Raw genomic sequence first — 56,120 nt, forward strand, 5'->3', positions numbered from 1 at the left:
CGGCCAGCTTCAGCGCGGACGGCGTCGAGGAGAACCGCGAGTCGATATCGATGTGCACCCGAGCGCCATCGAGCTGTGCGGCGTCCAGCGGGGTGAACACCCCGACCACCTGCGGCCGGATGTCCCGAGCCACGGTGTTGCGGAACGGCGTCCCGTCTTGGCGCTTCGCGCCGGTGAATTCGGCGGTCGTCGCGGCGGCGGTCGCCGTGACGGTGACCGCCTCGCAGCCTGCGATCTCGGCAACAGGGGCCGACAGCAGCGGTACGTCGCGCTGGATAAGCGCGAGCATGCCGTCGGTCACCGAGACGACAAGCCCCTTGGCTGTCGCCTGCCCGGAGCCGTCGGGAACGGTCGACAGCAGCGTGCCCGACCCGGCCGCCCGCACGACCGCGCACGGCAGCGTCGCACTCAACCGCTGTGGCACGTAGGACACCAACGGCGCCTCGACGCTGCCTGCACCGGCCTGCGGCCAGTCCAGCGTTGCCTGGTCCTGCTCTACCGGCAAAAGCGGTGTCAGCAGCGCCAACACGAATCCGAGAAGCCCGGAGACGAGGGCGATCAGGCGGTTACGGGTGAACGCTCGTGATGATCGGTCCGGTCGCACGGGGGTTGATGCTATCTACCGTCGCCTGTGATCCCTGCTACCGCAGCACCCGAACGTCCCAGAGCCACACATCCTCGACCCGGGTCGGTGTGACCCCGAGCAGTTGCGTCATGGTCGTGCGCAGCACATCGACGTTCTTCGTCGAGGGCAGCACCACCACATCCGCCTGCCAGAACCGGAGGTCGTCGCGAGCACGCGTGCGCGCGTCCGCGTCGATGTCCGGTACGACTCCAGTGTCCTGCGCCTGGACGAGCAGCGCGGTGGTCGGCCTGGTTTCCGGTCCGTAGATGCCCTTCTTCGTGGTGCTGGTCGGGCCGACAAAATAGCCGCCGGCGAGCGCGAAGTCGAAGTTCGCGTCGGCCTGCCAGCGCAGCGCTCGCGCGTCGGCCGGTCGCGGCGGCGGCACCGTGACCACCGAACCGCCGCTCACGTAGTCGCGCACCGTCCCGTCGGCGAAGAACTCCGGCGTCGGCGCGCGCTCGGTCACCGGAAGGACGGTCGGCACCAGCGGCAGCAGCGCGAGCGTCAGCGCCGTGAACCAGGCCAAGGGTTTCCGGTCGCCCGCGGACTGCCACCACGATGCGACCGCGCGGTCGGTGGCCAGCGCGAGAATTACCGCGATGGCCGGGATGGCCGCCATGGTGAGCCGGGTTTCCAGCACGGTATCGAGCAGCGGGACCTGTTCGGCCCAATGCCACGGCAGCTCGATCCCGGTGGATTGTCTGCCCAACATGGCGACCGCGCCGAGCGACAGCACCCCGAACACCGCGATCACGACACCGGCGGCGCGGACAACGCGCGCTCGCCACAGCAGCGCCACGGTGACGGTCAGCAACAGCAACAGCGGCCACCCGAAGTAGGCGTTCTGCTCGGTCTCGTTGATCGCCACGTATTGGCCCGGCGCGAACATCCCGCCCAGCGATTCGGACGGGAACTGCACGAGGGATTTCAGGTCATTGCCCATCGGTCCGTGGTCGATCGAGCGGTAGCTCTGCGGCCCGAAGAACTGCCACCACAGCGGAATCTCGGTGAGCATCACCGTGATCACCGCGGCGAGTGCGACGGTCGGAATCAGTGCGCGCAGCACCCGTAGCCCCGTGCGCGGTGCGTGCAGGTAGTACACAACGGCGAACAGGCCGAAGGCGAGCGCAAAGATCAGTAGCGGTTCCTCGCCGAGCGCGATCTGCATCGCGACCAGCAGGCCGAGTGCGATGGCGTCACGAATATGCCTGCGTGGCATACCTTCTCCTGCATCGCCACCGGTTGTCGCGCGCTGTGCCATGCGAATGATCAGACCCGCGATGATCGGAAGTAGCAGCAGCGCGACAAAATTCGGATGTGCATTGGCATGCGAGATCATCGCCGGTGCGAAACCGCAGAACAGCCCGCCGATCGCCGCGGCAAGCCGAGACTCGACGAGCTCCCGGGAAAACAGCCGATACCAAGCGAAGGCCGTGCCGCTCAGGCCGAGCGTGAGTACCAGCACGAAGGTGACGGTCGGACCGAACATCAAGGTGATCGGGGTGAGCGGCACTCCCACCCCGAACATGGCCGTATTGGCCATCATGTTCACGCCGGCCGGAAAATTCTGCAGATCGGTGCCGAGCGGATTCTGCAGATGGGCCACCGAATGGGCGGTCACCGCGAAAAACCACTCCCACATCGTCTGGTCCTGACCACTCTTGATCAGGTACCCGCTGTGTGTGTTGCGCCACTGCCCCGACAGCACAGTGACCGCGGACGCGAGATACCCCACCGCGACGACCAGATCGCTACGACCGACCCGAATCCGTGACAGCCGCCGCTTCCCGACCGCCACCGGCCGGTCCGATAGAGACACTCCGTTCGGTGTCGCTCCCGCTGAAACGACGCCTACAACTTCCAGTGTCTCGACCGGCAAACTACTCCTCCAGATGGCAGAACCAGCCGTCCAAAGTACCCAGCCACCCTGTGAACACCCTGGCAGCCCCGCTTCCTGGCGTTAGCGGGACGTCCTAGCGGATGTCATCGAGACCCTGCCCTCGGGCGCTCGTGTCGACCATCTGGCTGAGTCCCGGACGTCCCCGTCCACTTACCCATTCCGCCCACAAACCACTCATTTCCGCCCCACGAGTGGCACATGGCTGCGGCAAACACCGAGTCGAGGCTCGGCGTGTAACTCGTGCGGATCGTGATCGCGGTGTTCGGGGTGCTGTCGCTCGGCGCGGTCGCCATGGTGGGCAGACAATCCACCGGGATCGAGCTGCCGTGGCGCTACTTGGTCACGGTGACGAGGGTGAAGGGGCCGATGTCGGTGGTGGTGAAGTGCGGGTCGTTGAAGAGTTTCTTGGGGAACGTCACGGTGTAGCGCTTGACGTTGGGGTCGTTGGGGTAGACGTCCTCGGCCAGGCGGAGGGTGTAGTTGTCGCCGTTGCTGCGGAACAGGAAGGCGTCCGGTGCGCGCCACGGGGCGGCGGCGAGGGCGTCGAGCATGGCGCGGGGGGAGTCCAGCCTGCTCCAGCCCTTGATGGTGGCGGCGCGGCCTGCGAAGTCCGCCAACGGGTTTGCGTAGTGCGAGGTGAGGGCCTGGAAGCCGTAGTAGGGGTAGAAGGCGAGAAAGCTGGTGTCGGCAGTGAGGAGCACCGTGTCCGAGCGTGGTCGGCCGGTCTGCGCCAGCAGCGCGGCATCCACCTCGCGATAGTGCGACACCGCCGAGGGGCTGCGCTTGTCTGCGCGCTCGCCGTTTCCGTCGGTATCGGTGTAGGCGGTGGTGATCTCGGGGGCAAGCACCCGGGGGATGTCCTGGGTGAACGCGAGCGCGCCGACGGTGGCGACAGCGATCACCGCGAGCCGGAATCGTCCCGGCTCGTTGAACGCCTGGTACGCGGCCCGTGCGCCCTCGACGAAGCCGAACGCGCCCGCCGCGGCGAGCAGCACATCCAGGATCGGTTCCAGCCGGAACGAGAGCAGCGTGGTTCCCGCTGCCGTGGCCACCATCGACAGCAGCGTCCAGAGGTAGATGGCCACGACACCGATGCCGAGCGCCTGCGCTCGCCGCGACGAGGAAGCCCGCACCACCAGCCAGGCCGTGCCGATCAGGCACAGCCCGCCGAGCAGCGAGAACTGTGCCATCGGCAGCGGCAGCTCGGAGCCCGATACGGGCAGGTAGTGCAGCGCGGTGCCCGACTTGGGAGTGGTCGTGCTCACCCACTTCAACAGATACGGCAGCCACACGACGAGTGCGACAACCCCGGCGATCACGCCGATCACAGCCAGGCGGGCCAGCGGTGGAATCGCGGCGCGCCACGACGACCCAGTGTCCGTAGTCGCGACCACTCGCGCCCGACGTGGATGCGCGGCCGCCCGCTGCTCCCGTACGGCGAGCCCGGCAGCGATCAGACCCATCAGGCCGATCGCGAAGGCCGCGAGCCCGAAGTACAGCGTGTAGAACATGGCCGCAACGCCCAGAAACAGCCCGGTCCCGATGACCGCGCCCCAGCCGCCGGCCGTCCGGCTGCCGCGCTCCGCCGAGGCGACAACGCTCGCCGGTGCTTCCGCGCCGGTGGTTCGGTTGCCGTGTTCGGCTGGGTCGACAGCGTTCGCCGGTGCTTGCGCACTGGTGGTTCGGTTGCCGTGTTCGGCCGAGTCGGCAGCGCCTGCTGGTGTCTGTCCACCTGCCGTCCGGCTGTCAGGTTCCGCCGAGCCGGCATCGCCATCCCCGTCGGCTATCGGGGCGGCAGGTTGTGGCGCCGATGCGTTCCGGCCGTGCTCACCCGGCCGGTACAACGCACCCCAGGCGAGCACCAGGGCGGGCGGCAGCAGGATGACGATGACGGCGCTGTAGGCCTCCGGTGCGGCGGTGGTCAGTGCGACCGCCGTGATCGCCGCGGTGACGCCGATCGCCCAGTCCGTGCGAATCAGCTTCGACCACAGCACGAGCGAGATCGTCGCCGCGACAGCCAGCGACCCGATGGCGTACGGCTTGAAGGCTTCCCAGCCGTCCATGCCGAGCACATTCGCCACGCGCCCGCCGATCCAGAACCACCCGGCGGGGTAGAACGGGGGCAGGTCGGCGTATGTCATGTCGTGCAGTGCCGCACTGTCGGTGAGCCGTGTCAGATACTCGGTGCGAAACTCCTGATCCACCGAGATGCCGAACAGATACAGCTTGGTCGCCGCCAGCGGCATGCCGAGGGTGAAGGTGACGAACGTCGAAACCCCCACCCACGACAGCAGTTTCGCCGCCAACGGCCACCGCCGGACGCGAATGAGACCGATCGCGACCGCGAGCATCACCGCGGCGAGGACCTGACCCACCGTGGTCAACGCCCGAGTCACATTGGACGAATTGAACGCAGGCCACTGCACCATCGAAAACGCCACCAGCCCAACGGTGGCCACTATCACGGCGACAAGGCCCGCCAGTACCGCTTCACCGAGGCCGGAGCCGATGTACCGCGCGATCAGTGCGCCACGGGTCGGCCGCGAGGCGGTGGCGCGTACCGCGGTTGCCGTGGTCATCGAACCGCCTCGTCGCCGCGCAGCGCTGCCTGCTGATCGGACCGTGCGGCCGCATCCAGCGTGGCCGCCGTGTCGGTGACCCCGCCACGAGATCGGCGCACCTCGAGGTGGCTGCCGCGATCTTGTCCGAATACTCGCATTGCATCTCCAGAATCACTGGGTCGGCTCGGTGATCGTTGCGCCGCACCCACTACTCGGCATTGCGCAAGGTCGCCACGCAGGCGACCGGCGCTTATGCTGCCAGGTCCTGGCGCGGTATGCGCGCACCGTACGCGACCCGGAGCATTCCGGCCAGACCGGCCGGTCTCGAGCTGGCCGGCCGCAGCACCGCACCTTCTTACGGGTCCGCACCCGCCCCGAGCACCACAGGAGCTGCGGTTCCCGGGAACGGGTGCGGAGGGCCGAGACGCGGCAGGCAAGCTCAGATGGGCAGCTTGCGGAAGATCGGGCGCGGGATGTGGCGCAGGATCATCATCACGAAGCGGAAGGCGCCGGGCGCCCAGATGAGCTCCCTGCCCTTCTGGGAGGCCGAAACCGCAAGCGCCGCAATGTCTTCCTTGTCGACGGTGAGCGGAGCCTCTTTGACGTGCGCCGAGAACCTGGTCCGCACCATGCCGGGTCGGATCACCAGCACGCGCGGGCCATGGGGGCGCAGCGCCTCGCCGAGACCGAGGTAGAAACCGTCGAGGCCGGCCTTGGTCGACCCGTAGACGAAGTTCGAGCGGCGTACCCGCTCACCGGCGACCGAGGACATGGCGATGATGCGCCCGAAGCCCTGCGCCTTCATCTTCTCGCCGACCAGCACGCCGACGGAAACCGCTGCGGTGTAGTTGATCTCGGCAACCTGCACGGCTTTGCGCTGGTTCTGCCACAGCTCTTCCGGATCGCCGTCGAGAGCGAAGGCGACGATGGCGACATCCACATCGCCTGCGTCCCAGGCCGTGTCGATGACCTTCGGGTGGCTCTCGGTGTCGAGTGCGTCGAAGTCGATGACGTCGACCTGATTCGCCCCGGCCGCCTTCATCTGGGAGACCGCGTCCTCGCGCAGCGGATCACCGGGCAGCGCGGCCAGAATGATCCGCGCGGGACCCTTCTTCAGGTACTCGGCGCAGATCGCCAAGCCGATTTCCGAGGTACCGCCCAGCAGCAGGATGGTCTGCGGGTTGCCTACGGCATTAATCACTGGAGCTCCAGCCTTCTCGCCATATCGGACATGAAAACGCCTGTGGGATCGACACTTCGGCGGACCTTGATCCACTCGTCGATCCGGGGGTACATCTTGTGGAACGCCTCCGCGGTGGTGCGCGAGTCCTTCGCGGTGTACAGCCGCCCGCCGAACTCCATCACCCGCTTGTCCAGCTCGCCGACCAGCTCGTTGAGTCCCGGTTTGATGGGGAAGTCGACGCAGATGTTCCAGCCCGGCATCGGGAAGCTCAGCGGCGCCTGGTTGCCCGGCCCGAACAGCTTGAAGACATTCAGCGCCGAGTAGTGGCCCGAGGCTTGGATGTCGATGATGATCCGCTTGAATTCCTCGACCGCCTCGGTCGGCACCACGAACTGGTACTGCAGGAATCCGTTGGATCCGTAGCCACGGTTCCACTCCGCGATCATGTCCAGCGGGTGGTAGAACTGCGTCAGGTTCTGCACCTTGCCGGTGTAGTTGCCGCCCATCCGGTAGTACGCCTCGCCGATGGACATCAGCGACACCTTGTTCATTGTCCAGTTCGGGAAGATGTCCGGAACTGTCATGAGCTGGGGTGCGTCGAATTTCAGCGGCTTGCGCTGTAGCTTCGCGGGCAGCTCGTCCAGCTTGGCGAGGCGGCCGCGGGTGATGGTGGCGCGGCCGAGCTTCGGCAGCGGGCTGATCACGTCGAACCATGCGCTGGAGTAGGTGTAGTCGGCTTCGCTGCCGTCGCTGTGCGCCGCGATCGTCTCGTCGAGAGTGGTGGTCTTGACGCCGTCGTTGAGGAAGTAGGCGCTCTCGGTGACCACCATCTCGATGGTGGCGCGCAGGATGATGCCCGTGAGTCCGTTGCCACCGACGGTGGCCCAGAACAATTTGGCGTTGCGCTTCGGTGTGAGGTGCTGCACCTGCCCGTCAGCGGTGAGCAGATCGATCGAGCGCACGTGGTTGCCGAAGCTGCCCTCGCTGTGATGGTTCTTGCCGTGGATATCGGAGGCGATGGCGCCGCCGATCGTCACCTGGCGGGTGCCCGGTAGCACCGGGACCCACAGCCCGAACGGCAGCGCGGCCTTCATCAGCTGATCCAGGCTGACCCCGCCGTCCACATCGACGATGCGGGTGTCGCCGTCGATCCGGTGGATGCGGTTGAGCGCGGTCATGTCGACGACGAGGCCGCCGGCATTCTGCGCATGATCGCCGTAGGAGCGGCCGAGCCCGCGCGCGATCACACCGCGGCGCAGGTGGGCAGGCTTGCTGTCGTTGTCCTCGGCGACCATGGCAACAGCCTTGGCGATCAGTTCGGGATCGCTCGTCGAGAGCACTTCGGAAGAGGTTGGTGCGGTGCGACCCCACCCGGTCAACGCCCGAGTGCGTGTCGGCAGAGCGAACGCATCATCGGGGGTGTTGCCGGAGTTGATACCGGTTGCGGTGGCGGTCGGAGCTTTCGTGGACATCGGCATAGAGGCTACATGCATGGCCGGACATCCGGTCGGCCTCGCCGTACTCTCCGGTACGAGAGGCCGGGCCAACGCCCACCCACATCACCGGCCGCCTCCCGCTACGCTCGTCGCGTGCATGCCGAACCCCACCTCCCGCTCCCGGCCGAACTGCCGCTTGTCGACGAGCCGGGCGGTACCGATGTCGACCTGAAAACGCAGATCATCCGCTTCGGTGTCACCGGCGGATTGTCGGCCGTCGTCGACTACGGGCTCTACAGTCTGCTGCTGAACCTGATCGGGCTGCCGGTCAGCGTCGCCAAGTCGATCAGCTTCATCGCGGGCACCACCACCGCGTATCTGATCAACCGCCGATGGACCTTCCAGGCGCCACCGAGCCGAGCCCGCTTCCTCGCGGTGGTGGTGCTCTACGCCATCACCTTCGCCGTCCAGGTCGGCATCAACGCGGTGCTGTACGCCACCCTGACCGACGAGTGGTGGCGGCAGCCGCTGGCATTTGTCGTCGCCCAGGGCACCGCCACCGTCATCAACTTCGTCGTCCAACGCCTGGTCATCTTCAAAATCCACTGACCCCGGATAGGAACTCACCGAGGGTTTCTCTACCCCCGGCCACACGAGTCAGCGTGGGACCAAGGCTGGGGTTGTGGGGTCGGTTGCGTCGGTGGACTGTGCTTTGGCGCCGAAGTAGTCGCCGCCTTTGGCGCGGACGTTGTCGGTGCCCCAGTCGCGTTGCTCTCGCGCCGCGGGCACCAGGTGCGGAATGTGCTTGCGGCAGTGGATGTAGGCCTCGTCGATGTCGACGACCACCCAGCGCTCGGCCGCTCGACCTTTGTGGCTCTCCGGTAGATCGGACACCGATCGACGCAAGTTCTCGTCGTCGATGATGCGGGCCGAGCCGTTGATGTGCAGGCCGATCAGGTCGCGGACGAAATCGATTAGCAGGATGCCGACGTGCGGGTTCTCCAGGATGTTGCCGAGGCTGGCCATCACGCCGTTGCCGCGGTATTCGGGATAGGCAATCGTGCGTTCGTCGATGACGTGCAGAAAGCCGGGCAGGCCCGCGCGGAAGCTGGCGTCGCATTCTCCGTGCTTGTCCGAGGTGGCGATGAAGGCCATATCCATCCGCGCGATGAATTCGACCATCGTGGGGTTCAGTCGGTCGAGCACCTGGTCGTCGTAGAAACGGCCGGCTCTGTCCTGGGTGTTGTACCTGTCCTGGAGTTCGTGCTCACCGTCACTGCCACGCTGTATGCCGGGCATCTGTGCCCCCTCTGGTAGCCGGAGTCCGGCTACTCGGGGTTCGACGCTGAACCGCGACTAAACCGAAATCTTGTCCATCTTAATGGGTTTCGCCGGGCAAAGCTACAAAATCCATCGTGCGAATGTATCGAATGCTTAATTAGCGCAAGGGTTTCCACAAGTTAGCCGGAAGCCGACCGACCGGATTTTTGCCGGTCGATCGGCAGCTGATGCGGCGGTGAGCTCAGGCCGGCGTCACGGTGACAGGGACACCGTTGAACACCGCGTTCCCGGACGGCACGTCGACCACCGAATCATCGGTCAGCACATTGGCATTGACCCCGGCGTGGTCGCGCGCCACCGCTTGGGTGCTGTCGGTGTGACCCCAGCCGTGCGGCAGGCTCACCACCCCGGGCATGATCGCGTCGGTCGGCTCCAGCGGCACCGTCAACGATCCGGCGGCCGATTTCACCACGGCGTTGTCGCCCAGGCCGAGGCGCGCCACATCGGCGGGATTGATATGCAGTGTGCACTTGTTCGACCCGCTCACCAGCGTGGCGATGTTGTGCATCCAGCTGTTGTTCGACCGCAACTGGCGTCGCCCGATCAGCACCAGATCCGGCGCGGCGTCGTCGAGCCTGCCGCGCATCCTCGCCACATCGTCGAGCAACTGTTGCGGCGCGAGCTCCACTCGGGTGGAAGCCGTGCGCAACGCTCCTGGCAGTCTCGGCTGCAGCGGCCCGAGATCGATGCCGTGCGGATTGTCGAGCAGCACTTGTAGATTGAGCGTGCCGCCATTCCACTCGCCGTACGGGCCGAGGCGCAGCATCATGTCGATGCGCTGCTCGGTGCTGTTGTCGCCGATCAGCTCCGGCCGCCGATCCGCCAGCCCGGCCTTGTGTAATGTGCCCGCGATGACCAGCTCGTCCACCGCGGTGAGTGGGTCCTGCCCGCCGGTCCCGTCGTGTGGTCTTCCGGTCAGCGCCGCCGCGAGCCGAGCGATCACGCCGGCCTCCGAGGGGCGATCGCCGAGCGGCACAAGTGGTCGCGAGTAGCGCGCATAGTTACGGACCGCGAACTGCAGGAGCGCGAAATCGTAGTGCGGCGACTGCACCGGCCGCGGTGGCGGCAGGATCACATCGGCGTGCCTGGTGGTTTCGTTCAGATACCTGTCGACGCTGACCATGAATTCGAGCTGCGCGAAGGCCACGTCCAGCCGGGCCCCGCTCGGCGCGGAGAGCACCGGGTTGCCGGCGACCGTGATCACCGCGCGGACCTGCCCCTGGCCGGGCGTGGTGATCTCGTCGGCCAGGGTGGCCACCGGCAGCTCGCCCATCGCCTCGGGCAGTTCACGAACCCGGCTGGCCCAGCGGCCGGTGCGGAACGGTTTGGTGCGGGCGATGCCGCCGGCAGCAGCGTTCGCGAACATCGCGCCGCCGGGGGAGTCCAGATTGCCGGTCAACACATTGATCACATCGACAAGCCACTGGGTGAGGGTGCCGAATTCGGCTGTGCAGGTGCCGATTCGGGCGTACACCGCGGCGGTCGGCGCGGCCGCGAGCTCCTGCGCAAGCCGGACAACGGTCTCGGCAGGTACTCCGGTTCGCGCCGAGGCTATCTCCGGGGTGAAATCTGCCGCGGCCGCGCGCACGTCATCGAGTCCGGAAACTTCGACACGCACGTCTGTCAGGTTCTGCGCGAACAACGTGTGGACAATTCCGAACAAGAGATAAGCATCGCTGCCCGGCCGAATGAACAGATGCTCGTCGGCGAGCTTCGCCGTGCGGGTCACCCGAGGATCTACGACGACGAATCGGCCGCCCCGATTACGCATCGCTTTCAACCTGCCGGGGAAATCCGGTGCGGTGCACAGCGATCCGTTCGACTCCAGCGGATTCGCGCCGAGCATGAGCAGATAGTCGGTGCGATCGAGATCCGGCACCGGCACAGTCAGCGGATCACCGAACATCAGCCCGCTGGCCACCTGCTTGGGCATCTGGTCGGCCGTGCTCGCGGAATAGAAATTCTTGGTGCCGAGCGCGCGGATCAGCACCGGCGCATAGAGCGCGCCTGCCACCGTGTGCGCATTCGGATTGCCTAGATACAGTGCCGCGGATTGGTTCCCGTGCTCGGCCACGATCGCGGGGAAGCGCTCGGCGATCAGATCGAACGCCTCGCTCCAGGATGCGGTGCGCCACGTGCCGGTCGCACGGTCGCGAATCATCGGTTCGGTCAACCGGTCCGGATCTTCGTCCAGATGACCGAAGCTCGCACCCTTTGGGCAGATGAAGCCCTTGCTGAACGGATCCTGCCGATCACCACGGACCGAGGTCACATGGTTGTCGGGATCGAGGGTGATTTCGAGTCCGCAGACCGCCTCGCACAGCGGGCAGGTGCGCAGCAGCGTGCGGGACGGATCAGTGATCTGGGCCATACCCCATCATCACCCGCGGCGACGCAGAGTGAAACAGCAATGACCGATAACCGCAAATGCGGCTATCGGTCATGGTGGGCCGGGTAGTGCGGACCCTGCCCTGATGCAGGTGTCTCCTCAGCAGGCGACGCTGGTGAGCGCGGTGCGCTGCTTGCGCGAGGTCGCCGAACGGACGGCCGCGCTGATCGCGACCACCGGCGGGATCCAGCGGGCCTCGTTCGGCGCGATGCTCCAGCAGGCCGAGCCCGCCATCAGCTGGGTCGGCGGCAGCGGAATGCCATCGCCGTCGGTGTAGACGGTCGCGCCGGCCTCGCGCAGCGCCTCCAGCGCCATCGCGGCCTTGCGGACGCCGGTGACCAAGTGGATCTCGCGACGCTCGGCGCCGGGGATCTCGATCACGGGACCCGACAGGTTGTTCGCGCGGAGGAACCGGCGCACCTCGGCGGCCAGCTCGCCGCTGACCTCGATGCCCGACAAATCGGCATCCGTGATCAGGCAGATTCCGTTCGTCGTTTCAGCGATCGTCCACCCGCGCTGGATGTACTCCTGCGCCGCGGCAGTCATTTCTGCCGCCGAGACGGAAGTCGGAAACGTGGTGCGCACTGTCATTCTCCATTCCCCGATGAACTGGGTCCTGCTGCATTCATGGGTCGTATCGGCGGGGGGTGGCATGGGCGTTACGGGTTTTCAAAAGATCTTTCCGAGTGTCGTATTCGTCTCATCCGTGCGGGCTCGCTATGGCAGGTTTCCGGTCGTCTCTTGGCGGGTCGGCGCTATGCGGGGAGGATCGCGACATGACCGATGAATCCAACGGCGTTCCGGCGCCGGATTCGGATGAATACGAGACCGAATCGCGCTGGATCGCTTGGAAAGAGTCCGCCTCCCGGCGGTTCTCTCGCTCCGCCGTCACCGAGGAAGCGCCCGCCGAGCCCTTCGAAAGCCCGCGCGCCTTCGGCAAGTGGATCGTCGAGGCCGCACGCGGACTGCTCGATGTGCAGTTTCACCGCCCGGCGACAAGGACGCTGTTGCCGCTGGCCTACATGCTCGGTTTGGCCTTCGCGGTGGCGCTGCCGATCGCGCTGATCGTGCTCATGTGGCAGGTCTCCGCGGTGCTCGGGGTGCTGGCCGCGCTGGTGGCGGTGCCGCTCGGGCTGACCATCGCGGCCGTGGTCCGGCTGCTGCTGGAATTCCTGGTGAACGCGTCCAGGCTGGCGACCAGGGTGGAGCACATCAGTGAGCTGGCCGACGATCTGTTCCAGGCGCTTTCGGATGTCGCCGAGCCGGTCAACCAGCTTTCCGAAGATGTCCGTGCAGTGCAGTTCTGGCGGTTCCGCAAGGGCGGTTCGCGCAAGTAGCAAACGATCTGAGTTGCCGCATCCGACGGCGCTCGAACCCGTTCGACGTAGCTACGTCATCGGCGTATCTGTGACACCCACAGTGTCCTCTGCGAGTTTCATTGTGAAACAATGCTGTTCGGATGTCCGATTCCTAACGACGGATATCAGGTAGGAAGCGTCGCACTCACGTTCACGGGAGGTTCGCGAGCGGCAATGACGCCCGGCACGAGGGGGAAGTATGGCTTCACCGCACGGCACCACAGGTTCGACGATGCCGCGCAGGCAGCTAGGCCGTCACCTCCGCGATCTGCGCAACCGAGCCAGAATGACCACGCGGACGGCCGCCCAGAAGCTCGAGTGGTCCGAAGCCAAGATCTGGCGGATCGAAACCGGCCAGACCTCGCTGCGCAGCCTGGATGTCGAAGCCATGTGCAAGATCTACGGTGCACCGAGCGAACTCGTCGAGCCGTTGACCGCGCTGGCAAGGGAAACCAAGGCCAGGGGTTGGTGGACCGGCTACAGCGATGTGATCACCGAGGGTTTCGAGGTGTACATCGGGCTGGAGGAAGCCGCCAGGCTGCTGTCCACCTATGAGAACGAGCTGGTTCCCGGCCTGCTGCAGACCGAGTCCTATGCGCGCGCGCTGCTCGCCGCGGGCCGCCCCGACGCGACGGCCGCCGAGATCGAGCGCCGGGTGCAGTTGCGAATGGCACGGCAGGCGTTGGTGACCCGGAGTGATTCGCCGCTGCAGCTGGACGTGGTGATCGGTGAGTCGCTGCTGTGGCACCGGGTCGGCGGCGGCGAGGTGGCCGCCGAGCAGCTCGAGCACCTACGGCGCATGTGTGATCTGCCCAATGTGCGAATCCAGGTGGTCCCCTCGGATTCCGGCTATCACGATGGCATGGAGACGGGCCGCTTCGTGCTGCTCGATTTCGCCGAGGTCGCCGAGGGCGAGCTGACCGAACCGTCGGTCGTCTATGTCGAGGCGTTCGCCGGGCCGGTCTACTTGGACAAGGAACACGAAACGGCGCGGTACCGAAAGGCTTTCGCCGGCATCAAGGCGGCGGCGTCGGATGCTCGGTTCGTCATCGAAGAGGCGCGCGCCGGCGTGTGATCGGTTGCGACAGCGGCGATCGGTGCTGCCTAGGTGCAGCGTCGACTGCCGTCCCAGGTGTTCTCGAGTATCCCGCGATGGGTCGGCAGTGCCTGCTCGTAGACCTCACGGCCCTTGTCGGTGAGGCAGACGAAAATCGCGCGGCGGTCCTCGGCGCACATGGTGCGCGAGACAAGGCCATCGCGCTCCAGCCGGGCCACGGCGCGCGAGAGCGCGCTCTGGCTCAGGTAGATGTCATTGGCCAGATCACTCATCCGGTAGTTGCCGCAGTCGGCGTCGATCAGCCGGTCCAGCGTCTCGAACTCGCTGAGTCCGATCTCATGCTGATTCTGTAGCGCCTTTTCGAGTGCGCAACTCACCGCCGCATGTCGGTCGAGCAGCTCACGCCACTCTCCCACCAGCCCGGTCGGCGCGACGGTGCGCCGGGCTGCGTCTGGAGTCGACACCTTCGACATGGCCCCATCTTAGTGGTTCCCAGGGTTCAATGCAAGCGCATTAGTTGTGTTGGCATTTAATGTGTACGCATGTAACGTACCTCGCATGACTTCTGCGGCAACCCGACCGGCCGCCCAGGCGACCGATTCGATCAGTTGGTCCCTCCGTGTCTGGGGCATGCTGATCACTCTCTGCATTGTGTTGTTCCTCGATGGTCTCGACGTTTCGATGATCGGAGTCGCGCTGCCGTCCATCGGCGCCGAACTCGATCTGTCCACCACCACCCTGCAGTGGCTGATCAGCGGCTACGTGCTCGGATACGGCGGCCTGCTGCTGCTGGGCGGACGCACCGCCGACCTGCTCGGGCGGCGCAAAGTCTTCCTGATCGCGCTCGCGGTCTTCGCGATCGCCTCACTGGCAGGCGGCCTGGTCACCTCGGGCCCGCTGCTGATTCTGACCCGCTTCGTCAAGGGCCTTGCCGCCGCCTTCACCGCGCCGACCGGCCTTTCCATCATCACCACGAACTTCGCCGAGGGCCCGGCGCGCAACAAGGCGCTGTCCATCTACACCGTGTTCGGCGCGGGTGGCTACTCCTCCGGCCTGCTGTTCGGCGGGCTGATGACCGGTGTCGGCTGGCGCTGGACCTTCCTGCTTCCGGTGCCGATCGCGCTCGCCGCGCTGGTCGCCGCCTACCTGCTGGTGCCCAAGGACGAGGCCGCCGAAGAGGGCGGTCACGACATCCTCGGCGCGCTGTTGTCCACCGCGGGCATGCTGCTGCTGGTCTACACCGTGGTCACCGCGCCGGAAGCGGGCTGGGGATCGGTGCGCACCATCGGTTCGTTCATCGCGGTCGTGGTGCTTTTCGCCGGTTTCGTCGTGGTGGAGAAGCGGGTCGCGTACCCGCTGGTCCGGCTCGGCATCCTGAAGAAGTCGTCGCTGGTGCGGGCCAGCCTCGCGATCATCGCGGTGGCGGGGTCCTACTTCAGCTGGCAGTTCATCGTGACGCTGTACATGCAGGACTCGCTCGGCTGGTCGCCGCTGAAGCTGGCGATGGCGCTGCTGCCGGTCGGCCTACTCGTGGTGGGGTCGGCGTTCTTCTCCGACAAGCTGGTCGACCGGTTCGGCACCGGGCCGATCATCGCGGTCACCATGGTGGTGATGGCCATCGGCTACCTGCTGTTCCTGCGGCTGGACACCGCACCGTCCTACTGGACGATGCTGCTGCCCGCGGTGCTGCTGATCGGTATCGGCTGGGTCGGCTTCCCCGCCATCAACATTCAGGCGACCAACGGTATCGAGGACGAGGAACAGGGTCTGGCGGCCGGCGTGCTGCAGACCTCCATGCAAGTCGGCGCGGCGATCGTCCTCGCCGTCACCACGGCGATCATCTCCTCCGGTGCGCACACCGACACCTCGCCGTCGGCAGTGCTCGACGCCTACCGCCCCGGACTGGAGTTCGCCGCAGGCGTCACCGTGGTCGGCGCCCTTGTCGCGCTGCTCGCCTTCCTGCCCAAGCGGCGCAAGCCGGCCACCGAGCCGGAGCCGGAGCTCGAACTCGTCGGCTGACCCAGCTGCGGCCGAATAGCGCCGAACGCCACCACCCGCTGCGGTGGTGGCGTTCGGCTGTTGCCGTCGGATTACGAAAAAGGCGGTGCCACCGTGTCTTTAGGGGAGCGGACGTAGCTCAGTGGCTTGCCGTCGCGGCCGACCGTAGGCCAGTCGATGCCGAGCTGCGGATCGAAAGCATCGATATCCCTGTCGAATTCGGGGCTGTACTCCAGCGAGCAGAGATAGGTGACAGTGGAGTGATCCTCCAGTGACAGGATCGCGTGGCCGAGGCCCTCGGAAAGGAACATCGAGCGCCGGTCGACGTCGTCGAGGACCACGCTGTCCCAATGTCCGTAGGTGGGGGAGCCCGGGCGCAGGTCGACGACCACGTCGAGGAACGCACCGCGCACGCAGGTCACGTATTTTGCCTGACCCGGTGGGTCTTCGGTGTAGTGGATACCGCGCAGCACGCCGGCGGCGGAGACCGAGCAATTGACCTGTCGCAGGTCGAACGCCCGCCCGGTCAACTTCTCGAATTCGGAGGCCTTGAACGATTCGAGGAACATGCCACGGTCGTCACCGAACTGGCGCGGGGTGATCACCCAGGCGCCGGGCACGGCGAGTTCACGGAACTCCATGCTCACCAGTCCCGTCCGCGCTCGAGCAGGTCGAGCAGATAGCTGCCGTAGCCCGAACGGACCAACGGCTCCGCCGCCGTGCGCAGCTGGTCATCGTCGATGAAGCCCATCCGCCACGCGACCTCTTCCGGCACACCGATTTTCAGGCCCTGCCGCTGTTCGATGGTGCGGACGTAGTTGGCGGCGTCCAGCAGTGAGTCGAAGGTGCCGGTGTCCAACCATGCGGTGCCGCGGGCCAATACGTCGACCTGGAGCCGATCCTGTTCCAGGTAGGCCCGGTTGATGTCGGTGATCTCGTATTCACCGCGCGCAGAAGGGCGCAGCCCACGCGCGATCTCGACCACGTCGTTGTCATAGAAGTACAGCCCGGGGATGGCGTAGTTGGACCGCGGCGTCTTCGGCTTCTCCTCGATCGATACCGCGCGACCTTCGGTGAATTCGACGACGCCGTAGGCGGTCGGGTCCGACACCCAGTAGGCGAACACCGCGCCGCCGTCGACCTCCGCGAAACGGTTCAGGCTGGTGCCGAGGCCGGGACCGTGGAAGATGTTGTCGCCGAGCACCAGTGCCGCGCTGTCGGCGCCGATGTGGCTCGCGCCGAGCACGAAGGCCTTGGCGAGGCCGTCGGGCTCCTGCTGGACGACGTAGTCGATGGCGATGCCGAATTGGCTGCCGTCGCCGAGCAGCCTGCCGAAGGCCTCGGCGTCCTCCGGGGTGGTGATCACCAGGATGTCGGTGATGCCCGCGAGCATCAGCGTGGACAGTGGGTAGTAGATCATCGGTTTGTCGTAGACCGGGACCAGCTGCTTGCTCACCCCGCGCGTGATGGGGTGCAGCCGGGAACCGGTGCCGCCCGCCAAGATGATTCCGCGCATGGGAAGGAGTCTGCCAGTTTCGCCTGGCCCGGAGTCGGGGAGGTTCCGACTCGCCCACAAATTGATCACAAACGTTTGGTGCCCGGGCGCGCCGGGCGATTGTTGTTGCGTAGGTCACGTTAACGTGATTTTCTGAAATATCAATGTGTGAGATGTCAGCGTCGACAACTCGCCCGCGACAACCTCCGGTCGGGCTCGGCGTGCCAGTTGTGAGGTAGGTGCGCGATGTCAGCGAGCAGAATCGGCGAGCCCGGTGTTGTGATGAATCCGGATGGCCAGAGCGCGCACTCCCGAATGTTGTTGGCGACGTGCCTCGGGGTGGTGCGGCCGGTGTTGCGAGTCGCGCCCATCACCCGCGCGACCATTCCCATCGGCGCGGCCGCGATCGACACCCTCGCGCGGTTGCGCCCGGAGCCACGCGGCGTGGACCGGGAGCAGGTGGAGCTGAACGGTTTCCGGCTCGAGGTCATCCGTCCGTCCGGCGGCTCCCGCGCGCTGCGTCACGGCGCGGTGCTGTACATGCACGGCGGCGGATTCGCGGTGTGTGGACTGCGCACGCACCGTCCCGTCGCGGCCAGTCTGGCCAGGCGCACCGGACTGCCGGTGGTGAATGTCGACTACCGCCAGCTGCCCGCACAGAGCATCACCCAATCGATCGACGACTGCATGAGCGCCTACCGCTGGCTGCTGCAACACGGGGCGGACCCGGCGCGGATCGTCTTCGCGGGCGATTCGGCGGGCGGCTACCTGACCTTCGCCACGGCGCTGCGCGCGATCGAGCTCGGGCTGCCGAGCCCGGCCGGCCTGATCGGACTGAGCCCACTGCTCGATCTGGACTACGCGGCCAAGCGTGACTACATCAATACGGCGCGCGATCCGTATATCCCGCTGTCCGCGCTCGCCGCTGTGGTGCGGATCGGGGCTGAGGTCGACCGCAGGCTCGATCCGATGCTCTCGCCGGTCAACGGTGCGTTGGCCGGCCTGCCACCGGTGCTGTTGATCGCGGCCGAGGACGAAATACTGCGCTACGACTGCGAACTGATGGCGCAGCGGCTCACCGCGGCGGGCGTGCCGAACTCGCTCGAGCTGTGGCGTGGCCAAGTGCACGCGTTCATGAGCATCTTCCCCAACCTCCCCGAGGGCCGGGCGGCGTTGGCCAGGGTCTCCCGATTTGTGCGCGCTCGCCTCGAGCGGCCGGAGCAGGCTCGGACGGCCTGATCACGGTCGGCCGGACGAGTCGAACCCCGCCTCGGAATTTCCGGGGCGGGGTTCACATTGCCAGGTGGCGCCTGTCGCAACACCTTCCGCATCGACAATTGCTTGTTCATCCATTCCGAATTGATTCGGCGTCGACGGCACCTGGATCGCAAACTGTCAGCTGCTGTCCCTGAGCAATTCATCATTCGTTCACCTGATCGGCCTTCGGGTCGTTCAGTGCCGCGGACCCGTATGGCAAATGCAGGCAACCCCGCCACGGCGAGTGCCGGGCGGGGTTGCCTGCATCAGGTTGTGCGAAGCCGGTTCTACTTGGCCGGGACGAACGGCTGGTTGATCGTGGTGAAGTACTGGATCACCGCACCGATCGCCACGGGGGCGGTGATGAAGATCTGGCCCAGCACGGTGCCGACCGCACCGACCAGGGCGATACCCGCGATGCAGCCGACAGCGGCGGCGGGCAGGAACGGACCGAACAGGCCGACGATGGTGCCACCGACAACCGCGCCGCTCAGCACGCCGCCGAGCACGCAGCCGATGGCCGCGCCACCGAGGCCGCCGACCAGGGTGCCGATGGTGGCGCCCATGGCGATGGTGTCCTTCAAGCGGTTGAAGGCGGCCACCTCACGGTCGTATTCGGACTTCCAGGGGGCCTTGTCCTCGAAGGGCAGCGCGACCGGCTTGTAGGTGGCGTGCTCCATGTCCATCTGCGGGGTGAGAGTCGCGGTGCGGCCGGAGATTTCGGCGGCGATCGGGAACTCGAACTCATCGACGCGGAACTTCAGCGGGGTTCCTGCGACCACGGTGCCGTTGGCGGCCTTGATCTTCAGTGCATCATCTTCGACAACGATCGATCCGGCATCGGTCGTCACGATCGACTGTGTTTCGGTGGCCTTGGCGGTGAAGTTGATCGGAGCGTCGGCAGCCGGGGCCGCCGGATCCGCGTTGACGGTACCTGCGGTGACGCCCATGGCGGCAATCAGCAGGGCCGACGTAGCGGCGAATTTCCTCATCAGCATTTGTTTTAGACCTCAGTGTGAAGCGTTCGGAGGGGACTAGACGATCGAAATCTAGATCAGCTAACGAGTGGTGAACCGGTTGTGACCTTTTATTCAAATTTTGTTCACCATTGAGACCCGAGGCTTGGTGGGGTCTTGGAAATAAGTGCGTCGACTAGGGATTTCTGCGGAGAATCAAACGGGTCGCCTCACTCTTTCGCCAGATAGTGAGACTGAAGTCACACTGCGCAAAGGCCTCCCAGCGCTGCGAAGGGCCTCGGCGGCCGGCGGGCCCACCGGTGGACGTAGTGTCGTGGAGTGCGATTGCTCGTAACCGGCGGTGCCGGATTCATCGGTGCGAATTTCGTTCGACAGACCGTGGCCGAGCGCCCCGACACGACGGTAACCGTCCTCGACGCCCTGACATACGCGGGCAGCAGGGCCTCGCTCGCGCCGGTGGCCGACCGAATCGACTTCGTGCACGGCGATATTGCCGATCTGGACCTGGTCGACGAGCTCGTCAGCGGTGTCGACGCCGTCGTCCATTTCGCGGCCGAATCGCACAACGACAACTCCCTCGCCGACCCGTGGCCGTTCGTGCAGACCAACATCGTCGGCACCTACTCGCTGCTGCAGGCGGTGCGCAGGCATGAGGTGCGCTACCACCATGTTTCCACCGACGAGGTCTACGGCGACCTCACCCCGGAGGCCGCCGCCTTCGACGAGAACACCGCCTACAACCCGTCGAGCCCCTACTCGGCGACCAAGGCCTCCAGTGACCTGCTGGTGCGTGCCTGGACCCGTTCGTTCGGTGTCCGGTCGACGATCTCCAACTGCAGCAACAACTATGGGCCCTATCAGCATGTGGAGAAGTTCATCCCGCGCCAGATCACCAATCTCATCGACGGTGTCCGCCCGCGGCTCTACGGCGCCGGACATCAGGTGCGCGACTGGATCCATGTGGACGACCACAACCGGGCGGTGTGGGACATCCTCGAACGCGGCCGGACCGGCCAGACCTATCTGATCGGCGCCGACGGCGAACTCGACAACAAGTCGGTGGTGCGGATGATCCTGGAGGCATTCGACCGCGACCCCGACGATTTCGACCACGTCACCGACCGCGCCGGTCACGACCAGCGTTATGCGATCGACGCGTCGTTGCTGCGGTCCGAACTCGGCTGGACCCCGCGCTACTCCGACTTCCGCGCGGGGCTTGCCGTGACCATCCAGTGGTACCGCGACAACGAATCGTGGTGGCGCCCGCACAAGGCGCTGACCGAGCGCGCCTACGCCGCCGCGGGCGAGACCGAGATCAGTTCGGCACACTGACCTGACACGCGAAACCCGCTCGGCGTATTCGCCGGGCGGGTTTCGTGTGTTCGAAGGCGCGTTACTTGGCGGGCGCGTTGAACGGCTGGTTGATGGTGGTGAAGTACTGGATCGCCGCACCGACGGCGACCGGGGCGGTGATGAAGATCTGGCCTGCGACAGCGCCGACGGCGCCGACCAGGGCGACACCCGCGATGCAGCCGACGGCGGCGGCGGGCAGGAACGGACCGAACAGGCCGACGATGGTGCCACCGACAACCGCGCCGCTCAGCACGCCGCCGAGCACGCAACCGACAGCCGCGCCACCGAGGCCGCCGACCAGGGTGCCGATGGTGGCGCCCATGGCGATGGTGTCCTTCATGCGATTGAAGGCGGCCTGCTCACGGTCGTATTCGCTCTTCCAGGGAGCCTTGTCCTCGAAGGGCAGCGCGACCGGCTTGTACGCGGCGTGTGCCATGTCCATCTGCGGGGTGAGAGTCGCGGTGCGGCCCGAAATCGCGGCGGCGATCGGGAACTCGAAGTCGTCCACCCGGAACGACAGCGGCGTTCCCGCCAGCACCGTTCCGTTGGTCGCCTTGATCTTGAAGACGCCGTCTTCGATGGTCATGGCGCCGGCATCGGTCGTGACGATGGTCGAGGTGTCGGTGGCGTTCGCGGTGAAGTTGACCGGTGCCTCGTCGGCGGGTGCGGCGTTGACAGTGCCGGCGGTCACGCCGATCGCGGCGATCAGCAGTGCCGACGTGGCGGCAAATTTCCTCATCAGCATTTGAATCCTCGATGCACATTGTTCGGAGTGGACTCCGTAATAAGAATCGAGGTCAGCTAATTCGTGGTGAATCAAACGTGATTGTTTATTAAGGCCCCGTTCACCTGTCGGACCGAGTGGCCTCTTTGGTGTCTGAAAAGTGCTACCTGTCAGCGGTTTTCATGTTCGGTGCCAGAGTCGACCACGGAGGGTTCGCGGGCCATCTCGAGACGGACATCACAACTTATCTCACGTAGTGATGTGTCAATTGTGATCTGAGTGAGTGTTCGGCAAATTCAAGATCACAATTCGCGACCGATGGTCCGGCGACTATCAAGATCAGCCCCAGACAATGGAGTAGTACTTCCACAGCGCGGCGATGAGTGCGAACGCAGTGGCCGCGATGACGGTGATCGCCGGGCCCCGCGTCGGCGTCTTGCCCTCGGAGTCGGTGAGGCGCAACGGCATCCACCGCAGCAGCACGGTGAGCCCGATGATCGCCAGCGGGACGAAGTAGCGGCCCTGCACGCCGTCGATGATGTAGTAGCCGACCGGCGTGAAGGACATGTAGAGCGTCACGTAGATCATCGCGACGCTCGCAGCCAGGGTGAGCGCGACGATCAGGGCGCGCCGGAACGTCGCGGTGGCCGGGTTCATCCGCTCCGCGATGCCGACGCTCACCGCGAAGGCGAGCAGGCAGGCCAGCATCGACACGGCGGGCACGTCGATGTAGGCGAAGCCGAGTTCACCGAAGAACTGGCTGAACCACCGCTGGTCCCGCAGCGCGATGCTCTCGCCGAAGGTATTCACGAAATGCAGGGGATCGGCGAGGATGCCGTGCAACTGCTCGCCGGGCTTGACCGAATTCCACTGGTGCGGTGGGCGCATCAGGCCCATGCCGTCCCCGGTCGGCGCGGCGACTTTCATCCAGGCCGCGAAGACAAGACCACCGGCGGCGGCGAATCCCCAAGGGATCCAGCGCTGCCAACCGGACTCGGCCCACGATGCGCCGGGCGCGACGCGGGAGAATCCGAACCGATGCACCGGCACCACCACGATGAGCATCGCGAGCAGCACATATGTCGGCTTGCTGATCGGCAGCAGGATGGTCGCGGTCAGCAGCGCCGCCGTTTCCACCCGCCCGAGCCGGTCGCCGAGGAACAGCGCTTTGACCAGCAGCGCGGACACCATGATGGCCAGCGCGTTGGTCAATGTGTCGGCGGTGACCGTGCCCGACTGGAACACCGCGATCGGCAGCGCGGCGACGGTGAACGCCAGCCATTGCACCCGATGCCTGCGCAGCGCCCACAGGCCGAATCCGACAACGGTCAGGTAGACGAAAAGTCCGGCGAGCCGGGTGAGCAGCACCATGCCGCCGACGTCGAGGCCGAACAGCTCGGAAAGTCGAATGCCGACGGCGGCCGGGATATACGGCACCGGCGAGTAGGCGGCGGTATTGGTGAACCAGACCGGTTCGGTGGCCGAGGAGACTTCCGCGCCGCCGAGCCGGTCGTAGTCGCCGGGATCGGCGACCATCGGGTCCGGCTCTTCCGGGTTGGTTGTGTAGTCGTGCATCGCATAGCCCATCACGGCGGTGATGCTGGTCGGCACGTTACCGCCGTAGGCGACGCCGCGATCGTCCTTGATCCGCTCGGGCAGGAAGCCGCCGTGGGCGACCTGATAGGCCCTGCCGAACTGGGTGATCTCGTCATGGCCCCAGAAGGGTGGGGTCACCACGGCGAACAATGCGCCGAAGACGGTGGCCAGGAGGGTGAAGGCGACGGTCGCCGCGCCGAAGCGGGCGACAATGCGCTGCGCTGTTCGGCGGACCGCGTTACCCGTTATGCCCGCCGATTCGGCAGCGTCGGGCGACTTCGGTTGTGCGGCACCGTCGTCCGAGCTCGAGGACTGGTCGAGGATGGGTGCCCGACCCGGCGCGCTATCGGCTGGAGTCGCGTTATCCGCAGGTGTCGACTCTTGGTCGTCGGTCGTGGTTCGGTCGGCCGAAGTGGTCAACGGTCGGCTCCACCGTTCGCGTCACCACCATGTCCGTTCGGGTGCGGGTCATCGGCGCTGACGGCCGAGTAGCGCAGGTAGACCAGCCGGGACGCCTCGTGCCGTGAGCGGCGGATGCCGTCCAGGATCAGGCCCGCGGTCCAGGCCAGGCTGCCGAGCAGCAGCAGCGTGAAGCCGAGGAACAGTGTCGGGAAGCGCGGCACCTCGTGGGTGTTGTAGAACTCGACCACTATCGGGATGGTCAAGATGATCGAGACCAGGAAGCTCAGGGTGCCGAACAAGCCGTAGAACGCGACTGGGCGTTCATGCCTGGCAAGGCCGATGATCAGCGCCAGAATCTTGAAGCCGTCGTGATAGGTGCGCAGCTTGCTTTCGCTGCCCGCGGGCCGATCGCGGAAGCCGACGGGGACGGCGGTCTGCGGCACCCGCAGATGCAGCGAATGCACCGTCAGCTCGGTCTCGATCTCGAATTCCCGCGACACCGCGGGGAAGCTCTTCACGAAGCGGCGCGAGAACACCCGGAAGCCGCTGAGCATGTCTTCGACGTTCTCGCCGAACACCTTTCCGACAACACCGTTGAGCACCTTGTTGCCGGTCTCGTGACCCGAGCGGTACGCCGAGGCACCCTCGACTTCCTGTTTGCGGACGCCGAGCACATGGTCGTAGGGGCCGTCGAGCAGTGTCTTGATCATCAGCGGTGCGGCCGACGCCTCATAGGTGTCGTCGCCATCGATCATCAGATACACATCGGCCTCGATGTCGGCGAAGGCCCGCCGCACCACATTGCCCTTGCCCTTGGTGTGCTCGGCGCGCACGATCGCCCCGGCCGCGCGGGCTCGCTCGGCGGTCGCGTCGGTACTCAGGTTGTCGTACACATAGACGACAATTCCCGGCACGGCAGCCTGGAGGTCGGCGACGACCTTGGCGACCGAAGCCTCTTCGTTGTGGCACGGGACCACGGCGGCTATACGAAGCTCGGTGGAGTCCACCCGGGTCAATCCTCGAGGTCGGCGGTGTGAATGGGAACACCGGGAGGGTACAGGGCAGTGTGGCGCAGCGCGTACCCGGTAAGGGTTGCGTGCGCTCGGTTCACCGAGCCTAATGCGTGCGGTCGGAGGCGTCCGGTTATGGCGCTGCGCCGGTCGCAGCGCAGGCGTGGTCGGCACCGGCTGGGGTACCGTCGCCCGGTGTCCTACCCCGAGCAGCCCGTGTCAGTACCCGAGCGGTCCGACTCCGTGCCACCGGTGCCGGCCGCGCAGCCGCTTGCCGCGAAAGTGATCGGCGCCCTGCGGCGCGGCGGGGCGTTCCTCGTGGTCGGCGCGATCGGGTTCCTTGTCGATGCGGGCACCTACAACCTGCTCGTGTTCTGGGGCGGTGAGGGAATTCTGTACCACTCTCCGTTGCCCGCCAAGATCATCGCGATCGCCGTAGCTACCGTGGTCACCTACTTCGGCAACAAGTGGTGGACGTTCGCGCACAAGAACACTGACAACCCTGGCCGCGAATATCTGCTCTACGCCGTGTTCAACGTGGTGGCCATCGGCTTGCAGCTGGGCTGTCTCGGTTTTTCCCGCTACGTGCTCGACCTGTCGACGCCGCTGTCGGACAATATTTCCGGCACGCTGATCGGGCAGATCGTCGCGGTGGTTTTTCGTTATTGGGCCTACGACAAATTCGTCTTTGTCGGTGGCCCGGCGAATGCCGAGCAACAGAAGTAGTCGCGGCACCATGGCTGCTGAACAGGCGCGGGCCGAGGTCGGTTGATATCCTCGCACCCGCCGCGAACGGCATCCAGGGGCTGTCTGTCCCGTCGGCACCCCGAGCGAGCACCCGGGAGCGCCGCCAATCGACACCGAGGATTTCGAGGACTTCATGGATCAGTCGGCTACCCAAGCCGTTACCGAAACGAACGATCGACCTTCGGCTGCTGAAGCGCCCGCCTCGCTGCGCGCCGACCATCGGGCGCCCGATCGGCTGCTGCTGCAGCGCGGCATCTTCACCGGACCATCGGCGAAGGTCAGCGACGAGCTGTATGCCGTCGTGAAGGGTCGCGCGCATCGGGAGCGACTGGCGTTACGACTGGAAAAGGGCGCGACCGCCCACACCAACACCTACTTCGGTCGGTTCGCCGCCAGCTACTGGCAGCGCTGGACCACCGTCACCGAGGTGCGGGCGACGATGGTGCTCGACGTGGCCGCGAAGGCAAGGGTCCGGGTGGTCGCCTCTGATATCGCCGGGCACCGACGGATCATCGAGACCGCCGAGATCACCGCGGCCGGCCCGCTGACACTGACAGCGCCGCTGGACCAATACGTCGATGGTGGTGCGTTGTGGCTCGAGTTCGATGCCATCGGCGGCGACCTCGGGATCACCGAACTCACCTGGACCTCGGTCGCACCCGACCATGTGCGGCCGGTGGCGATCGCGATCTGCACCTTCAACCGGGCCGCGGATTGCGCCGAAACGGTGGCCGCGCTGGCCTCGGACGCAACCGTGCTCGCCGCGATCGACGCGGTGTACGTGGTCGACCAGGGCACCGATCTGGTGGAGAACCGTCCGGTGTTCCAGAACACCCTGCCGGTCTTCGGCGACAAACTGCGCTACATCCGGCAGCCCAATCTCGGCGGTGCGGGTGGCTTCACCCGTGGCCTCTACGAGGTGTCCGCGGTGAACGAGCACGCCGATGTGATCCTGATGGACGACGACATCCTGTGCGAGCCGGAAACGGTGCTGCGGCTCAATGCCTTCGCCAATATGACAGTGGAGCCGACGCTGGTCGGTGCCCAGATGCTGTTTCTGCTGAACCCCGACTACCTCAATGTCGGCGCCGAAGAGGTGCACCTGCACGAGCTCAAGCACGGGCAGAAGGTGCCGAAGGCATTGCGCAACACCAGCATGCTCAAGCGCAACCAGGAGCGGCGCGTCGATGCGGGCTACAACGCCTGGTGGACCTGCCTCATCCCGGCGGAGGTCGTGGCCAAGATCGGTCTGCCGATCCCGATCTTCTTCCAGTGGGACGACGTCGAATACGGCGTTCGGGCCCGCGAGAACGGGTTCGTGACGGTCACCCTGCCGAATGCCGCGGTGTGGCACGCCGACTTCTATTGGAAGGACTACGACGACTGGGCGCGTTACTTCAGCACCCGTAACTCGCTCGTCGTCGGTTCGCTGCACGCCGATCTCGACGCGAAGGCCATCAGCCGCCAGCTGTTCCGCAGCCTGGCCGAACATCTGGTTGCCATGCAATACGGTCTGGTGCACACCACCCTGCAGGGCATCGAGGACTTCCTCGAGGGCCCGAAGGTGTTGCGCGACGGCGGAATCGAGGCGCTGGCCGCCGCCCGCGCCGCCCGCGGCGACTATCCGGAGACGGCCAAACACGCGGCCGCGACCCCACCGGTGCGCTCCGGGGATATCCAGCTGCGCAGGGCGGGCGGCGAACCGAGCCGCGTGACTGCTGTGCTGATCAAGCGCGCCATCGGCCAGTGGACCGGCCGTACCCAGCACGGCTTGATCGGCATCACCCGCGAGGACGCGCACTGGTGGCACGTCGCACTGTTCGACCATGTCGTCGTCACCGATGCCTCCCAGTCCGGCGTCCGAATCCGCCGTCGCGACAAGGCAAGGGCCCGCGCTCTGCTGCTGCGCACCCTGCGCACCCTGCGCCGCCTGCGCCGTGAACTGCCCGCCTTGCAGCAGCAGTACCGCGCCGCGGTCCCGGAGCTCACCAGCCGCGCGAACTGGGAACGCCTCTACGGCATCGAGTCCGAGTAGGTCGCCGTACAACGAGTGACGAGCCGTACCCGCCATCGCGGGTGCGGCTCGTCCGGTTCACCGGGGCGCGTCGGCGCAGTCGCCGATGGGTCCGGGCATCGGCGCTTCGGTCGCCGATAAACCCGCTGCGCAACAGTAGTTTCACGACGCGGCGCCCGACCTCGAACAGAGGCCGAGCGCCGGGTGTACCTCGGGAGTGTGCTTCAGAGGAACAGGTCGGTGGTCAGTTCGCCGTCGCCGGGGACGACACGGTACTTGTCCAGATCGGTAATGCCGTGGGCGGCAAGGACTTCGTCGTCGAGGAAGAAGTTTCCGCTGGTCTCCTTGGACGGTGCGGTGAGGACCAGGTAGGCGGCGTCGGCATAGATGTCGGGGGTGCGGGAGGTGGCGATCATTTCTTCGCCGCCGAGCAGGTTCTGCACCGCGGCAGTAGCGATGGTCGTGCGCGGCCACAGCGAGTTGACCCCGATGCCGTCGCCCTTGAGCTCCTCGGCCAACCCCAGTGTGGTCAGCGACATTCCGTACTTGGCGATGGTGTAGCCCAGCGCCATGCCCGCCCACTTGGGGTCGAGGTTCAGCGGCGGCGAGAGGGTGAGGATGTGCGGGTTGCGGCCCGCCGCCGCCGACTCGCGCAGCGCCGGAATGCTGAGCTTGGAGAGCAGGAAACTGCCGCGGCAGTTGATGTCCTGCATGAGGTCGTACTTCTTCATCGAGATGGCGTCGGTGGGGGAAAGGTCGATCGCCGAGGCGTTGTTGACCACCAGGTCGATGCCGCCGAAGCGCTCGACCGTCTGGCGCACGGCCTCGGCCACCGACTCGTCGATCCGCACGTCGCCGACGAACGGCAGCACCTGACCGCCCGCGGCCTCCAGCTCGGCCGCCGCGGTGTGGATGGTGCCGGGAAGTTTGGGATGCGGCTGGTCGGTCTTGGCGATGAGGGTGATGTTCGCGCCGTCGGCCGCGGCCCGTTTGGCGATTTCCAGACCGATGCCGCGGCTGCCGCCCGACATGATCATCGTCTTGCCTGCGAGCGGCTTCGATCCCGGTTCCGTCATGACCTGCTCCTGTCGTCTATGCCGCAGGTGGCGCCCCGCGGCCTTCCGCGCTTTGCACGTTAAGGGTAAACCCTGCCCCTATGCAACCAGTTGCATAGGGTGGTCGAAGAGAGGGCATCGGAACCGCGATGTTCCGATGCCCTCGACTTCACCAGAGGCGTCAGATGCTCGCGATCATGACGATGTTGAGCAACATGATCAGTGCGGCCAGTCCCCAGGTGACGTAGAGGAACACCATGCCCGGCGTCTTCTGCGGCACCTGACCGATCGCGCCGTTGAGGAAGATGACCACCGGCGCGCGGTAATAGAACCGTGTGCCCTGCCCCTCGGCGATCGGCACTGTCACATTGGCGGGGCCCATGTCGAACAGCCACGGGGTGGTGACCTTGACGTGGTACTGGCCCGGCCCGACGGGGATGTGATTCTGTCCCCAGCGCGTGTTCGGCACCCGCTGACCATTGACCAGGATCTTCGGCTTGGTCAATGCCAGCAGGAAGGCGAATCCCGAGTACGACGCATCGATGGTGATTCCGGGCGGTGCAGGCGGCGCGGGCGGTGCGCCGTAGGGCGCCTGCTGCGCGAACTGCGGTGCGGGCTGTCCGTACGGCTGCCCGTATGGTGCGGCCTGTTGCCCGAACTGCGGAGCTTGCGGCTGACCGTACGCAGGCTGCGGTTGGCCGTAGGCAGGTTGCGGGATCTGCGGTTGGCTCGGGTGTTGCTGATCCGGCGCGTACTGCGGCGGTGCACCGTATTGTTGCGGCGCACCATACTGCGGTGCGGGCTGGCCGTATGCGGGCTGCCCAGGCCATTGCCCGGGCTGCTGGCCCTGAGGCGGATACCCGCCGGGGTAACTCATTCAACCCTCCCAGTTATCGATTAATGCGAGCCGACCCTACCGTGATTCGGCCAGTTCAGCGCCGCCGAGAGTTCCGCTCCTGGTAAGTCCTCCGGTGCTGCTTGGTGACGTTGCGCCAGACTCGCTCCCGCTCGGCTTGCAGGCGTTTGTCGGTGCGGGCGGCCATCCAGGCGTTCTCGCGGGCCAGTTTGCGATAGCTGTCGACCCGGCGCTGGGTCAGCGCGCCGTTATCGATGGCCTCCTGTACCGCGCAGCCCGGTTCGCCGTGGTGCGCACAATCGCCGAAACGGCATTGCTCGGCAATGGATTCCAGATCGCTGAAGGTCTTTTCGATGCCCTCGGCCGCATCCCACAACCCGATGCCGCGCAATCCGGGCGTATCGATCAGCGTGCCGCCACCGGGCAGCGGTTGCAGCTCCCGGTGCACTGTGGTGTGCCTGCCCTTCTTGTCGGCCGCGCGAACAGCATTGGTGGCGAACGCTTCTCGACCGAGCAGGGCATTGGCGAGCGTCGATTTGCCTGCGCCGGAAGGGCCGATCAACGCGACGGTTCCGTCGAGCATCGCGGTGAGCACATCCAGCCCGAACCCACTGCTGGCACTGACCGCGAGCACGGCAGCGCCCGGTGCGGCGGCGCGCACCTCGTCGAGCGGAATATCCAGCGCCGCATCCACTTTGGTGAGCAGCACAATCGGCTGTGCATTACTTTCCCAGGTCAGCGCGAGCATCCGCTCGATGCGTCCGAGATCGACATCTCCGTCGGCCGCGGTGCAGATCAGCACGGTGTCGACATTCGTGGCGAGCACCTGCCCCTGCGACCGTCCCGACACCGCCGATCGCGTGATCGCCGACCGTCGCGGCAGCAGTTGCCGTACCGCCGACTCGGCATCGATGCTCACCCAGTCGCCCGTGCACAGGCCGCTGATCTCGGAATCCGATCGCGGACACCGAGCCCGGGCCGGCCCCGCGGGCGTCGCGACATCGCATTCGCTGCGGTCCATTCGAATCACCCGCGCAGGCACGCATCCATCGGTGATGAGCGCCTCGTATTCAGTAGCTACGGCTTCGGTCCAGCCGTAAGGGACAAGCAGGTCGTAATCGACCATGATGGAAGGAATCCTTCGTCGAGCACCGAGCCCGACCCGGGCTCAGTGAGTGGAGTGAGAGGTGGAGGTCCGTCCGGCGGCACGCAGTCGCGCGGCTCGCCCGGGCATGACAATCCGAAGCTTGGTAGTCACGCGGCCCACCTCCTCACCTATCTCCTCGAAGTTCCTCAACACACTGACAGCTGCGCCCAACCCTGCGCAACCTATTTTTTTCCCGCGCCGAAGCGCGCGCGGTTCGGCGGGGATGGCTTGCGGCGCTCGGGTGCGACGAGGTCAGCTTTTGTCCGGCTTGCCGAACTGCTCGTTGCGGCCGAGGCTGCGTAGCTGGAACCATTCGCGCAGGCCGGCGGGGTCGCGGCGGGTGACGAGGAAGAACCAGGAGAAGCGGATCCATTCCTGGGGGAGCAGCTTTCGCATACCGGGCTGGGCCATCAGGTAGCCACGGTTGCGGTAGGTGAAGTAGCGCTTCACCGGATCATCGGGGTACTGGGTGTGCATGCGGCCGCCGAGGATCGGCTTGAATTCGGCGGCGCCATTGGGGTGTAGGTAGGCCGTTTGTAGGCAGGTGCCGAAGGGCAGGCCGGAGCGGACCAGGCGGCGGTGCACCTCGACCTCGTCGCCGCGGACGAAAAGGCGCAGATCGGGCACACCGATCACGTCGACCGCCTTGGCGGAGATGAGGGCGCCGTTGAACAGGGAGGCGATACCGGGCAGGAAGTCCTCGTCGCCTAGCTCGGAGCGCAGCCGCCGCCACACCACGCCGCGGCGCAGCGGGAAGGCGAGCCGATCCGGTTCGTCGATATCGCAGACCACCGGCGAGACCTCGGAAAGACCGTGCCGGGCAGCACAATCCAGCAGAATGGACAGCACCTCGGGGCCCTCGGGCCTGCCGTCGTCGTCGGCGAGCCACACCCAGTCCGCGCCCTGGGTGAGCGCGTGCAGCATGCCGAGCGCGAAACCGCCCGCGCCACCGAGGTTGTGCGCCGACCCCAGGTAGGTCGATTCGATCGGCTGCTGCCGGACCAGTTCGGCGACCTCGGGCTCGTTGCCGTTATCGATCACGATCAGGTGGTCCACCGGCCGCGACTGGGAGGTGACGACCTTCAGCGATTCCGCGAGCAGCTCACGCCGCTTGTGTGTGACCACGACCGCGATGATCCTGGCGTCGGGGCCGGTACCGGTCGGGGTGAGGTCGGCGGGAGCGGTCGCCGGCGCCGAATCACTCGCGGTTGCGTCGACCTTCGGTGCCGCCGCGTCGACCGAGGCATCGGCCGCGGCTACCGTCTCGGAGGTGTCCTGCGGCGTATCGACCGGGGACTGCCCCCCGGTGACGATCGGGGGCTCCTGCCCAGTCGATTCGATCATGCCTCCGCCTCGCTGACGCTCGGCCCCGGCATGCGCGATGCGCGCTGGCACACGATTCGCTCGCTGCGCTCGCTCATGCCTTGTTCCGCTCCAGTTCTCGTTCGGTGCCCATTGTCCGCTCGGCTTCCATTTCGCGCAGCACGGTGGCGACGTGGTTTCCCGCCTCCGGTCCTTCGTACGCGCGCACAACTTCTTCTATACCGCCGCGCAAACGGATCTGCCCATGGTCGATCCACATGGCGGTATCGCAGAGTTGCGCGAGGAATTCATTGGAATGGCTGGCGAACACCAGGATGCCGGACCTGGCCACCAATGACTGCAACCGGATACGGGCTTTCTTCATGAATTCGGCGTCCACCGCGCCGATGCCCTCGTCCAGCAGCAGGATTTCCGGGTCGATCGAGGTGACAACGCCCATGGCAAGGCGAACCCGCATACCCGTCGAATAGGTGCGCAGCGGCATGGACAGATACTCGCCGAGTTCGGTGAAATCGGCGATCTCATCGATCTTGGACAGCATCTGCTTGCGCGTCTGCCCGAGGAATAGGCCGCGGATGATGATGTTCTCGTAGCCGGAAATCTCCGGGTCCATGCCGACGCCGAGATCGAACACCGGCGCCACCCGGCCACAGATGCGCGCACTGCCGCGCGAGGGCTCGTAGATTCCCGAAAGCAACCGCAGCAGCGTCGACTTGCCTGCGCCGTTGTGCCCGACAAGGCCGATCCGGTCGCCTTCTTTCAGCGAAAGCGTGATGTCGCGCAACGCCTCGACGACCACGACATCGGACTGATTGCGTCCGATCGCGCCGCCCGCCTTACCGAGGAACGCCTTCTTCAGCGACCGCGATTTGGCGTCGAAAATCGGGAACTCGACCCACGCCTGCCGGGTTTCGATACTCACATGGTCGGTCATCGAGCCCCTCCTAAACCCAGTACGGCACGCGTGAACGGAACTGCTTCATCGCGAAGATCGCCACGATCCAGCCGATCACGGTGATGGAGCCGACGATCACCCAGTGATACAGATGCTGATCGTCGCCGAGCAACGGCGCACGGACGATTTCCAGGTAATGGAACGTCGGGACGATTTCGGCCAGTTTCGCGCGCTCGCTGACCTGGCCGCCCTGGGCCTCCAGGCTTTTCGTATTCCACATGACCGGAGTCAGCACGAACAGCATCAGCGTGAGGCTGCCGAGGATCGGCGCGATATCGCGGTAGCGAGTGCTGAAGATGCCGAACACGATCGACACCCACATCGCGTTGAGGAACAGCAACACGAGGGCGGGGATGGCGAATATCGCGGTCCAGTGCAGTTTCTCCCAGACACCGAATGCGACCAGCACAACCAGATAAATCAGCATGTTGTGCGCGAAGAACAGCAGTTGCCGCCACACCAGGCGATAGACATGCACGCTCAGCGCCGAGGGCAGCTGTTTGATCAGTCCCTCGTTGGCGATGAACACATCGGAGCCCTCGAGGATGCTCGCGTTGATCACGTTCCAGACGATGATGCCGACGGCCACATAGGGCAGGTAGTCCTTGATCGGCTGATCGAGCAGCGCCGCGTACAGCAGGCCGATCGCCGCGGCCTGCACGCCGGTCGCGATGGTGATCCAGAACGGCCCGAGCACCGAGCGCCGGTAGCGCTGCTTGATGTCCTGCCAGCCGAGCGACAGCCATAGTTCGCGCTGCGAAAAGCCACCGCGGAAATCCTTGAAGGCGCGCTGGAAGGTCTGCGAATCCGACACGATCGGTGTCTCGACCGCGACGGACTCCACTGCGGGAGCGTCGTCTGCCGATGTGGTCGGCTGCTCGTCGGGGGTCACCGGAGTCTCATTCGCTGACTTCTTCTTCGCGTCTTCCGTCGAGGTCTCTGCGGAAGGCTCGTCGGAAAGTGCTTGGCTGGTATCTGAACGCACTTGGCTCTCTTCAGTACGCCCCGGGTCGACAGCGGAAACCGAGTCGGGGCGAGCGGCAGCGGCGGGCACGGTGCCCGAGCCTACCCTCGTAAATTCCGGTCGGCCCGCGTGGCCACACGGGGTCTACAGATACTGTCCGGTTCCGCCGGTGGTCTGGCCCGGTGCGCCACCCCGCGGGTCGAGCGCATGGATGCCGGGTGGCAGCGCGCCCTGACGCATCTGTTCCAGCTGGGCACGCGCCGCCATCTGCTGCGCGAACAATGCGGTCTGGATGCCGTGGAACAGCCCCTCCAACCAGCCGACCAGCTGCGCCTGGGCGATGCGCAGTTCGGCGTCGGTGGGGATGGCGTCGTCGGTGAACGGCAGCGTGAGCCGCTCCAGCTCGTCGCGCAGTTCGGGGGCGAGGCCCTGTTCCAGCTCGCGGACCGAGGATTTGTGGATCTCGCGCAGCCGGGTGCGGCTCGCATCGTCCAGTGGTGCGGCGCGCACCTCTTCCAGCAGCTGTTTGATCATGGTGCCGATGCGCATGACCTTCGCGGGCTGCTCGACCATGTCGGCGAGCGATTCGCCGGTGTCGTCGTTGTCATCCGACGCATCGGATTTCTTGTCGCTGTCGGTGACAACCTGCGCGGTGAAGGGCGAGTCCGATCCGGCCTCCGCAGGGGCGGCCAGCGGTCGGCCATCAGGTCCGATCACGACGATGGATTCCGGTGCCTCATCCGATTGCGTCATGATCCCTATCATGTCGCGTTCGCCGCGAACACGCTAAGGCGGGCGGTCGAGGTCGCCGGAGTCCGTGCCGCGGCGGTGTGCCGGCGTTCTATTCTGTTCGGGTCGTGTGGTTCGGATTTGCTGAAAGTCGGTTGCCATGCTGAGTCCCAGGTCGTTGCGTTCGTGCTTGTCGGTGTCTTTCCCCTCGAGAGGGAACGCGGTTACACAGCCCCGCCCGCTGCCCTTAGAGTGGCCAACATGACATACGACGTCGCGAGGGTTCGGGGCCTGATACCGTCCCTGGGCGACGGCTGGATCCATCTCGACCCGCAAGCGGGCATGCTGATCCCGGATTCGGTATCTCGTGCCGTCTCAACAGGTTTCCGCACCTCGTCGTTTTCGCATATCGGACGCAATGGCGCCGCGGTGCGCAGCGCCGCGATCTTGGACGCGGCCCGTGAGGCCGTTGCGGACCTGGTCGGCGGCGATCCCGCAGGTGTGGTGCTCGGACCGGATCGGGCGGTGCTGCTGGCCTGGTTGGCGGAGTCGCTGAGTTCGCGCCTCGGGCTGGGCACCGGGATTGTGCTGTCGCGTTTGGACGACGAGGCCAATGTCGCGCCGTGGCTGCGGATCGCGAACCGCTACGGCGCACATGTGCGCTGGGCCGAGGTCGAGATCGAGACTTGCGAGATGCCTTCGTGGCAGTTCGAGGAACTGATCGGGCCGACCGCCCGGCTCGTCGCGCTCACTGCGGCATCACCGATCGTCGGGTCCGCGCCCGCGGTCCGGGTCGCCGCGGACCGTGTACACGAGGTGGGCGGTCTACTCGTTGCCGACGCCTTCGGTGCGTCACCGTACGCGCTCATCGATATCGACGAACTCAATGCCGACGTCGTCGCGCTCAGCGCCCCGGCTTGGGGTGGCCCGCAGATCGGCGCGCTGGTCTTCCGTGATCCCGCGTTCCTGGACCGGATCCCGTCGATGTCGTTGAATCCGTATGCGAAGGGCGCCGAGCGGCTCGAGGTGGGTGGCCACCAGTACGCCCTGCTCGCCGGGCTCACCACCTCGATCGACTTCCTCGCCGGGCTCGACGAGCGGGCCACCGGCACCCGCCGCGAGCGCCTGGAGATGTCGATCACCTCGCTGCAGGACTACCACGATCACCTCTTCGAGCACTTGATGGACGTGCTCGACAAGATCCCCAACCTGACCGTCATCGGCCGCGCCTCCACCCGCATACCGACCGTCAGCTTCACTCTCGCCGGTATGCAGGCCGAGAAGGTCGCCGCCAAGCTGGCCGACAACCGGATCGGCACCCTCAGCGGCGTGCACGGCGGCAGCCGTCTGCTGGACGCGCTCGGTGTCAACGATGAAGGTGGTGCGGTGACTGTCGGCCTCGCTCCGTACACCACCAAATTCGAGATCGACCAACTCGGCAGGGCGCTCGCCGCCCTGGAGTGACCGGGGTGGACCGAGTGGCGCCCGCGCCCGTGGTTATTGCGACGTCTGCTTCCCAGAAGTACTGAAAGTTGTTGCGCACCATAATGGCTGCCGCATCCCGACAACCTGCGCATACGTGAGCGCGGCGCCACTGGTGCGGTCCGGCGCCGCCGACCGAAGTCGCACCTCGCTCGCGCCGGACATGCCCGGCCCGGATCGAATGATCCTGGGCCGGGCCGGGATTCGTCTGCCGATCAGTTCGCCATGCCGGCGAACATGCCTGGCTGGTAGGAACCCCCTTGGTTGCGCACGATCACGCCGAGCCGGTTGGCCGCGTTGATCTGGGCGACCAGGCAGACCAGCGCGGCGATCTGGTCATCGTCGTAGTGCTTGCGCACCTGGGCCCAGGTCTCGTCGGACACGCCGTGCTGGGTGTCGGCGAGCCGGGTACCCTCCTCGGCGAGCGCCAGCGCGGCCCGCTCGGCCTCGGTGAACACGCTGGCCTTGCGCCAGACGGCGACCAGGTTGAGCCGGACTGCGGTTTCACCGGCGGCCGCGGCCTCCTTGGTGTGGAGGTCGACGCAGAAACCGCAGCCGTTGATCTGGCTGGCGCGCAGCGACACCAGCTCCTGCGTGGCCTTCGGCAGCGTCGACTGTTCGATCACCAGGCTGGCGTTGGCGAACCGCTTGCCGAACTTCGCGCCGGTCGGGTTGTCGAGCATGTTGAATCGGGCGTCCATGATTTCGTCCTCACTGGTGGTGTTGCGTACCGAACGAACACAAGATGCCGACGACCCGATCCCCGTGACAGCGCGGCCATGTGATGTGGGCCACCGATCGCGGGTGTCACAAAACGGTGGGTACCGGCGTCTTGTGCCCGACACAGTCGAGAGCGCACAGACAGGAGCCGCCGATGAGCGAGCGCATGGACTCCGCCACCGAGGCGTTCGTCACCCACCGCAACCTGCTGTTCACCGTCGCCTACGAGATGCTCGGCTCGGCCGCCGACGCGGAGGACGTCCTACAGGAGACCTGGATGAAATGGGCGGACGTCGATCTGGATGCGGTGCGGGAGCAGCGTGCCTACCTGGTTCGGATCACCACCCGCCAGGCGCTGAGCCGGCTGCGTACGCTCGGCCGTCGCAAAGAGTCCTACGTCGGTCCCTGGTTGCCCGAGCCGCTGCTGACCGCGCCCGACGTGGCCGAGGACGTCGAGTTGGCCGACAGCGTCTCGATGGCGATGCTGCTGGTGCTGGAGACGCTCGCGCCGACCGAGCGGGCAGTGTTCGTGCTGCGAGAGGTGTTCGATCTGGAGTACGACGAGATCGCGGAAGCCGTCGACAAGACGTCGGCCGCGGTCCGCCAGATCGCCCACCGGGCGCGGGCGCACGTTGCCGCGCGCCGGCCGCGCGGGGTTGTCTCCCCGGCCGAGACCCGAGACGCACTCGAAGCGTTTCGACGAGCGATCGAAACAGGCGATCTGCAGAGCCTGCTCGACCTGCTCGCGCCGGACGTCGTCCTGCTGGGTGATGGTGGCGGCGTCGTGCAGGCCGCGTTGTCGCCCGTCGTGGGGGCAGGCAGCGTGGCCGCCGTGCTGGGCAGGATCGCTGCCACGGCGTCGCTGCAGCCGGCGCAGGTCAATGGCAACCCGGCGCTGATTCTCCGGCTCAACGGCGAGATCGACACCGTCGTGGCGGTGCGCATCGACGAGGGCCTCATCACCGGGCTCTACGCCGTGCGCAATCCTGCGAAGCTGTCTCGTGTCGAACAGGAGACCGCGGTGAGCCGCTGAGTCCGACAGACTCCGTCGGCGTCGCTACCCGACGGGTCGCCGATCCGGCCGACCCGGCCGGACTGCGGCACGGTGGTCAGATCTCGCGGACGCGCAGGATCACTTTTCCGAAGGTCTCGCCGGAATCGAGCATCCGGTGGGCCTCGGGGGCGTCCTCGATCGGGATCTCCGCATGGATGACCGGCACAATGGTGCCGTCGGCGATCAGCGGCCAGACCTGGCGGTTCAGGTCGGCGATGATCGTGGCCTTGCTGTGGTTGCCGGTGGCGGGTCTGTTGCGCACGTTGTTCGCGTGGATGCTGCCCCATTTGCCGAGCAGCGCAGCGAGATTCAGTTCGCCGCTGACGCCGCCCTGCATACCGATGACGACCAGGTGGCCGTGCTGGGCGAGTGCCTCTACATTGCGCGGCAGGTAGGCGGCGCCCATGTTGTCGAGGATGATGTCGGCGCCGGGGCCGTCCGCGCCGGACGCCTCGGCGCGGATCCGCGCGACGAAGTCGTCGTCGCGATAGTTGATCAGCACGCTCGCACCGAGCTCCTTGCAGCGCTCCAGCTTCTGCTGCGACCCCGCGGTCACCGCGACCCGCGCCCCTCGGGTCACCGCCAGCTGGATGGCGTGGGTGCCGATTCCACTGCCACCGCCGTGGATGAGCACCAGCTGGCCCGCGTGCAGGCCCGCCGTCGTGACGAGGTTCGACCACACCGTCGCGGCTACCTCCGGCAATCCGGCCGCCGCACCGAGATCCAGTCCGTCGGGCACCGCAAGCACCTGCGTCGCCGCCACCACGACCCGTTCGGCGTAACCGCCGCCGGACAGCAGCGCGCACACGCGATCGCCGACCTGCCAGTCGTGCACACCGTCGCCGAGCTCCGCGATCACACCGGAGACTTCCAAACCGACGATCTCGCTCGCCCCGGGCGGTGGCGGATAGAAACCCTGGCGTTGTAACAGATCCGCGCGATTGACACCGGCCGCGGCCACCTCGATCAGCACCTCACCGTGCCCCGGCGCCGGGTCGGGAGTTGGCGTCCACTCCATCACCTCGGGCCCGCCGAAACCGTTCAGGTTGATTGCACGCACCCGACCCATCCTGCCGGGTGCGCCGTCGGACCGTGCGCCCGACGGCCTATTCGAGCCGTCGACTCGGCAGTTGTGACACCGCGCCGCATGCTCGGCGCACCCAATCCGACGAGCATCCTGCGCGAACGGATCGAACGGACTACCGTCCCACCCGTGAGCGGCTTCGTCGACTTCCAGAATGAGATCTACCTGGGCGGACTCGGTGGTTCGGTGCCCGAATTGCCGATGACGGCCGCGGGATTGGAGCAGCGGGCACAGCAGCTGCTCGACCCGGCCGCCTTCGCGTATGTGGCGGGCAGCGCGTCGTCGGAACGGACCGCCGCGGCCAACCGCAGCGCGTTCGATCGGCACCGGATCGTGCCACGGATGCTGCGCGGCACCTCAGGGCCGGGAGCGCGCGATCTGTCGGTGGAGGTGCTCGGCACCCGATTGGCCGCGCCGGTGCTCACCGCGCCCGTGGGGGTGCTCGAACTGCTGCACGAGCGCGGTGAGGTGGTCGTCGGCGAGGTCACCAAGGAACTCGGCCTCGGCACGGTGCTGTCGACGGCGGCCTCCTCGACCATCGAGGAGGTCGGCGCGGCGGCGGGCGAGTGGTGGTATCAGCTGTATTGGCCCAGCGATGACGAGCTCGCGCGCTCGTTCGTCGCCCGCGCCGAGCGCGCGGGGGCCAAGGCGATCATCGTCACCGTCGACACCCCGAGTCTCGGCTGGCGGCCACGCGATCTGGAGGTTGCGCATCTGCCGTTCCTGCACGGCAAGGGCATTGCCAACTACCTGTCCGATCCGGTCTTCCGCGCGAAATTGCCGACGCCGCCGGAAGACAGCGAGGACGCGATGCGGGCGGCCGTCCTCACCTGGGCCGCCGTGTTCGGCAACCACACCCTGCGCCCAGCCGACCTCGCCCGGCTGCGCGAATGGACCGATCTGCCGATCGCGGTGAAGGGCATCTTGCACCCTGAGGATGCCCGCCAGGTGGTCGACGCGGGCGCCGACGCGGTAGTGGTGAGCAATCACGGCGGCCGCCAGGTGGACGGCTCGATCGCAGCGCTGGACGCGCTGCCCGCCGTCGTCGCCACCATCGGCGACCGCGCCGACGTGCTTTTCGATTCCGGCGTGCGCACCGGCTCGGACCTGCTGATCGCGCTGGCGCTCGGCGCGAAGGCGGTGCTGTACGGCAGGCCGTGGGCCTACGGTCTCGGCATCGCCGGGCGGGCGGGTGTGCGCCACGCGCTACGGGTGCTGTTGGCCGATTTCGACTCCGCGCTCGGCCTTTCCGGGTGCGCGAGTCCGGGCGCGTTGGACCGATCGCTCGTCGCGACCGCGCGCTGAGCTCAACGCGGCCTGGATTGTCCCAGATCAGACGCGCTTAGAATAGAGAACGTGCATCCCGAACCCAGCCCTCGCGTGCCTGCGGAGCCGAATTGGCTCGACCCGGAGCAGGCGCGCGCATGGCGGGCCTATATGGACGGCCACCAGCGCCTGATGGCAGCGCTGAATCGACAGCTGCAACGCGACAGTGACCTCAGCCTTGCCGAATACCGGATCCTGGTTCTGCTGTCGGAGGCGCCCGGTCGATCGCTGCGCATGAGCGAGCTCGCCGACGGCGTGCTCTCGTCCCGGAGCAGGCTGACCCATCAGATCCGGCGCATGGAAGACCAGCGCATGGTGCGCCGCAATACCTGCCTCGAGGACGGCCGCGGTGTGCTGGCCGAACTCACCGAGGAGGGCATGCGCAGACTGGAGGCGGCGGCCCCCGGACACGTCGACGCCGTTCGCCGCGACTTCGTCGGCCTGCTGACACCCGCCCAACTGGAAGCGATCGGCGAGGCCTTCGCGTGCATCGACCGGGTGATCGGAGAGCGTGCCGGCTGACCCGTCGGCTACGATCGTGACCCTGGAGACGTGGCAGAGCGGCCGAATGCACTCGCCTTGAAAGCGAGCGTCGCGAGAGCGACCGGGGGTTCAAATCCCTCCGTCTCCGCCATAGTTGGCCATTCGTCCTTCGCGGTCAGCTACGTTGGACGAAATTCGGGCGGATGTCGAGGTCCGGCGGGTCGTAATACCGATGGAAGGTGGGGGTCAGGCCTGCGGAGATCGGGGGGTTGACCCAGGTCCAGTCGGTTGGACAGGCGCGGCCCGCGGCCTCTTCACGCTTGACGTGGTCGCAGAACTGTTTGGCCACAGTGTGGTGGTCGACGATATAGACGCCGGATCTGCGGAAGCTGTGTAGCACTGCCCGGTTCAGTTCGACGAGGGCTTGGTCGCGCCACAGGGTGCGTTCGTGGCGGGTGTCCAGACCCATCATCTCGCCGATCAGCGGGAGCATGTTGTAGCGGTTGGTGTCGGTGAGGTTGCGCGCACCGATTTCCGCGCCCATGTACCAGCCGTTGAACGGGGCGAACGGGTAGGTGATGCCGCCGATTTCCAGGTTCATATTCGAAACTGCGGGCACCGCATGCCATTTCAGGCCGAGGCCGGCGAACCAGTCGAAGTCGGGGTGTTCGAGCTCGACCTCCCGTGCCAGCTCGGGTGGCACGTCGAACCAGCGGATCGGCTCGTCGGGCGTGCTGATGAGCACCGGCAGAATGTCGAAAGGTGTTCGCGCGCCGCACCAACCGAGCTTCGTCGCGAACTCGGTGATCGCGATATTGGCCGCATCGCCGGTGACGGAGCCGTCGCCATTGCGATATCCCGCATACCGGATCAATTGTGGACTGACGATGCGGAATTCGCGTCCGTCGGCCTGGCGCGGCGGGCCGACGGTGATCATCGACTGGATCGCGCCGCCATTGGTGGCCATGTGCAAATGCTGCCAGCAGACCTCTGCGAGCTCCCGGGCCGAGCGCACTCGCCGCGCATCGAGCAGCTTCAGCGACCGCCAGTGTTTCCGACCGACACAGCGGGCGTGGTTGCGCCACGCGAGTTTGGCCCCGATCAGGATTTCCTCGGATGTCTGCTGGTAACTGCCGGTCTGCTCTAGTTGCTCCAGCGCACTGCGACGACGGTGCGTCGATAGGTGGGCCAGTTCGGGCCGGCGGAAGAATTCGTCGCATTCATGCATGCGCCGCCGCAGCTCGAGGCTGAAAGACTCGGTGTCGGTAGCGGTTTCGAGCTGTTTGTGGAGCGACGCTACGGGAAACACTTGATTCACAGTTTTCTCCGGTCGGGCATCAGGTACTGCGGCCAAACAGACGGACATCTTTCGAGCAGAGAATTCGCGCACCTAGGCGCAGTCGATCCCGATGACATCCGGTGGACCTCGGGATAACTCGCGGATTGCGGTGGTCGCGTGGCGGGCGTGCCGGCCTACCGAGGGTGTGGGGCGAGCTAGTGGTTTGCCGCGGGCGCACATAGCAGCATGACCTTGCTGCCGGTGTTTGCTATCCGCGATCATGCTCGTCCCAATCGACGGCTGAAAAGGCCCGTGCAGCAGCGTACGACCGGTGTGCTGGTCGTGTGCCTGGATTCACGGTTTTGGCTGCTCGGCTGCGGCGTGCTGTCCTGATCCGGCGTGTCGCAGTCCGATCGATCGGTTCGGCTCACCTCGCCGCGATCGACAACACCCACCCGAAAGCTGGTGGCAGACAACAGCAGCCGGAAAGTCCACCCGGTCGGTTTCTAGTTCTGGGTGAAACCTGGATTCGGGTGATCTCGGCTACATCGTCGTCGGTCTTTTCGTAGTGACCTGGGCGGTCGCGGTGGCGGGTGGCGCGTCGCCGGGGTGGAACGGCGCTGGCAGCACAGCCTGGCCGCCGACCGAGAATTGTAAGGTGGCGCAGATCCCGCCGGATTCGGCGCTGATATGGCGGCGGCGGCCACTTTACATCTCTGGCAGGATGGCGATCATGCTGTCTCGGCCCAGGGTGCGGCGTTGGGTCTCCAGCGCCATGGTGAGTGTTGCACTGATAACGGGTGCGGTGGCGATCGGTGCGTCCTCGGGATCCGCGGCGCCCGGCGATCTGCCGCGGCCCAGCACCGGATCCGCGGACGGGCCCGCCCCGGCCGAGCCGACAACCACGCCCGCGCGTCGGGCGGCCATCGACCACATCGAACCGATCAACGATCGCTGGTTGCGGGTGTTCGTGGACTCGCCCGCCATGAGCCGCGACGTCGAGGTGCACGTGCTGCTGCCGCGTGAGCGCAACCATGCGCGCCCGACGGTCTACATGCTCGACGGCCGCGCTGCGAACCCGACCAGCAACAACTGGACCGAACAGGGGCACGCGGAGGAATTCTTCGAAGACAAAGACGTCAATGTGGTGCTGACGGTGGGCGGCCCGGCCAGCTTCTACACCGACTGGCAGCAGCCGGATCCGGTGCTCGGCACCAATAGGTGGGAAACGTTCCTCACCAAGGAGCTGCCGCCGCTGATCGACGCGAAATTCGAGGGCAATGGGCGCAATGCGGTCATGGGCGTCTCGATGGGCGCCGAGGCCGCGATGATGCTCGCCTTCCGGCAGCCGCAGCTATACGTGGCAGTGGCTGGGCACAGCGGCTGTTTCTCCATGGGAACCGACTTCGGGCAGACGCAGGCCCGCGCGATCGTGGCCACCTACCGTGGTCAGCCCGACAATATGTTCGGCAAGCAGAATGATCCCGCATGGCTCGCCCACGACGTCATGCTGAACGCGGAAGCCTTGCGCGGCAAGGCGATCTACCTCTCGGTGGGCAGCGGCCTGCCCGGCGAGTACGACACGCCGGACAACCCCGAGATAGTCAGCACCATCGGATTCGGTGGTCCGCTGGAGGCCGCCACGAATCTGTGCACGCAGCGGCTCGCCGAGCGATTCGCCGCGCTCGGCATCCCGGTGACCTCGCACTTCCGGCTGACCGGAACCCACTCGTGGCCGTACTGGCGTGATGAACTCGCCCGGTCGTGGCCGACGGTGTCGCGGGCCCTCGGCGTCGCCTAGCCCAACCGCGGGCGCTCAGCCCAACGGCGGGCGCTCAGCCGAACTGTGTCGCAACGCCGAACTCGGCCGCAACGCTCGGATCGGTGGCGAAGCGCAGGAACTGATCGTTTTCGTGGGGGTCGCCGATGGTCACCCGGACACCGTCGGCGCCGTAGGGGCGCACCAGCACGCCGGCCTCCGCGCTCGCCTCGCCGAACTCGACGCTGCGCGCACCGAGCGGAAGCCACACGAAGTTCGACTCGCTCGGCGGCACCGAGTAACCGGCCGCGAGCAACGCGTCGCGGATTCGCTCGCGTTCGGCGACGAGAGTGTCGGTCCGGTCCAGCAGTTCGTGCCGTGCCTCCAGCGAGGCGATCGCGGCAGCCTGTGCGACCCGGTTCACGCTGAACGGGATATGCACCTTCAACAGCGCGGCGATCACCGCTGGATCACCGATGGCGTAGCCCGCCCGCAGGCCGGCCAGGCCGTAGGCCTTGGAGAAGGTACGCAGCACAACGACATTGGGCCGGGTGCGGCCGAGCTCGACGCCGTCGGGGCGGACCTGCGGTGTCAGCCGCAGGTACTCGTAATAGGCCTCGTCCAGCACGATCAGCACCCGCTTCGGGATCGCGTCGAGGAAGCGCTGCAGCCGATCCTTATCGATCGCGGTGCCCGTCGGGTTGTTCGGATTGCACACGAAGATCAACTTGGTGCGTTCGGTGACCGCGGCCGCCATGGCGTCCAGATCGTGCACCAGCTCCGGGGTGAGCGGCACCTGCACCGCGGTCGCGTTACCGACCTGGGTGACGATCGGGTACGCCTCGAACGAGCGCCAGGCAAACAGCACCTCGTCGGTCGGCGCGGAGCAGGTGATCTGCACGAGTTCCTGACACAGTGCGACGCTGCCGCAGCCGACGGCGACATTCGATGTGGTGACGCCGAGGAAGTCCGCAAGCGCCGCACGCAGCTCCGTGGCCTGATTGTCCGGATACCGGTTGGCCAATTCGGCGGCCTCCGCGATCGCCTTCGCCGCGGCGGGCAGCGGACCGAAGGTCGTTTCGTTGCTGGCCAGCTTGACTGCGCCGGGATGGTTGCGGCCAGGGACGTACGCCGGAATGGAATCGAGGTCCGGCCGGATCTTCGCGCTCACGCTCCAAGCCTATGCCGGGCACCAGAAAATCTGTGGGGTAGGGCCGCTCACGTGCAATTTCTCGCGAATATCAGCATGTCGCCCTACGCTGGTTCCATGTCGGGCACTTATGACGATATTGCGCCGCTGCGCCGTGGCGACGACATGATTTTCGATCCAGACGCGGAATTGTCGGTGGACAACCGGCAACAAGCGGCCGAGAAACAGGTGCCGATCACCGTGACCGAGCCGGAGGGCCATGCCCGCGGCGGGATCGTGGTGCTACACGAGTCCCGTGAGTTCACCGGGTCGTTGCTGGAGCTCATGGCCGCGCTGGCGACCGAGGGCTGGACGGTGGTCGCGCCGAACCTTTTCCACCGGGCCGACGGTGAACCGGCCGCCGAGATCTTCGGCGACGAGCTGTTCGAGGATTTCGACGCCTGCTTCGACTGGCTGACCCGCCGTGGTGTGTTCCCCGACTGCATCGGCGTGCTCGGCTTCGACCACGCGGGCACCGCCGCCTTCCTTGTGGCCACCAACCGACCGATCGGCGCCGCGGTGAGCGTCGCGGCGCCCGGCATCGTCGAGCCGCTGACCGACCGGGCCGACGCCCTCCTGAACGCCGCCCCGAATCTGCAGGCTCCCTGGCTCGGCCTCTACGGTTGCGACGACCCCGCCACCCCGCCCGTCGACGTCGACAAACTGCGCGACGCGGCCGCCCGCGCCGCGGTGGCCAGCCTCGTCATCAGCTACCCCGGCCTGGCGCACCGCGCCGATCGTCCCGGCCTCGACGACGACCGCGATTTCATCGACTCGCAAACCAGGATTTTCGACTGGTTCGACAGCAATCTACGGTGATAACCAGGCGTTTTGCGATCTGGACAATAGCTGCTGTAACCTTCATGCTCGGCGGTTCGAAAGGACCGGTGCCCTCGAAGAGAAGGCTCCAGGAGGCGTGCCAGAGCGGCCGAATGGGACTCACTGCTAATGAGTTGTCCCTTCACGGGGACCGGAGGTTCAAATCCTCTCGCCTCCGCCACAACCCCGGTTCGCCGGGTAACAACTGAACACCGCATGCGCCCGTAGCTCAACGGATAGAGCATCTGACTACGGATCAGAAGGTTAGGGGTTCGAATCCCTTCGGGCGCACACAGGTAGAAGGCCCCTTCCGGGATACCGGGAGGGGCCTTCTTGCATCTTTGACGACACCGTTCGACGACAATGTCACTCGAACAGGGCATCCATCCCGGTTACCGCGTCCGGTTGCACCTCATCGATTAGGTCGATGCCGATGCCCGTCTTTCTCCGGTCGGAGCGGGCGCCAACGCACAGGAATACAACACGGGTGGGCGAGTGGGCGGGCACTGCGTCCGAAGGTCAGGCGGACTTCAGTGTGAATACCCTCTGAAAGTCGGCGTGACCAGGTGCGGTCGTATACCCGTTCTGTGCGGTGAACGCGCAGCTCATGACAAGTTTGTACTGCTTGTCGAGCTGAAGATCCGGGACCATCGAATGCCACCGATAGTCTGCCGGGATGGCACTGTGGTTGTCCGAGTATCCGGACTTGCCCTCGACATAGGCGCCGCACGCCATCGTGTTGCCGACGATGAGCCCTTGCACGTACGGCGAGAGCTGCAACGACCAGATGAGCCGGTTGCCACCCTCTGGTTGCTGACTCGCGTAGACCGCGCTTCCGGTGAACGTGCCGTGGTCACCGTCGTACCGGTAGTCCTGTTTGCCGGGTGTGAAGTCGGCATAGCCAGGAATGGCGTTTGCCGGGCCTGTGGCCGCAGCGAGGATGCCTGCGGCGGCGGCCAGGGCGGTGAGTATCAGTCTCTTGGGTGTACCGACTTTGCGCGACATGTGTATTCCCCCTGCGGGATCGGTTCGACATCGACATCGACCGGTAGCCCCTCGGCGATCGTGGTGATGTCGAGGTCCCCGCGAGCGTCCGACAGGTGGAACCAAACGAGCGTGCTGTCGGCGTCATCGAGCTTGATCACGCCGGTACCGTTACGCGGTTTCCAGCGCCACACTGTGCCGGTTTCCATCCTGTGCCCCTCTCCTGTCGCGGCCTACTCGGTCGCGTTCCATGGTCCCGCGAAAATGCCTCGAGCCGAGGCGGATTGACTGCTACACCTCGAGCCTATGCCGTCGAACCGCCCTCGAACCGTTCTCGGCACGGCGGCGTCACTAGATCGGCAAACCTGCGTCACTCACCCGGTCGGCGCGCTCGGTACCTCGGTAATCCAACGCACAAGCAGCGGCGGAGAAGTGCGTCGGTGTCGAGGATGTGATTCAGCCGCTACGGTGGCGGACGTGCATTTCACGAATGGGGGATCGGTGATCGATCAGCGTCCACTGGCTGGCTGGAGCCGCACCGCACCGACTGTCGCGCAGGTGCTTTCCACTCCTGACATCGACACGGTCGCCAAGGCCATCCGAGAGGCGGGACCGCGCGGTGTCATCGCCCGCGGGCTCGGGCGCAGCTATGGAGACCCGGCGCAGAACGGTGGTGGTCTTGTCGTCGACATGACCGCGTTCGATCGCATCCACACGATCGATCCGGATGGCGGTGTTGTTGATGTCGATGCCGGCGTCAGCCTCGACACGTTGATGCGGGCCGCTCTGCCGCACGGTCTCTGGGTCCCGGTGCTTCCGGGCACTCGGCAGGTCACCGTCGGCGGCGCGATCGCCTCCGATATCCATGGCAAGAATCACCACTCCCAGGGCAGTTTCGGCAACCATGTGCTGTCGATGGACCTGCTGACCGCCAATGGGTCGGTACGGACGCTGGACCCCGACGGCGTTGACGCGGATCTGTTCTGGGCGACAGTGGGCGGGATGGGCCTCACGGGTATCGTCGTGCGAGCCCGAATCAGGATGAAGCACACCGAAACCGCGTACTTCTTCGTTGATAGCGACCGCACCAACAACCTCGACGAGACGATGGAGTTACTGACCGGCGGTTCCGACGACGGCTACGAGTATTCGGTGGCGGTGCCCGACACGATCAGCACCGGCGCGAAACTGGGTCGTGCGGGGTTCAGCCGCGGCAACCTGGCCACAGTCGATCAGCTACCGGCCAGACTTCGCCGCAATCCGCTGCATTTCAATGCGCCGCAGTTGTTTACGGTCCCCGATGTCTTCCCCAACGGCATGGTCAACAACCTGACTACCCGGATCGGCGGCGCGATCACCTACCGCACCTTCGCGAAGCAGGGCCGGGGCCTGATCCAGAACATCACTCAGTTCCTTCATCCACTGGACCTGCTCGGGGAGTGGAACCGTGGCTACGGTCGGCGTGGGTTCCTGCAGTATCAGTTCTCGATGCCTTACGGCGCCGAAGACCAACTGGCCGAGGCGGTGCGGGCCATCGCTAATTCTGGGCATCGGTCGTTCCTCAACGTCTTCAAGCGCATGGGGCCGAGCAGTCGCGCCCCGCTGTCGTGGCCGCACCCGGGGTTCATGCTGAGCCTGGATTTCCCGCTGAAGGCCGGGCTGAACGAGTTCTGCGCCGAACTCGATCGCCAGGTGCTGGACGCTGGTGGCCGTCTCTACTTCGCCAAGGAGTCACGCACCACGCCGGAAATGATTCGAGCGATGTATCCACGGCTCGAGGAATGGCGGCGGGTGCGCGACGCCGCGGATCCAGAAGGGGTGTTTGTCTCGGACCTTGCCCGCCGGCTCCGGTTGGTCGATGACGAGCAGGTTCCCACTCATCGATAACTGCGGACCATCGGGTTCTGTGGAACCTACTGGTTGGCCCGCAAGGACCGTGCTCGAATCCTTCAGGCGCACAGAGAAACAGCCACCTCAGACGGGGTGGCTGTTTCTTTTCGGCCGTGGCTCAGGACTGCTGGGCCGACTCGATGATGCGGAACTCCGCGCCGAACGGGTCACGCAGTCCGGCCATGCGGCCGAATGGCGTGTCCTGTGCGGGCAGCGTCACGGTGGCGCCCGCGGCGGTGGCGCGTTGCAGAGTCACGTCGGCGTCGGCGACGTCGAAGTAGGTCAGCCAGGCGGATTTGGGCGCGGACGGCTCGCCCTGGATGCCGCCGATGGGCCGTTGGTCGGGGCGATGCAGCACCGTGTAGTCGAAGCCTGCCATCGGTTCCAGCGTGAAGTCGAAGACGGCTGTGTAGAAGTCGCGCGCCGCGTCCGCCTTGGCGGTGACGAGTTCATTCCAGACCATCGAGCCCGGCTCGTTGACGACCTGTGCACCGATGTGCACGCGCGCTTCCCACAGGCCGAACTGGCCGCCGGCCGGATCGATAGCGATGGCCATCCGACCCTGCTCCATGACGTCCATCGGCGCCATCGGGATCTGGCCACCCGCATCGGTGATGCGTTTGGCCGCGCCGTCGCAGTCGTCGGTGGCGAAGTACATATTCCACCAGAAGTCGGTGGCGTCGGGGTCGGAGTTTTTCATCAGTGCGGCCACGGGCTTGCCCTGCACCAGGCACATCGTGTAGTTGCCGGTTTCCGGCGGCCCCTCCTCTCCGAATTCCCACCCGAACACCGCGCCGTAGAACTCCATCGCGCGCCGGTGATCGGGAATACCCAGGTCCACCCAGGTGGGCGTACCGTTCGGCGGAGCTTGCGTGATCACTGTCATAGGACGCTCCTTCGTTGAAGTGCGCTGACATGTACCGTCCCCATCCTCGCCCGCATCCCGCACGAGGTGGCCTATTCCAGCAAAGTCGCGTGTCGAGAGAATCCACGCAGTGGTGGCTCAGTCGTTCCGTCACTTCCAGACGGGAGCTCCTCGATGCAGTCGGTCACGTCTCGATCGTGGCGAGACACTCGATGAGACACAGGTTCGAGCAGCACCCCGATTCTCGCGGCTGTGCTGACGGGAATCATCCGACCAGAACTCGTGGCTTCGCTGTTGCGTTGTGTCACTTCACTTCCAGGCGGGGAGAGCCGGGAGGTCGCCGGTCAGGTCGGCGCCGGTGGACCGGCCGATCAGCCAAGCCAAGAGGGACGTGGCGGGGCCGCTGACGGTGTGCGACGGTGCCTCGGCGCCGATGGTCGCGGTGAAGTCGGTGTCGATGGCGTGGATGGCGAATGCGGTGGTGCCGGGGTCCGATGCGGCGGCTTTGGTGAGGTCGGCGGCGGCTCGGGGAAGTAGGCGGGTCACGAAATCGGTTGGCCAGTCGGCGGGTTGGTAACCGGCAGCCAGGTCGACGTGGTGGATTTCGACCTCCTGTAGCCGCATCCAGATCACCTCGGTAGCGGGGATCGGCCTGCCCTGCCTGGTGCGGACGATGGCCTCCCACGCCTCCGGCGGCGCCGCCATGGCGAGGGTGAGCCAGCGGGTGGCGGCCGCCTCGTTGTCGGCGAGCTGATCGGCCAACGGGCGTGGGGCGCCTGCCTCGATATCGGCATCGCGGATTTGCCTGCTTGCGTACTGGGGCGTCTCGTTGCCGGTGCGGGCCCAGATCAGCAGGTTGACCAGGCTGTCGGCATTGCGGGCCAGGTGGGCGAGTACGTGTCCGCGGGTCCAGCCGGGCAGCAGCGAAGGACCGGTGACATCGCTATCGCCGAGACGGCGTGCGGTGTCGAGGAAGCGGGTCGTCGCCTCGGCGACAGTGTCGAGCTGGACGGTGGTCTCCGGAGCATCGCTTGTCACGATGCCGACCCTAGCGATCCCGGCCCGGCCCCGCCCCGTAAACCGCGGAGTCCCGGGGCTATCACGGTGACTATTCGCCGACGACCGCGTCGGCCTCGATCTCGACCAGCAGTGCCGGGGTGATCAGTGCCTTGATCTCGTACATGGAAGCGGCCGGCCGGATGTCGCCGAAGACCTCCGCGTGCGCCTTGGCGATCTCCGGCCAGCGGGAGATATCGGTGACGAAGATGCGCGTGCGGATCACATCGTCGAGGCTCGCGCCGGCGTCGGTGAGCGCGGAGGCGATGCGGCGCAGGACTTCCCTGGTCTGCTCGCCGATATCGGCGCCGCCGACCGCCCCCCCGCCGGGGAGTGCGGCGGTGGTGCCGCTGACCGCGATCACGTTGCCGAGCCGGACGGCGCGGGAGTAGCCGACGATGTCTTCGAACTCGGAGGCCGAGGCGATATTCACACGAGCAGTCATGACGACAGCATGGCATCGACTCGTCACTCGGACTTCTTTCCAACGTCGGATCGACAAGGTAGGCAGACAGGCGTGAACGCTCATTCTCGTCCTCGCATCGCCGCAGTCGCCGTTCTGTGCGTCGGCGTGCTCGCCGCAGGCTGTTCGGCTTCGGACCCCAAGGTGAACTTCACCGTGGCCGCGGACCAGCCGCTGGTGATCTCCCTGGATGATCTGCTCGGCGCGACGGGTGGCAGTGCCGCCGTCGCCTTCGCCGATCCGCAACACGGCTCGCTCAGCAGGCGCACCAACGGTGCGCTCGTCTACCAGCCGAAGCCCGGCTACACCGGCGCCGACGAATTCGGCGTCACCACAACCGATGCGGTCCGTTTGTACACCACCGACCTGCCGCCGCTCGGCGAGATGGGCGGTGCCACCGTGCAGGCCAGCGGTTTCGGCTCGGCATGGACGCCGGTGCCAGGATCGAAGGACGAGTTCTACGGCCTCACCGACCGCGGTCCGAATGTCGACGGTCCCGGCAAGAACGAGAAGCTTTCGCCGACACCGGGATTCGTTCCCAAGATCGGCCGGTTCAAGCTGGTCGGCAACCGCGCCACGCTGCGGTCCTCGATCGATCTGCACACCGCGAACGGCACCCCGTTCAACGGCCAGGTCGATGTTGCGGCGAGTACCGGTGAAACCATCCGCGACCTCGCGGGCACCGTGTTGCCGCCCACCGATCACGGGCTCGATCCGGAGGGTCTGGTCGCGCTACCCGACGGCAGCTTCTGGGTTTCCGACGAATACGGCCCGTTCCTGGTGCATTTCGATGCCGAGGGCGCCGAGATCGAGCGGCTCGCTCCCGGCGCCGGACTGCCGAAGGAGATTGCGCTGCGCACCCCTAATCAGGGCATGGAGGGTCTGACCAGCACCCCGGACGGCGGCACTCTCGTCGGTATCGTGCAGAGCGGCCTGAAAACCCCCGGGCTGGACGGCTCGGCCAAGGAGGTGCCGATGACCCGCATCGTCACTGTCGACCTGAAAACCAAAGCGCTGCGCGAATTCGTCTACCCGCTGGAGAACCCGAAGCAGACGAAGGTCGCGGTCTCGGAGATCACCGCGCTGAGCCCGACCACCTTCCTGGTCGACGAACGCGACGGCGAGCTGCCGCCCACATCGAACAAGAAGCTGTGGACCATCGACATCTCCGGCGCCACCGATGTCGGCCCGCAGTCGAAGGTGCCCGGCGCGCAATACGATCCAGAACGCGGCGGCCTGCTGATCGACGGCAAGGCGCTGGAGACCCTGGTCGGTACGGTGCCGACCGCCGAGGGCAGTGCGGCACTGAGCCGGGCGGGCGTCAAGCCGGTCGCCAAGACCGAGAACCTGGATCTCACGGCACTGGTCACCGGGCTCAATGCCGACGGCAAGTTCTACGGGCACGACAAAATCGAGGGCATCGCGACCCTGGACGGCGGCAAGACGATCTACATCGCCAACGACAGCGACTTCGGCTTGGCAGGCAGCAAAGGCGAGCAGCCGCCGTTCGCGCTGAAGCCCAAGACCCTGCCGGACGGTGTCCAGGACACCGGCGAGATCCTGCTCGTGGACACCGGCAAGCTGCCCGCGAAGCTCGACAGCCACACGGTGCGCCTACAGGTCGGCTAACTATCCGGGTCGGTCCATTCCCGACCCTCCAGAATCACCGCGGCGGCCAGCGTGATCAGCCACAGCGACATCGATCCGACCTGGATCCGCTGGGCAATGCCGAGCGCGTAATTGCCGGTCAGGTTGTCGGCGACCAGCATCCACACGGTCGCCGCCGACCCGATCACCAGCACAACCAGACCGGCCTCGCGCAGGATCCGCCAGCGGTGGTATCGGAACGCCGCGAGGCTGAAGGCGAAGGCGGCGACCGCGATAGCGGTCACCGCGATGGTGCTCGTCAGCGCGTGCGGCTGATGCAGCTGCGGGAAAAGTTCGCTGCCGCCTCCGCCGCACGCGGCATTGTCCTGCGGGGTGCAGTCGCGCAGCGGCAGCAGTACATCGCCGATGGTCGCGGCGCCGAAACACAACAGCGCCACCCAGCCGGCGGTGGTGAACCTGCGCCGGGGAAACAGCAGTAGCCCGGCAATGGCCGCGGGGATCAGCAATGCGCCGACGATCTTGTCGGCCATCGCGAATACCTCCCGGTGGGGCCGGCCCTCGGCGTCCAGTTCGCTGAGGAAAGAATTCACCGGGTCGACGTCGATGTGCAGGAAGAATTCCAGCAGCCACGACGAATAGCAGAGTCCAGCGATCGCGATGGCCGCTGCGATGAACCAGGAGGCCGCGCGTACGTGCCGTTCGGCGATCTTCCGGCTACCACTCACCCGACCCATTGTCCCGCCTATTGCCGGTCCGGTGATCACCGATCGGTCAGTGTGTCCTAACCAACATGGCTCGTACAGCATTCCCAACCCGCGCACAGGATCCTGTCAGGTCTATCGGACACCCTGTGGGGGAGACAACATCGAAGGAGTTCCCATGATTGCTTTCGCGACAGCCCTGGGCGGGATCGCTGTGATGTCTGCCATGGCGGTGTCGGCCTATCTGGCCGCGCATGCTCCGCGCACCTTGGTCCGGGTGCGCCAGCGGTCATTCAGCGGCCGGCTTCGATAACGGTCTGCACCCGATTCGCCGCCGTCACGGCGTCTTCGTGTTCCCACACCCGAATCACTTGCCAGCCGGCCGCGGCCAGCGCCGAATCGGTGGCGCGGTCCCTCTCCACATTGCCGAGCAGCTTCTGTGCCCACCATTCCGCATTGTTCTTGGGATCGGTGGCGTGCTGCGGACAGCGATGCCAGAAGCATCCGTCGACGTAAACCGCCACCCGCAGCCGGGGAAACACCAGATCGGCCCGGCGGCGCTGACCTGGTAGCGGCGCGCGATCGACGAAATACCGCAATCCCCTCCGGTGCAGTTCCCGGCGCAGAGCAAGTTCCGGCTTGGTTCCGCTGCGCCGCTGCCGCGCCATACGCGCACTCGTCGCCGCGTCGGTCGTCGGCCGCCGTGCCGAAGCGCCCGCACTCATGCCGCCCAGCCGCCCATTCGATCGAGATGGCTTTCCATATCGGCCAGGAAGCCGGGCGGAAATCGCAGACTGCCCATACCGGTTCTGCGCAGAAATCCGGCGGTCGCGCGCGCGGAAAGCAGCCGGGAATCGGTGAGGAAATTGCCGAGATCCTCATACGGCTCGTGCACCGGCCAGGTCGACACCGGCACCCGGTGGGCAACACCGCAGCGACCCCACGCGGCGGTCGGCCACGGCTGGCCGGGTGCCAGCGGCTGATCGTCGGGAATCGCACCGAGCGGATCGGCGAGGCGCGCGCCGACCCACTCCGCCATCCGGACATTCACGGCATTGCCGACCAGCTTCCAGCGATGCCCCTGCCGAATACCCGGCGCATCGGTTGCGGGCGCGGTCCAGTCGGAATCGAAGCCCTGCAAGCGTTCTCCGTCGACGATGCCCGGCGTGACCACCTCCCCGGACGGCAGCCGCACCGCGGGCGGGCTTGCGATGCCGAGCGCGGAGCCGCCCTTGATGGTGGGGATCGCGTTCACCGCCCAGCCGAGTCCGCGCACGCCTTCGGTCCAGTAGAAGCCGCACGGATCTCGTTCGGGATCGCCGACGGTCCGCTCGCCCGCGTCGTCGCCGAAAAGAACCTGGCGCGGGTCCTCGGTGCGGGAGGCGAGCATCAGCACCCGCTGCCGACGCTGCGGCAGCCCGAATGCGCGCGCGTCCACCACCCGATAGGCCCAGGTGTATCCGAGCTCCTCGAGCGCCGCGGTGATGTGCCGCATCGCCGCGCCACGACCGAGCTGCAACATGAACGGCACGTTTTCGATCAGCAGCCAGCGCGGCCCGCGCCTGCGGCGCACCAGCCGGAACACCTCGTCGACAAGGCCGGAGCGTTTACCGGTGATGCCCGCGGTGCGTCCGGCCTGCGAGAGGTCCTGGCAGGGAAAGCCCGCGGCGACGAGTTCGGTGCCTGCGGGGATGGCCCGCAGCGTGGTGATGTCGCTGTGCAACGGCACATCGGGAAAGCGCGCGGCGAGCACAGCCTGGGCGCCCGGCTCGATCTCGCAGAGCAATTCGGTGTCCCAGCCGTGCGTGCCGAGTCCGAGCTCGAGCCCGCCGATACCGGCGAACAGCCCGACCATCCGCCCGCGCGTCACAGTCATCCCTTTCCGCGATCCCACGATGGGCGCTGGTCGGCCGTAGCGATCGCTTGCAGGTCGCTCGAAAAGGACCAGCAGCTAATGCGAACCAGCAGCGATTGCTTGCGGCGATTGCGCTCCGTGCTCGCACAGCAGGTTACTCGAGTCGGGATCTCGGTGCCGGCCGCCCACCCGGCCGCCCACCCGGCCGCGTGTCCAGCACCGAGATCCGGACGCGCGCACCGATAATGCCAATGGGCTATCGGCCGGGTATCGTCATGGCCGTTCGACGGCAGGAGGCGAATCTGCTCCTGGCCACTGCTGACCTTCCGGCGCTCCAGCGTCGACGCGCAGTTCCCGGTTTATCCCAAGTGACGCCAGGAAAGTGAGCGATATGCAGATTCCGTCCACCAAGAATGGGGCCTACCCCAGCGTTGTGGTCACCAGTCTCGCGGCGACCACCTCGATCGCCGGTGATGTCGATTCCACCTGGAAGGGCTTGCTCAATGGGGAGAGCGGCATCGACATCCTCGAGGACGCCTTCATCGAGGATTTCGGTCTCCCTGTCCGTATCGGCGGCCATCTGAAGGTAGCGCCGAGTGCGGTTCTGACCAGGGCCGAGACGCGGTCCATGTCCTATGTGGAGCAGATGGCCATCTGCCTCTGCCGCGAAGTCTGGCGCAATGCGGGCAGCCCGGAGGTGGACAGGGACCGCCTCGGCGTCGCGATCGGCACCGGCCTCGGCGGCGCCGAGGCCATCGTCGACGCCCGCGACAAAATGGAAAACGGTGGCTACCGCAAGGTTTCGCCACTCACCGTGCAGGCGATCATGCCCAACGGCGCTGCCGCCTGCGTCGGCTTGGAGCTCGGTGCCCGAGCCGGTGTCGTGACGCCGGTGTCGGCGTGTTCGTCCGGGTCGGAGGCGATCGCCAACGCGTGGCGGATGATCGTGATGGGCGATGCCGACATGGTTGTCACCGGCGGCGTCGAGGGCTCCATACAGGCGCTGCCGATCGCGGCATTCACCATGATGCGCGCGATGAGTACGCGCAAC

Annotated in this window: 54 protein-coding genes and 3 tRNA genes (2 of these 57 running past the window's edge); 21 read left to right on the plus strand and 36 right to left on the minus strand. The window is 66.3% G+C overall.

Features of this window, described 5'->3' with window-relative positions; all coding sequences use genetic code 11:
• The 6 genes from OHQ90_RS05840 to OHQ90_RS05865 all read right to left on the minus strand — a co-directional run.
• Window positions 1-604: the 5' end (the start) of an arabinosyltransferase domain-containing protein gene (locus OHQ90_RS05840; RefSeq protein ID WP_328408041.1), read on the minus strand. Its footprint begins 2,969 nt before the window's first position; 604 of the gene's 3,573 nt are visible here — the first part of the coding sequence; the start codon lies at window positions 602-604; the stop codon falls past the left edge of the window.
• A 37-nt stretch (window positions 605-641) separates the two neighbouring features.
• A complete protein-coding gene (locus tag OHQ90_RS05845; protein ID WP_328408043.1) occupies window positions 642-2,423 on the minus strand; it encodes a glycosyl transferase in 1,782 nt (593 codons plus the stop codon).
• Between the two features lie 434 nt (window positions 2,424-2,857).
• Entirely contained in the window at window positions 2,858-5,104 is a 2,247-nt protein-coding gene (locus OHQ90_RS05850; RefSeq protein ID WP_328408045.1) for a galactan 5-O-arabinofuranosyltransferase, read from the minus strand.
• A complete protein-coding gene (locus tag OHQ90_RS05855; RefSeq protein ID WP_328408047.1) occupies window positions 5,101-5,244 on the minus strand; it encodes a hypothetical protein in 144 nt (47 codons plus the stop codon). The genes OHQ90_RS05850 and OHQ90_RS05855 overlap by 4 nt, the downstream gene beginning before the upstream one ends.
• 281 nt (window positions 5,245-5,525) lie before the next feature.
• Window positions 5,526-6,287, minus strand: a complete 762-nt coding sequence (locus OHQ90_RS05860; protein ID WP_328408049.1) for a decaprenylphospho-beta-D-erythro-pentofuranosid-2-ulose 2-reductase — start codon at window positions 6,285-6,287, stop codon at window positions 5,526-5,528.
• Window positions 6,284-7,741, minus strand: coding sequence for an FAD-binding oxidoreductase (locus OHQ90_RS05865; protein WP_412003480.1), 1,458 nt, complete (start codon window positions 7,739-7,741; stop codon window positions 6,284-6,286). The genes OHQ90_RS05860 and OHQ90_RS05865 overlap by 4 nt, the downstream gene beginning before the upstream one ends.
• Window positions 7,742-7,858: 117 nt before the next feature.
• Between OHQ90_RS05865 and OHQ90_RS05870 the strand changes: the two genes are divergently transcribed.
• Window positions 7,859-8,314: a GtrA family protein gene (locus tag OHQ90_RS05870; protein WP_328408051.1), complete on the plus strand. Its 456-nt coding sequence runs from the start codon at window positions 7,859-7,861 to the stop codon at window positions 8,312-8,314.
• A 48-nt stretch (window positions 8,315-8,362) separates the two neighbouring features.
• On the opposite strand, the gene OHQ90_RS05875 is transcribed toward OHQ90_RS05870, so the two are convergent.
• The 3 genes from OHQ90_RS05875 to OHQ90_RS05885 form a co-directional block, all read right to left on the minus strand.
• Window positions 8,363-9,004, minus strand: coding sequence for a pyridoxamine 5'-phosphate oxidase family protein (locus OHQ90_RS05875; RefSeq protein ID WP_328408053.1), 642 nt, complete (start codon window positions 9,002-9,004; stop codon window positions 8,363-8,365).
• Between the two features lie 223 nt (window positions 9,005-9,227).
• The gene (locus OHQ90_RS05880) at window positions 9,228-11,417 is read right to left on the minus strand and encodes a molybdopterin-dependent oxidoreductase (protein ID WP_328408055.1); all 2,190 of its coding nucleotides are present in this window, start codon (window positions 11,415-11,417) and stop codon (window positions 9,228-9,230) included.
• A 117-nt stretch (window positions 11,418-11,534) separates the two neighbouring features.
• Window positions 11,535-12,026 (minus strand): hypothetical protein, encoded by a 492-nt coding sequence (locus OHQ90_RS05885; protein WP_412003477.1) that lies wholly within the window; start codon window positions 12,024-12,026, stop codon window positions 11,535-11,537.
• A gap of 185 nt (window positions 12,027-12,211) precedes the next feature.
• On the opposite strand from OHQ90_RS05885, the gene OHQ90_RS05890 reads away from it, so the two are divergent.
• Both OHQ90_RS05890 and OHQ90_RS05895 read left to right on the plus strand, forming a co-directional pair.
• Window positions 12,212-12,772 carry a DUF4282 domain-containing protein gene (locus tag OHQ90_RS05890; RefSeq protein ID WP_328408057.1) on the plus strand — a complete coding sequence of 187 codons (561 nt, stop codon included), beginning with the start codon at window positions 12,212-12,214 and terminating at the stop codon, window positions 12,770-12,772.
• A gap of 307 nt (window positions 12,773-13,079) precedes the next feature.
• Window positions 13,080-13,868, plus strand: coding sequence for a helix-turn-helix domain-containing protein (locus OHQ90_RS05895; protein WP_328408058.1), 789 nt, complete (start codon window positions 13,080-13,082; stop codon window positions 13,866-13,868).
• Window positions 13,869-13,897: 29 nt separating this feature from the next.
• On the opposite strand, the gene OHQ90_RS05900 is transcribed toward OHQ90_RS05895, so the two are convergent.
• Window positions 13,898-14,323, minus strand: coding sequence for a MarR family winged helix-turn-helix transcriptional regulator (locus OHQ90_RS05900; protein WP_328408060.1), 426 nt, complete (start codon window positions 14,321-14,323; stop codon window positions 13,898-13,900).
• 85 nt (window positions 14,324-14,408) lie between these two features.
• Between OHQ90_RS05900 and OHQ90_RS05905 the strand changes: the two genes are divergently transcribed.
• A complete protein-coding gene (locus OHQ90_RS05905) occupies window positions 14,409-15,869 on the plus strand; it encodes an MFS transporter (protein ID WP_328408062.1) in 1,461 nt (486 codons plus the stop codon).
• 71 nt (window positions 15,870-15,940) lie between these two features.
• Here the strand turns inward: OHQ90_RS05905 and OHQ90_RS05910 are convergent, their stop codons facing one another.
• Entirely contained in the window at window positions 15,941-16,489 is a 549-nt protein-coding gene (locus OHQ90_RS05910) for a dTDP-4-dehydrorhamnose 3,5-epimerase family protein (protein WP_328412596.1), read from the minus strand.
• A gap of 2 nt (window positions 16,490-16,491) precedes the next feature.
• Entirely contained in the window at window positions 16,492-17,364 is an 873-nt protein-coding gene (gene rfbA, locus OHQ90_RS05915; RefSeq protein ID WP_328408064.1) for a glucose-1-phosphate thymidylyltransferase RfbA, read from the minus strand.
• Window positions 17,365-17,589: 225 nt separating this feature from the next.
• Between rfbA and OHQ90_RS05920 the strand changes: the two genes are divergently transcribed.
• Window positions 17,590-18,582, plus strand: a complete 993-nt coding sequence (locus tag OHQ90_RS05920) for an alpha/beta hydrolase (protein WP_328408066.1) — start codon at window positions 17,590-17,592, stop codon at window positions 18,580-18,582.
• Window positions 18,583-18,887: 305 nt separating this feature from the next.
• On the opposite strand, the gene OHQ90_RS05925 is transcribed toward OHQ90_RS05920, so the two are convergent.
• A complete protein-coding gene (locus tag OHQ90_RS05925; RefSeq protein ID WP_328408068.1) occupies window positions 18,888-19,598 on the minus strand; it encodes a hypothetical protein in 711 nt (236 codons plus the stop codon).
• 297 nt (window positions 19,599-19,895) lie between these two features.
• On the opposite strand from OHQ90_RS05925, the gene rfbB reads away from it, so the two are divergent.
• Entirely contained in the window at window positions 19,896-20,909 is a 1,014-nt protein-coding gene (rfbB, locus tag OHQ90_RS05930) for a dTDP-glucose 4,6-dehydratase (protein ID WP_328408070.1), read from the plus strand.
• A 61-nt stretch (window positions 20,910-20,970) separates the two neighbouring features.
• On the opposite strand, the gene OHQ90_RS05935 is transcribed toward rfbB, so the two are convergent.
• The 3 genes from OHQ90_RS05935 to OHQ90_RS05945 form a co-directional block, all read right to left on the minus strand.
• Window positions 20,971-21,675, minus strand: a complete 705-nt coding sequence (locus tag OHQ90_RS05935; RefSeq protein ID WP_328408072.1) for a hypothetical protein — start codon at window positions 21,673-21,675, stop codon at window positions 20,971-20,973.
• 318 nt (window positions 21,676-21,993) lie between these two features.
• Window positions 21,994-23,670 carry a DUF2142 domain-containing protein gene (locus OHQ90_RS05940; RefSeq protein ID WP_328408074.1) on the minus strand — a complete coding sequence of 559 codons (1,677 nt, stop codon included), beginning with the start codon at window positions 23,668-23,670 and terminating at the stop codon, window positions 21,994-21,996.
• Window positions 23,667-24,659: a glycosyltransferase gene (locus OHQ90_RS05945; protein WP_328408076.1), complete on the minus strand. Its 993-nt coding sequence runs from the start codon at window positions 24,657-24,659 to the stop codon at window positions 23,667-23,669. The genes OHQ90_RS05940 and OHQ90_RS05945 overlap by 4 nt, the downstream gene beginning before the upstream one ends.
• A gap of 198 nt (window positions 24,660-24,857) precedes the next feature.
• Here OHQ90_RS05945 and OHQ90_RS05950 point away from each other — a divergent pair, with 198 nt between their 5' ends.
• Together OHQ90_RS05950 and OHQ90_RS05955 are read left to right on the plus strand one after the other, a co-directional pair.
• Complete coding sequence (locus OHQ90_RS05950; protein WP_328408078.1) at window positions 24,858-25,388, plus strand: GtrA family protein; 531 nt, start codon at window positions 24,858-24,860, stop codon at window positions 25,386-25,388.
• 154 nt (window positions 25,389-25,542) lie between these two features.
• Window positions 25,543-27,444 carry a glycosyltransferase gene (locus OHQ90_RS05955; protein WP_328408079.1) on the plus strand — a complete coding sequence of 634 codons (1,902 nt, stop codon included), beginning with the start codon at window positions 25,543-25,545 and terminating at the stop codon, window positions 27,442-27,444.
• A gap of 203 nt (window positions 27,445-27,647) precedes the next feature.
• Here the strand turns inward: OHQ90_RS05955 and OHQ90_RS05960 are convergent, their stop codons facing one another.
• The 7 genes from OHQ90_RS05960 to OHQ90_RS05990 all read right to left on the minus strand — a co-directional run bounded on the left by OHQ90_RS05960 (window position 27,648) and on the right by OHQ90_RS05990 (window position 34,476).
• Window positions 27,648-28,499 carry an SDR family oxidoreductase gene (locus OHQ90_RS05960; RefSeq protein ID WP_328408081.1) on the minus strand — a complete coding sequence of 284 codons (852 nt, stop codon included), beginning with the start codon at window positions 28,497-28,499 and terminating at the stop codon, window positions 27,648-27,650.
• A gap of 160 nt (window positions 28,500-28,659) precedes the next feature.
• Entirely contained in the window at window positions 28,660-29,355 is a 696-nt protein-coding gene (locus tag OHQ90_RS05965) for a hypothetical protein (RefSeq protein WP_328408083.1), read from the minus strand.
• 55 nt (window positions 29,356-29,410) lie between these two features.
• The gene (rsgA, locus tag OHQ90_RS05970; protein ID WP_328408085.1) at window positions 29,411-30,460 is read right to left on the minus strand and encodes a ribosome small subunit-dependent GTPase A; all 1,050 of its coding nucleotides are present in this window, start codon (window positions 30,458-30,460) and stop codon (window positions 29,411-29,413) included.
• Window positions 30,461-30,733: 273 nt separating this feature from the next.
• On the minus strand, window positions 30,734-31,825 hold the full coding sequence (glfT1, locus tag OHQ90_RS05975) for a galactofuranosyltransferase GlfT1 (RefSeq protein ID WP_328408087.1): 1,092 nt from the start codon (window positions 31,823-31,825) through the stop codon (window positions 30,734-30,736).
• A 73-nt stretch (window positions 31,826-31,898) separates the two neighbouring features.
• Entirely contained in the window at window positions 31,899-32,738 is an 840-nt protein-coding gene (gene wzt / locus OHQ90_RS05980; RefSeq protein WP_328408089.1) for a galactan export ABC transporter ATP-binding subunit Wzt/RfbE, read from the minus strand.
• Between the two features lie 10 nt (window positions 32,739-32,748).
• On the minus strand, window positions 32,749-33,603 hold the full coding sequence (wzm, locus tag OHQ90_RS05985; RefSeq protein WP_328412598.1) for a galactan export ABC transporter permease subunit Wzm/RfbD: 855 nt from the start codon (window positions 33,601-33,603) through the stop codon (window positions 32,749-32,751).
• 264 nt (window positions 33,604-33,867) lie between these two features.
• Window positions 33,868-34,476 carry a bacterial proteasome activator family protein gene (locus OHQ90_RS05990; RefSeq protein ID WP_328408090.1) on the minus strand — a complete coding sequence of 203 codons (609 nt, stop codon included), beginning with the start codon at window positions 34,474-34,476 and terminating at the stop codon, window positions 33,868-33,870.
• Between the two features lie 237 nt (window positions 34,477-34,713).
• Between OHQ90_RS05990 and OHQ90_RS05995 the strand changes: the two genes are divergently transcribed.
• Window positions 34,714-35,916, plus strand: coding sequence for a cysteine desulfurase-like protein (locus OHQ90_RS05995; protein WP_328408092.1), 1,203 nt, complete (start codon window positions 34,714-34,716; stop codon window positions 35,914-35,916).
• A 233-nt stretch (window positions 35,917-36,149) separates the two neighbouring features.
• Here OHQ90_RS05995 and OHQ90_RS06000 read toward each other — a convergent pair whose 3' ends face one another.
• The gene (locus OHQ90_RS06000) at window positions 36,150-36,635 is read right to left on the minus strand and encodes a carboxymuconolactone decarboxylase family protein (protein WP_328408094.1); all 486 of its coding nucleotides are present in this window, start codon (window positions 36,633-36,635) and stop codon (window positions 36,150-36,152) included.
• A 173-nt stretch (window positions 36,636-36,808) separates the two neighbouring features.
• Here OHQ90_RS06000 and OHQ90_RS06005 point away from each other — a divergent pair, with 173 nt between their 5' ends.
• Window positions 36,809-37,687: an RNA polymerase sigma-70 factor gene (locus tag OHQ90_RS06005; protein ID WP_328408096.1), complete on the plus strand. Its 879-nt coding sequence runs from the start codon at window positions 36,809-36,811 to the stop codon at window positions 37,685-37,687.
• A gap of 76 nt (window positions 37,688-37,763) precedes the next feature.
• Here the strand turns inward: OHQ90_RS06005 and OHQ90_RS06010 are convergent, their stop codons facing one another.
• Complete coding sequence (locus tag OHQ90_RS06010) at window positions 37,764-38,768, minus strand: NAD(P)H-quinone oxidoreductase (RefSeq protein WP_328408098.1); 1,005 nt, start codon at window positions 38,766-38,768, stop codon at window positions 37,764-37,766.
• Between the two features lie 153 nt (window positions 38,769-38,921).
• Between OHQ90_RS06010 and OHQ90_RS06015 the strand changes: the two genes are divergently transcribed.
• The 3 genes from OHQ90_RS06015 to OHQ90_RS06025 all read left to right on the plus strand — a co-directional run bounded on the left by OHQ90_RS06015 (window position 38,922) and on the right by OHQ90_RS06025 (window position 40,752).
• Window positions 38,922-40,097 (plus strand): lactate 2-monooxygenase, encoded by a 1,176-nt coding sequence (locus OHQ90_RS06015; RefSeq protein ID WP_328408100.1) that lies wholly within the window; start codon window positions 38,922-38,924, stop codon window positions 40,095-40,097.
• 132 nt (window positions 40,098-40,229) lie between these two features.
• On the plus strand, window positions 40,230-40,640 hold the full coding sequence (locus tag OHQ90_RS06020; RefSeq protein ID WP_328412600.1) for a MarR family winged helix-turn-helix transcriptional regulator: 411 nt from the start codon (window positions 40,230-40,232) through the stop codon (window positions 40,638-40,640).
• 24 nt (window positions 40,641-40,664) lie between these two features.
• Window positions 40,665-40,752 (plus strand) — tRNA-Ser (locus OHQ90_RS06025).
• 24 nt (window positions 40,753-40,776) lie between these two features.
• Here the strand turns inward: OHQ90_RS06025 and OHQ90_RS06030 are convergent.
• Window positions 40,777-41,829 carry a nitric oxide synthase oxygenase gene (locus tag OHQ90_RS06030; protein ID WP_328412603.1) on the minus strand — a complete coding sequence of 351 codons (1,053 nt, stop codon included), beginning with the start codon at window positions 41,827-41,829 and terminating at the stop codon, window positions 40,777-40,779.
• A 297-nt stretch (window positions 41,830-42,126) separates the two neighbouring features.
• Here OHQ90_RS06030 and OHQ90_RS06035 point away from each other — a divergent pair, with 297 nt between their 5' ends.
• Window positions 42,127-42,273: a hypothetical protein gene (locus OHQ90_RS06035; protein WP_328408102.1), complete on the plus strand. Its 147-nt coding sequence runs from the start codon at window positions 42,127-42,129 to the stop codon at window positions 42,271-42,273.
• Between the two features lie 315 nt (window positions 42,274-42,588).
• Here the strand turns inward: OHQ90_RS06035 and OHQ90_RS06040 are convergent, their stop codons facing one another.
• Window positions 42,589-42,807, minus strand: a complete 219-nt coding sequence (locus OHQ90_RS06040; RefSeq protein ID WP_328408104.1) for a hypothetical protein — start codon at window positions 42,805-42,807, stop codon at window positions 42,589-42,591.
• Window positions 42,808-42,844: 37 nt separating this feature from the next.
• Between OHQ90_RS06040 and OHQ90_RS06045 the strand changes: the two genes are divergently transcribed.
• Window positions 42,845-43,681, plus strand: coding sequence for an alpha/beta hydrolase (locus OHQ90_RS06045; RefSeq protein ID WP_328412605.1), 837 nt, complete (start codon window positions 42,845-42,847; stop codon window positions 43,679-43,681).
• Window positions 43,682-43,715: 34 nt separating this feature from the next.
• Here the strand turns inward: OHQ90_RS06045 and hisC are convergent, their stop codons facing one another.
• Window positions 43,716-44,810 (minus strand): histidinol-phosphate transaminase, encoded by a 1,095-nt coding sequence (hisC, locus tag OHQ90_RS06050; protein ID WP_328408105.1) that lies wholly within the window; start codon window positions 44,808-44,810, stop codon window positions 43,716-43,718.
• A 96-nt stretch (window positions 44,811-44,906) separates the two neighbouring features.
• Here hisC and OHQ90_RS06055 point away from each other — a divergent pair, with 96 nt between their 5' ends.
• The 3 genes from OHQ90_RS06055 to OHQ90_RS06065 all read left to right on the plus strand — a co-directional run bounded on the left by OHQ90_RS06055 (window position 44,907) and on the right by OHQ90_RS06065 (window position 45,938).
• A complete protein-coding gene (locus OHQ90_RS06055; protein ID WP_328408107.1) occupies window positions 44,907-45,647 on the plus strand; it encodes a dienelactone hydrolase family protein in 741 nt (246 codons plus the stop codon).
• A gap of 91 nt (window positions 45,648-45,738) precedes the next feature.
• A tRNA-Ser gene (locus OHQ90_RS06060) sits at window positions 45,739-45,828 on the plus strand.
• A 37-nt stretch (window positions 45,829-45,865) separates the two neighbouring features.
• A tRNA-Arg gene (locus OHQ90_RS06065) sits at window positions 45,866-45,938 on the plus strand.
• Between the two features lie 228 nt (window positions 45,939-46,166).
• Here OHQ90_RS06065 and OHQ90_RS06070 read toward each other — a convergent pair.
• Together OHQ90_RS06070 and OHQ90_RS06075 are read right to left on the minus strand one after the other, a co-directional pair.
• Window positions 46,167-46,652, minus strand: coding sequence for a hypothetical protein (locus tag OHQ90_RS06070; RefSeq protein ID WP_328408109.1), 486 nt, complete (start codon window positions 46,650-46,652; stop codon window positions 46,167-46,169).
• Complete coding sequence (locus OHQ90_RS06075) at window positions 46,619-46,840, minus strand: cold-shock protein (RefSeq protein WP_328408111.1); 222 nt, start codon at window positions 46,838-46,840, stop codon at window positions 46,619-46,621. The genes OHQ90_RS06070 and OHQ90_RS06075 overlap by 34 nt, the downstream gene beginning before the upstream one ends.
• Window positions 46,841-47,108: 268 nt before the next feature.
• On the opposite strand from OHQ90_RS06075, the gene OHQ90_RS06080 reads away from it, so the two are divergent.
• Window positions 47,109-48,518, plus strand: a complete 1,410-nt coding sequence (locus OHQ90_RS06080; RefSeq protein ID WP_328408112.1) for an FAD-binding oxidoreductase — start codon at window positions 47,109-47,111, stop codon at window positions 48,516-48,518.
• Between the two features lie 121 nt (window positions 48,519-48,639).
• Here OHQ90_RS06080 and OHQ90_RS06085 read toward each other — a convergent pair whose 3' ends face one another.
• From OHQ90_RS06085 to OHQ90_RS06095, 3 genes are all read right to left on the minus strand, one after another.
• Window positions 48,640-49,407, minus strand: a complete 768-nt coding sequence (locus OHQ90_RS06085; RefSeq protein WP_328408114.1) for a VOC family protein — start codon at window positions 49,405-49,407, stop codon at window positions 48,640-48,642.
• A gap of 288 nt (window positions 49,408-49,695) precedes the next feature.
• A complete protein-coding gene (locus tag OHQ90_RS06090; protein ID WP_328408116.1) occupies window positions 49,696-50,424 on the minus strand; it encodes a maleylpyruvate isomerase family mycothiol-dependent enzyme in 729 nt (242 codons plus the stop codon).
• A gap of 70 nt (window positions 50,425-50,494) precedes the next feature.
• On the minus strand, window positions 50,495-50,887 hold the full coding sequence (locus tag OHQ90_RS06095) for a RidA family protein (RefSeq protein WP_328408118.1): 393 nt from the start codon (window positions 50,885-50,887) through the stop codon (window positions 50,495-50,497).
• A 72-nt stretch (window positions 50,888-50,959) separates the two neighbouring features.
• Between OHQ90_RS06095 and OHQ90_RS06100 the strand changes: the two genes are divergently transcribed.
• Entirely contained in the window at window positions 50,960-52,534 is a 1,575-nt protein-coding gene (locus OHQ90_RS06100) for an esterase-like activity of phytase family protein (RefSeq protein WP_328408120.1), read from the plus strand.
• On the opposite strand, the gene OHQ90_RS06105 is transcribed toward OHQ90_RS06100, so the two are convergent.
• The 3 genes from OHQ90_RS06105 to OHQ90_RS06115 form a co-directional block, all read right to left on the minus strand.
• Window positions 52,531-53,238 carry a DUF998 domain-containing protein gene (locus OHQ90_RS06105; protein WP_328408122.1) on the minus strand — a complete coding sequence of 236 codons (708 nt, stop codon included), beginning with the start codon at window positions 53,236-53,238 and terminating at the stop codon, window positions 52,531-52,533. The two genes, OHQ90_RS06100 and OHQ90_RS06105, sit on opposite strands and share 4 nt — an antisense overlap.
• A gap of 269 nt (window positions 53,239-53,507) precedes the next feature.
• Window positions 53,508-53,939 (minus strand): very short patch repair endonuclease, encoded by a 432-nt coding sequence (locus tag OHQ90_RS06110; protein ID WP_328408124.1) that lies wholly within the window; start codon window positions 53,937-53,939, stop codon window positions 53,508-53,510.
• The gene (locus tag OHQ90_RS06115; protein WP_328408126.1) at window positions 53,936-55,090 is read right to left on the minus strand and encodes a DNA cytosine methyltransferase; all 1,155 of its coding nucleotides are present in this window, start codon (window positions 55,088-55,090) and stop codon (window positions 53,936-53,938) included. Before OHQ90_RS06115 ends, OHQ90_RS06110 begins: the two co-directional genes overlap by 4 nt.
• A gap of 370 nt (window positions 55,091-55,460) precedes the next feature.
• Here OHQ90_RS06115 and OHQ90_RS06120 point away from each other — a divergent pair, with 370 nt between their 5' ends.
• On the plus strand, window positions 55,461-56,120 hold the 5' portion of the coding sequence (locus OHQ90_RS06120; RefSeq protein WP_328408128.1) for a KasA/KasB family beta-ketoacyl-ACP synthase. The gene runs 591 nt beyond the window's last position; 660 of the gene's 1,251 nt are visible here — the first part of the coding sequence; the start codon lies at window positions 55,461-55,463; its stop codon lies beyond the right edge, outside the window.

The sequence above is a fragment of the Nocardia sp. NBC_00403 genome, assembly GCF_036046055.1.
Lineage (GTDB): Bacteria > Actinomycetota > Actinomycetes > Mycobacteriales > Mycobacteriaceae > Nocardia.

Bases quoted from the DNA above. Each gene is read 5' to 3' on its own strand.
- OHQ90_RS06055 (WP_328408107.1), top strand. From the start codon at position 44,907: ATGTCGGGCACTTATGACGATATTGCGCCGCTGCGCCGTGGCGACGAC.
- OHQ90_RS05905 (WP_328408062.1), top strand. From the start codon at position 14,409: ATGACTTCTGCGGCAACCCGACCGGCCGCCCAGGCGACCGATTCGATC.
- OHQ90_RS06075 (WP_328408111.1), bottom strand. From the start codon at position 46,840: ATGGAAACCGGCACAGTGTGGCGCTGGAAACCGCGTAACGGTACCGGC.
- OHQ90_RS06040 (WP_328408104.1), bottom strand. From the start codon at position 42,807: ATGGCCGCCCGACGCGCGGGCGTGGTTGTCGGCTCGGCCGGGGCGGGC.
- wzt (WP_328408089.1), bottom strand. From the start codon at position 32,738: ATGACCGACCATGTGAGTATCGAAACCCGGCAGGCGTGGGTCGAGTTC.
- OHQ90_RS05910 (WP_328412596.1), bottom strand. From the start codon at position 16,489: ATGGAGTTCCGTGAACTCGCCGTGCCCGGCGCCTGGGTGATCACCCCG.
- OHQ90_RS05935 (WP_328408072.1), bottom strand. From the start codon at position 21,675: ATGCTGATGAGGAAATTTGCCGCCACGTCGGCACTGCTGATCGCCGCG.
- OHQ90_RS05890 (WP_328408057.1), top strand. From the start codon at position 12,212: ATGACCGATGAATCCAACGGCGTTCCGGCGCCGGATTCGGATGAATAC.
- rsgA (WP_328408085.1), bottom strand. From the start codon at position 30,460: ATGGTCGATTACGACCTGCTTGTCCCTTACGGCTGGACCGAAGCCGTA.
- glfT1 (WP_328408087.1), bottom strand. From the start codon at position 31,825: ATGATCGAATCGACTGGGCAGGAGCCCCCGATCGTCACCGGGGGGCAG.
- OHQ90_RS05965 (WP_328408083.1), bottom strand. From the start codon at position 29,355: ATGAGTTACCCCGGCGGGTATCCGCCTCAGGGCCAGCAGCCCGGGCAA.
- OHQ90_RS06035 (WP_328408102.1), top strand. From the start codon at position 42,127: ATGACCTTGCTGCCGGTGTTTGCTATCCGCGATCATGCTCGTCCCAAT.
- OHQ90_RS05850 (WP_328408045.1), bottom strand. From the start codon at position 5,104: ATGACCACGGCAACCGCGGTACGCGCCACCGCCTCGCGGCCGACCCGT.
- OHQ90_RS05960 (WP_328408081.1), bottom strand. From the start codon at position 28,499: ATGACGGAACCGGGATCGAAGCCGCTCGCAGGCAAGACGATGATCATG.
- OHQ90_RS05875 (WP_328408053.1), bottom strand. From the start codon at position 9,004: ATGCCCGGCATACAGCGTGGCAGTGACGGTGAGCACGAACTCCAGGAC.
- OHQ90_RS06000 (WP_328408094.1), bottom strand. From the start codon at position 36,635: ATGGACGCCCGATTCAACATGCTCGACAACCCGACCGGCGCGAAGTTC.
- OHQ90_RS05900 (WP_328408060.1), bottom strand. From the start codon at position 14,323: ATGTCGAAGGTGTCGACTCCAGACGCAGCCCGGCGCACCGTCGCGCCG.
- OHQ90_RS05895 (WP_328408058.1), top strand. From the start codon at position 13,080: ATGACCACGCGGACGGCCGCCCAGAAGCTCGAGTGGTCCGAAGCCAAG.
- OHQ90_RS06020 (WP_328412600.1), top strand. From the start codon at position 40,230: ATGGACGGCCACCAGCGCCTGATGGCAGCGCTGAATCGACAGCTGCAA.
- OHQ90_RS05855 (WP_328408047.1), bottom strand. From the start codon at position 5,244: ATGCGAGTATTCGGACAAGATCGCGGCAGCCACCTCGAGGTGCGCCGA.
- OHQ90_RS05990 (WP_328408090.1), bottom strand. From the start codon at position 34,476: ATGACGCAATCGGATGAGGCACCGGAATCCATCGTCGTGATCGGACCT.
- OHQ90_RS06085 (WP_328408114.1), bottom strand. From the start codon at position 49,407: ATGACAGTGATCACGCAAGCTCCGCCGAACGGTACGCCCACCTGGGTG.
- OHQ90_RS05955 (WP_328408079.1), top strand. From the start codon at position 25,543: ATGGATCAGTCGGCTACCCAAGCCGTTACCGAAACGAACGATCGACCT.
- OHQ90_RS06030 (WP_328412603.1), bottom strand. From the start codon at position 41,829: ATGCATGAATGCGACGAATTCTTCCGCCGGCCCGAACTGGCCCACCTA.
- OHQ90_RS06110 (WP_328408124.1), bottom strand. From the start codon at position 53,939: ATGAGTGCGGGCGCTTCGGCACGGCGGCCGACGACCGACGCGGCGACG.
- OHQ90_RS06070 (WP_328408109.1), bottom strand. From the start codon at position 46,652: ATGTCGCGCAAAGTCGGTACACCCAAGAGACTGATACTCACCGCCCTG.
- rfbA (WP_328408064.1), bottom strand. From the start codon at position 17,364: ATGCGCGGAATCATCTTGGCGGGCGGCACCGGTTCCCGGCTGCACCCC.
- OHQ90_RS05995 (WP_328408092.1), top strand. From the start codon at position 34,714: ATGACATACGACGTCGCGAGGGTTCGGGGCCTGATACCGTCCCTGGGC.
- OHQ90_RS05885 (WP_412003477.1), bottom strand. From the start codon at position 12,026: ATGACAGTGCGCACCACGTTTCCGACTTCCGTCTCGGCGGCAGAAATG.
- OHQ90_RS06095 (WP_328408118.1), bottom strand. From the start codon at position 50,887: ATGACTGCTCGTGTGAATATCGCCTCGGCCTCCGAGTTCGAAGACATC.
- OHQ90_RS05920 (WP_328408066.1), top strand. From the start codon at position 17,590: ATGTCAGCGAGCAGAATCGGCGAGCCCGGTGTTGTGATGAATCCGGAT.
- OHQ90_RS05880 (WP_328408055.1), bottom strand. From the start codon at position 11,417: ATGGCCCAGATCACTGATCCGTCCCGCACGCTGCTGCGCACCTGCCCG.
- OHQ90_RS05865 (WP_412003480.1), bottom strand. From the start codon at position 7,741: ATGTCCACGAAAGCTCCGACCGCCACCGCAACCGGTATCAACTCCGGC.
- OHQ90_RS06005 (WP_328408096.1), top strand. From the start codon at position 36,809: ATGAGCGAGCGCATGGACTCCGCCACCGAGGCGTTCGTCACCCACCGC.
- OHQ90_RS06115 (WP_328408126.1), bottom strand. From the start codon at position 55,090: ATGACTGTGACGCGCGGGCGGATGGTCGGGCTGTTCGCCGGTATCGGC.
- OHQ90_RS05925 (WP_328408068.1), bottom strand. From the start codon at position 19,598: ATGCTGATGAGGAAATTCGCCGCTACGTCGGCCCTGCTGATTGCCGCC.